The 54,512-nt window shown below is 59.5% G+C and carries 58 protein-coding genes and 5 tRNA genes (2 of these 63 only partly in view); 31 read left to right on the top strand and 32 right to left on the bottom strand.

Annotated features, from left to right (window positions below):
* Positions 1-118: the 5' portion of an aminotransferase class III-fold pyridoxal phosphate-dependent enzyme gene (locus ACK509_RS14155; protein WP_410767175.1), read on the bottom strand. The gene continues 1,235 nt to the left of window position 1, outside the view; only the first 118 of its 1,353 coding nucleotides appear in the window; its start codon is at positions 116-118; the stop codon falls past the left edge of the window.
* A 216-nt stretch (positions 119-334) separates the two neighbouring features.
* Here ACK509_RS14155 and ACK509_RS14150 point away from each other — a divergent pair, with 216 nt between their 5' ends.
* Positions 335-1,552: an AI-2E family transporter gene (locus ACK509_RS14150; RefSeq protein ID WP_410767270.1), complete on the top strand. Its 1,218-nt coding sequence runs from the start codon at positions 335-337 to the stop codon at positions 1,550-1,552.
* Between the two features lie 2 nt (positions 1,553-1,554).
* On the opposite strand, the gene ACK509_RS14145 is transcribed toward ACK509_RS14150, so the two are convergent.
* Entirely contained in the window at positions 1,555-1,842 is a 288-nt protein-coding gene (locus tag ACK509_RS14145; protein ID WP_390221268.1) for a PadR family transcriptional regulator, read from the bottom strand.
* 218 nt (positions 1,843-2,060) lie between these two features.
* Between ACK509_RS14145 and ACK509_RS14140 the strand changes: the two genes are divergently transcribed.
* Positions 2,061-2,339 carry an amphi-Trp domain-containing protein gene (locus ACK509_RS14140; protein ID WP_410767174.1) on the top strand — a complete coding sequence of 93 codons (279 nt, stop codon included), beginning with the start codon at positions 2,061-2,063 and terminating at the stop codon, positions 2,337-2,339.
* A 221-nt stretch (positions 2,340-2,560) separates the two neighbouring features.
* On the opposite strand, the gene ACK509_RS14135 is transcribed toward ACK509_RS14140, so the two are convergent.
* Positions 2,561-2,707 carry a hypothetical protein gene (locus tag ACK509_RS14135; protein WP_410767173.1) on the bottom strand — a complete coding sequence of 49 codons (147 nt, stop codon included), beginning with the start codon at positions 2,705-2,707 and terminating at the stop codon, positions 2,561-2,563.
* A 149-nt stretch (positions 2,708-2,856) separates the two neighbouring features.
* Here ACK509_RS14135 and ACK509_RS14130 point away from each other — a divergent pair, with 149 nt between their 5' ends.
* Positions 2,857-3,567, top strand: a complete 711-nt coding sequence (locus tag ACK509_RS14130) for a hypothetical protein (RefSeq protein ID WP_410767172.1) — start codon at positions 2,857-2,859, stop codon at positions 3,565-3,567.
* A gap of 41 nt (positions 3,568-3,608) precedes the next feature.
* Entirely contained in the window at positions 3,609-3,848 is a 240-nt protein-coding gene (locus ACK509_RS14125; RefSeq protein WP_410767171.1) for a flagella cluster protein, read from the top strand.
* A gap of 27 nt (positions 3,849-3,875) precedes the next feature.
* Here ACK509_RS14125 and ACK509_RS14120 read toward each other — a convergent pair whose 3' ends face one another.
* From ACK509_RS14120 to glyA, 4 genes are all read right to left on the bottom strand, one after another.
* A complete protein-coding gene (locus ACK509_RS14120) occupies positions 3,876-4,385 on the bottom strand; it encodes an NUDIX domain-containing protein (RefSeq protein ID WP_410767170.1) in 510 nt (169 codons plus the stop codon).
* Positions 4,386-5,279, bottom strand: coding sequence for a bifunctional methylenetetrahydrofolate dehydrogenase/methenyltetrahydrofolate cyclohydrolase FolD (gene folD, locus ACK509_RS14115; RefSeq protein WP_410767169.1), 894 nt, complete (start codon positions 5,277-5,279; stop codon positions 4,386-4,388).
* Positions 5,280-5,379: 100 nt separating this feature from the next.
* Positions 5,380-5,625 (bottom strand): hypothetical protein, encoded by a 246-nt coding sequence (locus tag ACK509_RS14110; protein WP_410767168.1) that lies wholly within the window; start codon positions 5,623-5,625, stop codon positions 5,380-5,382.
* Positions 5,626-5,698: 73 nt separating this feature from the next.
* Positions 5,699-6,946, bottom strand: a complete 1,248-nt coding sequence (glyA, locus tag ACK509_RS14105; RefSeq protein WP_410767167.1) for a serine hydroxymethyltransferase — start codon at positions 6,944-6,946, stop codon at positions 5,699-5,701.
* 363 nt (positions 6,947-7,309) lie between these two features.
* Here glyA and tbsP point away from each other — a divergent pair, with 363 nt between their 5' ends.
* Positions 7,310-8,137 carry a transcriptional regulator TbsP gene (gene tbsP, locus ACK509_RS14100; RefSeq protein ID WP_410767166.1) on the top strand — a complete coding sequence of 276 codons (828 nt, stop codon included), beginning with the start codon at positions 7,310-7,312 and terminating at the stop codon, positions 8,135-8,137.
* Positions 8,138-8,182: 45 nt separating this feature from the next.
* Positions 8,183-9,874 carry a YcaO-like family protein gene (locus tag ACK509_RS14095; RefSeq protein WP_410767165.1) on the top strand — a complete coding sequence of 564 codons (1,692 nt, stop codon included), beginning with the start codon at positions 8,183-8,185 and terminating at the stop codon, positions 9,872-9,874.
* 160 nt (positions 9,875-10,034) lie between these two features.
* On the opposite strand, the gene ACK509_RS14090 is transcribed toward ACK509_RS14095, so the two are convergent.
* The 3 genes from ACK509_RS14090 to ACK509_RS14080 all read right to left on the bottom strand — a co-directional run bounded on the left by ACK509_RS14090 (position 10,035) and on the right by ACK509_RS14080 (position 12,609).
* On the bottom strand, positions 10,035-11,174 hold the full coding sequence (locus ACK509_RS14090) for a DUF63 family protein (protein ID WP_410767164.1): 1,140 nt from the start codon (positions 11,172-11,174) through the stop codon (positions 10,035-10,037).
* 87 nt (positions 11,175-11,261) lie between these two features.
* Positions 11,262-11,729: an Lrp/AsnC family transcriptional regulator gene (locus ACK509_RS14085; protein WP_410767163.1), complete on the bottom strand. Its 468-nt coding sequence runs from the start codon at positions 11,727-11,729 to the stop codon at positions 11,262-11,264.
* Positions 11,730-11,805: 76 nt separating this feature from the next.
* A complete protein-coding gene (locus ACK509_RS14080; protein WP_410767162.1) occupies positions 11,806-12,609 on the bottom strand; it encodes an inositol monophosphatase family protein in 804 nt (267 codons plus the stop codon).
* A gap of 105 nt (positions 12,610-12,714) precedes the next feature.
* Here ACK509_RS14080 and ACK509_RS14075 point away from each other — a divergent pair, with 105 nt between their 5' ends.
* Positions 12,715-12,984, top strand: a complete 270-nt coding sequence (locus ACK509_RS14075) for a hypothetical protein (RefSeq protein ID WP_410767161.1) — start codon at positions 12,715-12,717, stop codon at positions 12,982-12,984.
* A 592-nt stretch (positions 12,985-13,576) separates the two neighbouring features.
* On the opposite strand, the gene ACK509_RS14070 is transcribed toward ACK509_RS14075, so the two are convergent.
* The 4 genes from ACK509_RS14070 to ACK509_RS14055 form a co-directional block, all read right to left on the bottom strand.
* The gene (locus tag ACK509_RS14070; protein ID WP_410767160.1) at positions 13,577-13,777 is read right to left on the bottom strand and encodes a hypothetical protein; all 201 of its coding nucleotides are present in this window, start codon (positions 13,775-13,777) and stop codon (positions 13,577-13,579) included.
* Positions 13,778-14,078: 301 nt separating this feature from the next.
* A tRNA-Leu gene (locus ACK509_RS14065) sits at positions 14,079-14,162 on the bottom strand.
* 45 nt (positions 14,163-14,207) lie between these two features.
* Complete coding sequence (locus tag ACK509_RS14060) at positions 14,208-14,870, bottom strand: high-affinity nickel-transporter protein (protein ID WP_410767159.1); 663 nt, start codon at positions 14,868-14,870, stop codon at positions 14,208-14,210.
* Positions 14,871-14,970: 100 nt separating this feature from the next.
* Positions 14,971-15,129, bottom strand: a complete 159-nt coding sequence (locus tag ACK509_RS14055; RefSeq protein ID WP_410767158.1) for a hypothetical protein — start codon at positions 15,127-15,129, stop codon at positions 14,971-14,973.
* Between the two features lie 110 nt (positions 15,130-15,239).
* Here ACK509_RS14055 and ACK509_RS14050 point away from each other — a divergent pair, with 110 nt between their 5' ends.
* A complete protein-coding gene (locus tag ACK509_RS14050; RefSeq protein ID WP_410767157.1) occupies positions 15,240-15,725 on the top strand; it encodes a DUF309 domain-containing protein in 486 nt (161 codons plus the stop codon).
* An 82-nt stretch (positions 15,726-15,807) separates the two neighbouring features.
* Positions 15,808-16,653, top strand: a complete 846-nt coding sequence (locus ACK509_RS14045; RefSeq protein ID WP_410767156.1) for a succinylglutamate desuccinylase/aspartoacylase family protein — start codon at positions 15,808-15,810, stop codon at positions 16,651-16,653.
* Here the strand turns inward: ACK509_RS14045 and ACK509_RS14040 are convergent.
* From ACK509_RS14040 to ACK509_RS14030, 3 genes are all read right to left on the bottom strand, one after another.
* Positions 16,650-17,285 (bottom strand): HAD family hydrolase, encoded by a 636-nt coding sequence (locus ACK509_RS14040; protein ID WP_410767155.1) that lies wholly within the window; start codon positions 17,283-17,285, stop codon positions 16,650-16,652. The genes ACK509_RS14045 and ACK509_RS14040 overlap by 4 nt on opposite strands.
* 48 nt (positions 17,286-17,333) lie before the next feature.
* A complete protein-coding gene (locus ACK509_RS14035; RefSeq protein WP_410767154.1) occupies positions 17,334-17,783 on the bottom strand; it encodes a UPF0179 family protein in 450 nt (149 codons plus the stop codon).
* A gap of 88 nt (positions 17,784-17,871) precedes the next feature.
* Positions 17,872-18,255: a DUF5820 family protein gene (locus tag ACK509_RS14030; RefSeq protein WP_410767153.1), complete on the bottom strand. Its 384-nt coding sequence runs from the start codon at positions 18,253-18,255 to the stop codon at positions 17,872-17,874.
* 493 nt (positions 18,256-18,748) lie between these two features.
* Between ACK509_RS14030 and ACK509_RS14025 the strand changes: the two genes are divergently transcribed.
* From ACK509_RS14025 to ACK509_RS14000, 6 genes are all read left to right on the top strand, one after another.
* Positions 18,749-20,821, top strand: coding sequence for a PrkA family serine protein kinase (locus ACK509_RS14025; RefSeq protein ID WP_410767152.1), 2,073 nt, complete (start codon positions 18,749-18,751; stop codon positions 20,819-20,821).
* Between the two features lies 1 nt (position 20,822).
* Positions 20,823-23,099, top strand: coding sequence for a PrkA family serine protein kinase (locus ACK509_RS14020; protein WP_410767151.1), 2,277 nt, complete (start codon positions 20,823-20,825; stop codon positions 23,097-23,099).
* Positions 23,090-24,409, top strand: coding sequence for a YeaH/YhbH family protein (locus tag ACK509_RS14015; protein WP_410767150.1), 1,320 nt, complete (start codon positions 23,090-23,092; stop codon positions 24,407-24,409). Before ACK509_RS14020 ends, ACK509_RS14015 begins: the two co-directional genes overlap by 10 nt.
* Entirely contained in the window at positions 24,406-26,412 is a 2,007-nt protein-coding gene (locus tag ACK509_RS14010) for a SpoVR family protein (RefSeq protein WP_410767149.1), read from the top strand. Before ACK509_RS14015 ends, ACK509_RS14010 begins: the two co-directional genes overlap by 4 nt.
* A gap of 7 nt (positions 26,413-26,419) precedes the next feature.
* A complete protein-coding gene (locus tag ACK509_RS14005) occupies positions 26,420-26,929 on the top strand; it encodes a hypothetical protein (protein ID WP_410767148.1) in 510 nt (169 codons plus the stop codon).
* 75 nt (positions 26,930-27,004) lie between these two features.
* Positions 27,005-28,474, top strand: a complete 1,470-nt coding sequence (locus tag ACK509_RS14000; protein WP_410767147.1) for a DASH family cryptochrome — start codon at positions 27,005-27,007, stop codon at positions 28,472-28,474.
* Positions 28,475-28,500: 26 nt separating this feature from the next.
* Here the strand turns inward: ACK509_RS14000 and ACK509_RS13995 are convergent, their stop codons facing one another.
* Positions 28,501-28,932: a disulfide bond formation protein B gene (locus tag ACK509_RS13995; RefSeq protein WP_410767146.1), complete on the bottom strand. Its 432-nt coding sequence runs from the start codon at positions 28,930-28,932 to the stop codon at positions 28,501-28,503.
* A 418-nt stretch (positions 28,933-29,350) separates the two neighbouring features.
* Here ACK509_RS13995 and ACK509_RS13990 point away from each other — a divergent pair, with 418 nt between their 5' ends.
* Positions 29,351-29,683 (top strand): hypothetical protein, encoded by a 333-nt coding sequence (locus ACK509_RS13990; protein WP_410767145.1) that lies wholly within the window; start codon positions 29,351-29,353, stop codon positions 29,681-29,683.
* 328 nt (positions 29,684-30,011) lie between these two features.
* Here ACK509_RS13990 and ACK509_RS13985 read toward each other — a convergent pair.
* The 4 genes from ACK509_RS13985 to ACK509_RS13970 all read right to left on the bottom strand — a co-directional run bounded on the left by ACK509_RS13985 (position 30,012) and on the right by ACK509_RS13970 (position 34,237).
* A tRNA-Glu gene (locus ACK509_RS13985) sits at positions 30,012-30,086 on the bottom strand.
* 87 nt (positions 30,087-30,173) lie between these two features.
* Positions 30,174-32,153 (bottom strand): 3-hydroxyacyl-CoA dehydrogenase NAD-binding domain-containing protein, encoded by a 1,980-nt coding sequence (locus ACK509_RS13980; protein ID WP_410767144.1) that lies wholly within the window; start codon positions 32,151-32,153, stop codon positions 30,174-30,176.
* A gap of 81 nt (positions 32,154-32,234) precedes the next feature.
* Positions 32,235-32,816, bottom strand: coding sequence for a DNA-3-methyladenine glycosylase family protein (locus ACK509_RS13975; RefSeq protein ID WP_410767143.1), 582 nt, complete (start codon positions 32,814-32,816; stop codon positions 32,235-32,237).
* Positions 32,817-32,872: 56 nt separating this feature from the next.
* Positions 32,873-34,237, bottom strand: coding sequence for a RimK/LysX family protein (locus tag ACK509_RS13970; protein ID WP_410767142.1), 1,365 nt, complete (start codon positions 34,235-34,237; stop codon positions 32,873-32,875).
* 118 nt (positions 34,238-34,355) lie between these two features.
* On the opposite strand from ACK509_RS13970, the gene ACK509_RS13965 reads away from it, so the two are divergent.
* From ACK509_RS13965 to ACK509_RS13930, 8 genes are all read left to right on the top strand, one after another.
* Positions 34,356-35,381 carry a succinylglutamate desuccinylase/aspartoacylase family protein gene (locus ACK509_RS13965; protein ID WP_410767141.1) on the top strand — a complete coding sequence of 342 codons (1,026 nt, stop codon included), beginning with the start codon at positions 34,356-34,358 and terminating at the stop codon, positions 35,379-35,381.
* A gap of 109 nt (positions 35,382-35,490) precedes the next feature.
* Positions 35,491-35,886, top strand: a complete 396-nt coding sequence (gene sdhC / locus ACK509_RS13960) for a succinate dehydrogenase, cytochrome b556 subunit (protein ID WP_410767140.1) — start codon at positions 35,491-35,493, stop codon at positions 35,884-35,886.
* Complete coding sequence (locus tag ACK509_RS13955; RefSeq protein ID WP_410767139.1) at positions 35,886-36,257, top strand: succinate dehydrogenase hydrophobic membrane anchor subunit; 372 nt, start codon at positions 35,886-35,888, stop codon at positions 36,255-36,257. The genes sdhC and ACK509_RS13955 overlap by 1 nt, the downstream gene beginning before the upstream one ends.
* A complete protein-coding gene (locus ACK509_RS13950; protein ID WP_410767138.1) occupies positions 36,257-37,141 on the top strand; it encodes a succinate dehydrogenase/fumarate reductase iron-sulfur subunit in 885 nt (294 codons plus the stop codon). Before ACK509_RS13955 ends, ACK509_RS13950 begins: the two co-directional genes overlap by 1 nt.
* 32 nt (positions 37,142-37,173) lie before the next feature.
* Positions 37,174-39,021: an FAD-binding protein gene (locus ACK509_RS13945; RefSeq protein WP_410767137.1), complete on the top strand. Its 1,848-nt coding sequence runs from the start codon at positions 37,174-37,176 to the stop codon at positions 39,019-39,021.
* 121 nt (positions 39,022-39,142) lie between these two features.
* Positions 39,143-39,241: transfer RNA gene (locus ACK509_RS13940), tRNA-OTHER, on the top strand.
* A gap of 198 nt (positions 39,242-39,439) precedes the next feature.
* Positions 39,440-39,658 (top strand): TrmB family transcriptional regulator, encoded by a 219-nt coding sequence (locus tag ACK509_RS13935; protein WP_410767136.1) that lies wholly within the window; start codon positions 39,440-39,442, stop codon positions 39,656-39,658.
* 281 nt (positions 39,659-39,939) lie between these two features.
* The gene (locus ACK509_RS13930) at positions 39,940-40,359 is read left to right on the top strand and encodes a hypothetical protein (protein WP_410767135.1); all 420 of its coding nucleotides are present in this window, start codon (positions 39,940-39,942) and stop codon (positions 40,357-40,359) included.
* Positions 40,360-40,590: 231 nt separating this feature from the next.
* Here ACK509_RS13930 and ACK509_RS13925 read toward each other — a convergent pair.
* Positions 40,591-40,664, bottom strand: a tRNA-Thr gene (locus tag ACK509_RS13925).
* A gap of 11 nt (positions 40,665-40,675) precedes the next feature.
* Positions 40,676-41,218 carry a GNAT family N-acetyltransferase gene (locus ACK509_RS13920; RefSeq protein WP_410767134.1) on the bottom strand — a complete coding sequence of 181 codons (543 nt, stop codon included), beginning with the start codon at positions 41,216-41,218 and terminating at the stop codon, positions 40,676-40,678.
* Between the two features lie 325 nt (positions 41,219-41,543).
* Between ACK509_RS13920 and ACK509_RS13915 the strand changes: the two genes are divergently transcribed.
* From ACK509_RS13915 to ACK509_RS13900, 4 genes are read left to right on the top strand one after another with little or no spacing between them, the layout of a single operon-like run.
* Entirely contained in the window at positions 41,544-42,482 is a 939-nt protein-coding gene (locus ACK509_RS13915; RefSeq protein ID WP_410767269.1) for a branched-chain amino acid ABC transporter permease, read from the top strand.
* Positions 42,479-43,852, top strand: a complete 1,374-nt coding sequence (locus ACK509_RS13910; RefSeq protein ID WP_410767133.1) for a branched-chain amino acid ABC transporter permease — start codon at positions 42,479-42,481, stop codon at positions 43,850-43,852. Before ACK509_RS13915 ends, ACK509_RS13910 begins: the two co-directional genes overlap by 4 nt.
* Positions 43,845-44,708, top strand: coding sequence for an ABC transporter ATP-binding protein (locus ACK509_RS13905; protein WP_410767132.1), 864 nt, complete (start codon positions 43,845-43,847; stop codon positions 44,706-44,708). Before ACK509_RS13910 ends, ACK509_RS13905 begins: the two co-directional genes overlap by 8 nt.
* Complete coding sequence (locus tag ACK509_RS13900) at positions 44,705-45,466, top strand: ABC transporter ATP-binding protein (RefSeq protein WP_410767131.1); 762 nt, start codon at positions 44,705-44,707, stop codon at positions 45,464-45,466. The genes ACK509_RS13905 and ACK509_RS13900 overlap by 4 nt, the downstream gene beginning before the upstream one ends.
* A 49-nt stretch (positions 45,467-45,515) precedes the next feature.
* Here ACK509_RS13900 and ACK509_RS13895 read toward each other — a convergent pair whose 3' ends face one another.
* Together ACK509_RS13895 and ACK509_RS13890 are read right to left on the bottom strand one after the other, a co-directional pair.
* Positions 45,516-46,310, bottom strand: a complete 795-nt coding sequence (locus ACK509_RS13895; RefSeq protein ID WP_410767130.1) for a hypothetical protein — start codon at positions 46,308-46,310, stop codon at positions 45,516-45,518.
* A gap of 112 nt (positions 46,311-46,422) precedes the next feature.
* Positions 46,423-47,739 carry an ABC transporter substrate-binding protein gene (locus tag ACK509_RS13890; protein WP_410767129.1) on the bottom strand — a complete coding sequence of 439 codons (1,317 nt, stop codon included), beginning with the start codon at positions 47,737-47,739 and terminating at the stop codon, positions 46,423-46,425.
* A gap of 204 nt (positions 47,740-47,943) precedes the next feature.
* On the opposite strand from ACK509_RS13890, the gene udk reads away from it, so the two are divergent.
* Positions 47,944-48,633, top strand: a complete 690-nt coding sequence (gene udk / locus ACK509_RS13885) for a uridine kinase (protein ID WP_410767128.1) — start codon at positions 47,944-47,946, stop codon at positions 48,631-48,633.
* 9 nt (positions 48,634-48,642) lie between these two features.
* Here udk and ACK509_RS13880 read toward each other — a convergent pair whose 3' ends face one another.
* The 6 genes from ACK509_RS13880 to ACK509_RS13855 form a co-directional block, all read right to left on the bottom strand.
* A complete protein-coding gene (locus ACK509_RS13880) occupies positions 48,643-48,963 on the bottom strand; it encodes a DUF5785 family protein (RefSeq protein WP_410767127.1) in 321 nt (106 codons plus the stop codon).
* A gap of 205 nt (positions 48,964-49,168) precedes the next feature.
* Positions 49,169-49,252, bottom strand: a tRNA-Ser gene (locus tag ACK509_RS13875).
* A gap of 47 nt (positions 49,253-49,299) precedes the next feature.
* On the bottom strand, positions 49,300-50,055 hold the full coding sequence (locus tag ACK509_RS13870) for a DUF2064 domain-containing protein (RefSeq protein WP_410767126.1): 756 nt from the start codon (positions 50,053-50,055) through the stop codon (positions 49,300-49,302).
* Positions 50,056-50,119: 64 nt separating this feature from the next.
* A complete protein-coding gene (locus tag ACK509_RS13865) occupies positions 50,120-50,755 on the bottom strand; it encodes a uracil-DNA glycosylase family protein (protein ID WP_410767125.1) in 636 nt (211 codons plus the stop codon).
* 183 nt (positions 50,756-50,938) lie between these two features.
* Complete coding sequence (locus ACK509_RS13860) at positions 50,939-51,226, bottom strand: hypothetical protein (protein ID WP_410767124.1); 288 nt, start codon at positions 51,224-51,226, stop codon at positions 50,939-50,941.
* Entirely contained in the window at positions 51,219-52,262 is a 1,044-nt protein-coding gene (locus ACK509_RS13855) for an Mrp/NBP35 family ATP-binding protein (protein WP_410767123.1), read from the bottom strand. Before ACK509_RS13855 ends, ACK509_RS13860 begins: the two co-directional genes overlap by 8 nt.
* A gap of 168 nt (positions 52,263-52,430) precedes the next feature.
* Here ACK509_RS13855 and moaA point away from each other — a divergent pair, with 168 nt between their 5' ends.
* Positions 52,431-53,393, top strand: coding sequence for a GTP 3',8-cyclase MoaA (gene moaA, locus ACK509_RS13850; protein ID WP_410767122.1), 963 nt, complete (start codon positions 52,431-52,433; stop codon positions 53,391-53,393).
* Positions 53,394-53,600: 207 nt separating this feature from the next.
* Positions 53,601-54,512: the 5' portion of a sialidase-1 gene (locus tag ACK509_RS13845; protein WP_410767121.1), read on the top strand. The gene runs 714 nt beyond the window's last position; 912 of the gene's 1,626 nt are visible here — the first part of the coding sequence; the start codon lies at positions 53,601-53,603; the stop codon falls past the right edge of the window.

Raw genomic sequence — 54,512 nt, 5'->3', positions numbered from 1 at the left:
AGACGAAGTCGTAGACGTAGGTACTCGGTGCTGCGTGTTCTTTGTGGTAGGAGGCCCACTCTTTGGCACGCGGCCCGGGTAACGTCTCGACACGGGGAACCACCGTCTCTCGGTCCATGCGCCTCGCTACGAACACCCATGTGATAAGATATTCGTTGTCAATGGGGTAGATTCTGCCGTGCCACGGCGCAGTCGGGCGAAAATTTGCGGCCAAAGCGGGCGATTCGGCGTGAATGAATGCGCGTCATACATCTGTTAGGTTCGCGATAGTTTTTTCTCATCTCCCTGTCGCCGTGATAGTATGGCATTCCGCGACATCGACCGGTCTCGTGCGATGTGGTGGGTACTGGCCGCCCTCTTCGCTGGTGCGCTCGTCTACGTCGTCTACTCCTTTATCGGAACGGTCGTGTTCGGGTTGTTCATCTACTACGCGACGCGGCCGATCTACCGCCGCCTCAGGAGACGAATCTCTCCGCCGAGTCTCGCCGCCACGGTTGCATTGTTCGCACTTGCGCTCCCCGCGCTCTCGCTCGTCGTCTACTCTGCGACGATTGCACTGCGAGAAGGAGTGAAGTACGTTGACCAGTATTCGTCTGCTGAGACGCCAATCGACCTCACGGCGTACGGTATCAACTCAGACATTCTCAGTCGTATCGCCAGTCCGCAGGCGCTCTTAGCCTACGACTTCGAGTCGCTTCTGACGCCGAGTACGGTGTCGTCGGTGTTCGACTCGCTCGACGTTGCGACGAGTACGCTCGCCTTCCTCGGCATCGGCGCGGTCCACCTCTTTGTCATGATTGCGATTGCGTTCTACTTGCTCCGCGACGACCACCGTCTTTCGCGGTGGGGTCGCTCGATGTTCGCCGACGACCGCGGCATCTTCGAAGCCTACATGCGTGCGGTCGATACCGACTTCAACCACATCTTCTTCGGCAACATCCTCAACGCGATTCTCACGGGGACGATTGGTGTCATCGCGTTCTCGCTGTTGAACATCATCGCGCCAATGGGTGTTCGAATCCCTGCGCCCGCTCTCATCGGACTGCTCGCGGGCGTTGCGAGCCTCATTCCGGTCGTCGGGATGAAACTCGTCTACATTCCCATCGCGACCTATATGGGCATCCAGACGATGGTGTTCAACCCACCTGCACTCTGGTTCGTCGTCCTCTTTGCGGCTGTCTCGTTCGTCATCGTGGATACGATTCCGGACCTCGTGCTTCGGCCATACGTTTCCGGGCGCGGACTGCACACCGGCGCGGTGATGATTGCGTACACCTTCGGTCCACTCCTTTTCGGATGGTACGGCATCTTCCTCATGCCGATGATACTCGTGTTGGTGGTGAACTTCGCACGACTCGTCCTCCCCGAACTCATCGCCGGAAAGCCGATTCAGCCGTACACTGTCGACCCATCGTATTTCATCGAGAAGACGCCGGAGACAGAACTAGAAGAAGTCACGTCTGAAAACGGGAAAACCGCAGAATCGTCTGACGTACCGCGTCAGAACCGAGACCCTCGTTCGTCGCCCGAGTCGGGCGATGACGACGACTGAGATTACGCTTCGAAGTCTTCTGGGATGTAGTCTGCTTCCCAGTCTTTTCGCGCTTTGATTTCGCGTCGCCCACGTCGAGTCAGGGTATAGTAGTTGGTTCGGCGGTCACGCTGTCCCTTGTCCACGAGGCCCTTCTCGACGAGCGTGTCGAGGTTGGGGTAGAGACGACCGTGGTGAATCTCTTTCTCGTAGTAGGCTTCGAGTTCTTCTTTGATTGCCAGTCCGTGTGGTTCTTCGAGTCCGGCAATAACGTACAGTAGGTCTCGCTGGAATCCTGTCAGGTCGTACATCGGTAAAGTCGAGTCGTATCTTATTGTCTGATTAAAATAAATATGTCGCAATGGATTCGAGAAATCGGGGCAGATGGCGGCAATTACCGGGAAAAATTACTGTTTCCGGTTGTGTAGAACAAGTTACTAATCGGAGGGGCTGACTGTTTCGAGTGCTGGATATGTCCGACGATGGATGACTCCACTGTCTTATGTGCTCTCCCGACGTATGTTCTGGTATGCCTGAAGAAACTGTGTTCAGCACCGAATTGAAGGAAGACCGAAGCGCAGTCGCCGCTTACCTCCGTGATGTCGCCGACAAGTTAGAGACTGGCGAACTGACGCTTCGTGCAGGCACCCAAGAGAGTACGCTATCGGTTCCCGCGCGGGTTACGTTCGAAGTCAAAGTCGAACACGAGACCGACGCGACAGGTGCGATTCAAGAACGGAGCGTCGAGTTCGAACTCGAATGGAAAGAAGGCGACACAGACGGCGCTACCGGTCTGGAAATCGAGTAGCACAGAAAGGAAAGCAGGCCGTGCCGGAAAAACCCGGCACGGCGTGCCGCCCTGAATTGGTCCCCGCTGACGCTTCGGCCCTCCAAAGCGAAGCGTCACATTCCGCTACCGTTCGGTTTCACTTAAACATAACGACGAATGGCAACGATTGACAGTAAGACGAAATTTCTCGCAAGGTAATTATTTCGAGTGAAGAGAGTGAGAATATCCTCGTCGAGCGACTACATATGCTCTTCTTCGAGTACCCATCCGAGTGCCCGTTTGTAATGCGTCAGAAGCTTCCGAACGCCCTCGTGGCGCATGTCTTCGGATTCGAGTTCTTCTTTGAGAAACTCGTACTGCTCGCGGACTTCTGATTCACTTCGCATACCCAAACTCACACACGAAAGTATGTAGTCTTCTGGACTTTTGTTAGCTCGGCAACATTTTTTCTGTCGCTAATTCTCACGGGCGGGATTCACACCTTGTGTGCCCCCAGTGTCGCCGGGCTTTTGCGCCGTGACGGAAAAGAGGAGGTATGGAGATTCGAGGCGAACGGGAGTGCAAATCGTGCGGAAACCAGTGGTCGTACTACGAGACAGGGAGCGTCTCGTGTCCGGCATGTGGAAGCATGCGAAGCGTCGGTATCGGCGAGCGAGCGACGCATACTGCCTCGCAAGCCACCCTCGACCTGGCGCCGCACCAGACGACTGTCGCCAACGAGTCGATTCGTGCCGCGGCACCGGATTTGAAGTCTGACCTGCGGGAGTACGTTCGCTCGCTCGGCTTCATCCACGGTGGCGAACTCCTTCCACTGGACGATACGTCGCTCGTCGCGTACGAACTACTCCACGCAGTCGATGTGTTTGCCCGGTCGAACCGACCGACCGACGACGAAGAGTTCTACGTCCTCTCGCTGATTCGCGGGGCAAAGTCGGGCACCCGACCCGAACCCAAGGACGTTCCGTCCTCGATGGTCGATGCTCGCGGACTCGCGTACGCGCAGGGAGTCGAACGCTACCGCCGAAATCTTTCGACGTGGCTCGACTCGCATCCCGATACTGAAGCACGACACACCGTAGAATCGCTCGCAACCCACGTCAAACGCGCCGAGGCACTCGAAGGCGCACTTCCACTCGAAGAGTCGGAATCACTCGTTGCGGCCGCCAACGGCTTGTACACCTATCTCACCGAAGACGACCTCGACGCGCTCGCCGATGTCCGCGACAGACTCGAACGCCTGAGCTAATCGACCGAACGCTTTTGCTCTCGGCTCTCCCTTCGCCAGCAATGCAAGACACCTTCGACATTCACGAGGTTCGACACCGGGTGAAGATGCTCCGTGATACAGGTGCCACGATGGTCGTCGAAAACCGCGATGGCGTCGCGTGTCCAGCCTGCGGCGACGCATTTAGCGAACTCTTGATTTCGAAAGAAGCGAGCCACAGTTTCGATGTTCCCACCCAAACGAGATTCTGTGTTCACCACGAGACGGAGACTCAGCGCGTCCTGATTGCGACCCACCAGTAGAAAGAAAGAGGAGAAAGACTGGCCCGGTCAGTCCGAACCGAGATGCCGAACTAACTCCCGGTCGAGTGTGTCCTCCGGCAAGGTCTCGAACCATCCGATGTCGGTGATCGCTTCGTCTTCTAAGCCCGGGTCGTCGGTCAGTTCGCCCTCGAAATCGACGCGGTAGATGGCGAATCGGAACTCTCTGGAATCGCCGTTGCAGGTGAACGTCTGGTTCGTCACGCACTGAAGGCTCTCGACCGTTGTCTCCAGTCCTGTCTCTTCGTGCATCTCACGGACCAGTGCGTCCTTCCGACTCTCGCCAGGCTCGACACCACCACCTGGGAGAACCCACTGGCCGTCTTGTCGAACGAGTAACGTCGATTCACCGTCGGTACAGACTCCGGCGACGCCCCACGAGAGGCCACCGTCGATGCGTTCGACGATGGTCTCGAACGAGGATTCTGGGACCGTTCGGCTCGTTTTCCGACGAATTACGTCTTCGTCATCGACGTACCACTCACCGTCGATGTCGAGGTCCGGGTCGGAGTCTGCCATCTAGGGCAGGTCGACGTCGATTCCCTCTTTCTCGGCGGCGGCTTTGACCGTGTTCCAGAGGAGCATCGCACGGGTCATCGGTCCGACGCCGCCGGGAACGGGCGTGATGGCGCTCGCTTTCTCCTTTGCGGAGTCGTACTCCACGTCGCCGACGAGTTTGTAACCCTTCTCGTTGTCCGCATCGACGCGGTTGACGCCGACGTCGATGACGACTGCACCCTCGGAGAGCATGTCGCCCGTGACGAGTTCCGGCACGCCGACGGCGGCGATGACGATATCTGCGTCACGGGTCTTCGTGGCGAGGTCTTTGGTGCGCGAGTGGCAGACCGTGACCGTCGCGTTGCCGCCGACTGCCTTCTGGATGAGGAGGTTTGCCATCGGCTTGCCGACGATGTTGGAGCGACCGACGATGACTACGTCTTTGCCTTCGGTGTCTACGTCGGCGGATTCGAGCAGTTTCTGGACGCCGTGGGGCGTGCAGGGTTTGAAGCGAGCGTCGCCAGCGACGAGGCGGCCGACGTTCTCGGGGTGGAATCCGTCTACGTCCTTTGCGGGGTCGATCTGTTCGAGGACGGCGCGGTCATCGACGTGGTCGGGGACGGGCATCTGGACGAGGATGCCGTGGACGTCATCGTCTTCGTTGAGGTCGTCAACGACAGCGTAGAGTTCGTCTGCGGGTGCGTCAGGGTCGAGTTCGTAGTCGAACGCCTCGATGCCGACTTCCTCGCAGTCGCGCTGCTTCATCGCCACGTAGGTCTCGCTGGCGGGGTCTGTACTCATGAGTACGGTTGCGAGACCGGGTGTGACGCCTTCGGCGGCGAGGGTGTCGATTGCATCCGCGAGGCCGTCGCGAATCTCCTCGGCGACTTCGTTGCCGTCGATGATGGTGGTCATGGTCCAACAGGCGTCGGCAACCCATTTCAAACATTCGAATTCGTGAGTATTCTCCGTTTCAAAACAGAGTAAATATACATGTTTATGACCAAAATGACGGTCAGAATCTTAGCTTCCGCATTCGTGCGTGTTCAACAATCACGTTCGCTTCGCGCAGGTCGAGTTCGTCGGATGTGGTGTCTGATTCCATCGCGTCCTCCGTCGTGTCTGTGTTCGCCACTGTCTCTGTCGTCTCGGCAGTCGTCTCATCGGTCGGTGTACTCGCCCCATCGCCGTCTGCCGAGGTGCATCCAGCGAGTGCGCCCACCGTCACCGAGAGCGTGCCGAGGTACGTGCGTCTGCGCATCGACTCCTCACACTACGTGCGAGACGAACGAAAAAGCAGGTCGCTGGTGCGTTGCTGGTACGTTGCCGGTGCGTTACTCGTACAGCGGGTTCGCGTCGCAGAGTTCCTGTACGCGGTCGGAGACTTCGGCGAGTACGTCCTCGTCGTCGTGGTTGTTGACGACCTTGACGATGAGTTCGCCGACTTCGCGGGTCTCGTCTGCGCCGAAGCCACGCGTCGTGAGCGCGGGGGTGCCAGCGCGGATACCGCTGGGGTTGAACGCCGAGCGCGTCTCGCCCGGAACCGTGTTCGCGTTGAGGACGATGCCCGTCGATTCGAGCGCATCTTCTGCTTCGCCGCCCGTCAGGTCGGGGTGCGAGTCGCGCAGGTCAACGAGGACGAGGTGGGTGTCGGTGCCGCCGGAGACGACGCTGAGGCCGTTCTCTTCGAAGGTGTCGGAGAGTACTTTCGCGTTCTCGACGACCTGTTCGGCGTACTCGGTGAATTCGGGTTGGAGGGCTTCCTTGAAGCCGACTGCCTTGCCAGCGACGTTGTGCATGAGGGGGCCGCCCTGACCGCCGGGGAAGACGGCGCTGTCGATGTCCTTGGCGTACTCCTCGTTGCACATGATGATGCCGCCACGACCGGCACGGATGGTCTTGTGGGTCGAACCGGTCACGAAGTCGGCGATGCCGACCGGCGAGGGGTGGACGCCCGCCGCGACGAGGCCGGTGATGTGGGCGATGTCGGCGAGGTGAAGTGCGCCAACGTCGTCGGCGACGTCCTGAATCGTCTCCCACTCGACGGCGCGTGGGTAGGCGGAGTAACCCGAGACGATGATGTCGGGTTCGAACTCCGCGGCTTTCTCAGCCAACTGGTCGTAGTCGATGTAGCCAGTCTCGGCATCGACCTCGTACTGCTCGACGTCGTAGAGTTTGCCCGTGAAGTTCGCGGGGTGACCGTGGCTCAGGTGACCGCCGTGGGTCAGGTCGAGCGAGAGAATCTTGTCGCCGGGTTCGAGCATGGCGAGGTAGACGCCCATGTTCGCCTGCGTGCCGGAGTGGGGTTGGACGTTGACGTGTTCTGCGCCCCAGAGTTCCGTGGCGCGCTCGATGGCGAGGTTCTCGATTTCGTCGGCGTACTCACAGCCAGCGTAGTAGCGCTTGCCGGGGTACCCTTCGGCGTACTTGTTCGTCAGCGCGCTCCCTTGCGCTTCGAGAACCGCTTCGGAGACGTGGTTCTCGGAGGCAATCATTGCGAGTGTGTCGCGTTGACGCTCGACCTCTGCTTCGAGGGCCGCTGCCGCATCGGGGTCGACGTCGCGGACGTGGCTGTAGTCCATACGTACTATCCATGCGAATTACGGCATAAATGTGTCTTCTTTGGCGACGCCTGCCGCTGTTGTAATACATGAACTTGGATAGTTATGGCTATGCTACATAGACACAAATGCACGAACACGTAAACTCGATTTCATCACTGTGTTCTCACAGTCGTCTCTCGTCGTGATTCCACCCGTTCGGCAGTTCGCCCGCGAACCATCCCGATTGTTCACACTATAGTTTTCGCACGCGATTTTCGAGGTAAAATTTCATACGCAAGTCGCTCAATTCTCGAAAAATTCACTTGTTACAATACCCACTCGTTACCGTTCTGATTGCCGAGTTACGGTAATATTAAATATTTATCTGATGATAATCAAGGTATGGCTATTCGTTCTAATTTGCTCGCAGAGGGCGTAGAAGACATCATTAGGTCAGTTCTGGACTCGACAGACGAAGAGGTACTCGTCACCAATCCGACTGCCGACGTTATCGAAGGACTCGTCGATGTTGCAACTGACTTCGACGGCGACTTGCCAACGATTCGACTCGTCGCAGACGAAGCCGTCTTGAAGGAGGTTATGGACGACTTTATTATCGCGTCCAACGCGGCCGACCTCGTCGCCGAAGGAACCGTCTCGATGCGCACCGCGGGCGAAGAAGTCGAAAATACGCTCTTTGTCACTCCGAACTCCGTCGTCGCGCTCGTCGGCGCAGGCGGCAAAGTCGCTGGTCTCGTCACCGACGACGCAGGATTCGTCGATACAGCGTTCGACGCACACCGCGTGCGGTGGGACGACGCCCCCGAGTTCAAACTCCGTACGCCGCCGCTCTCTCGCGTCCGTGAGACGCTTAGCGAAGACATCGGTGACGACACGCGCGCCGACTTCGACGCCGTTCTCTCGTCGCTCACCTCCGCCCGCGGCAACGGCAACGGCCTCGACGAAGTGACGATTTCGCTCCTCGTCGCCGCCCGCAACGAAGTACTCCTCTACGATATCTCGAAGTGGGGCGAAGACGTCGGCATCGCCAGCAAGGCGACGTTCTCGCGCACGAAGACCAAGCTCGAAGACCTCGGACTCATCGCAACCGAAAAAGTCCCCATCGACGTTGGTCGCCCGCGCCTCCGCCTGAAACTCGGCACCGACCGCCTCGCCGAAGCAGACCGCGACGACCTCGCGGACATCGCAGAAGAACTCCTGAACGGATAAGCGAAGACCCGCCGCTTTTTCTCCCACCCGTCCGTCGAGTGGGGCATGATTATTGGACTCGCCGGAAGCGGTCCTGCCGCCGAGTCGATTCGCGCCGCGTGCGCCGATATCGACGCCGAGGTACAGGAGACCGAACCGGACGATTTCGACGCTGTTGACCTTGGATTCGTCGTCGCACCCGCAGGCAGTGACGCGTTTGCCGTCGCCGACGAATCTGCTGACCGATGGCTCGCAGTCGAAATCGGCGGCATCGGTGGCCACGCTGTCTCTGACCTCGACGCCGCAGTCTCTGTGTTCGACGCCGAGAGCGCACGATACCGTGACCTCCGCGGGCGTGTCGCCTCGACGACCGAATCCGAAGGCAGGCCATCGGGTGACCGTGCGGCAGTTCGGCTCGCCGGAGCAGTGGCCGGTCGGCGTGGGATTGCACTCTTGTCCGGCGCTGACGTCGCTGGGACAGTCGTCGAAGTTCCCGGTGCAGAGCGGTCGGTGTTGCCGCTCCCACTCCCAGAGGCGGGTTCGCGCGACCGGACACTCTCACGTGAGTTCCGGTCGGTCTCGCTCGATGACGCGATTTCACGCGCCGAACTCGCCGTGGATGACCGTGTCGGCGTCGTCATGCAGGTTGGTGAGCGCGAGTCGTTCCCACTTCCGTACTACGTCGCACAGACCGCGGATACGACGGCCTACGCCGACACTCGCGCCGCAGAGTTGGCAGGCGGTGCGGCCGTTGGCTGGGACGAAGCCTACATGAAAGCACTCGGTGAGGCACTCGAACGCTACTCGGCAGGCGTCTATCGAGCCAGCGAGTTCGCGGTTGCACCCGCGTCGAATCGTCCGAAGGCAGTCCCGCCAAGTCGATTCGTCCGCCCGGACTCCTACCGCGCTCCCGACCCACGTGAGTCGATTCAGTGGGTCGAAGGCGAACACCTCGAAACCGGCGAGACGGTGTCACTTCCAGCGGAATTCGTCCACTACCCGCCACCGAACGAGCGCCACAAACCCGCGATTACGACGGGTCTCGGACTCGGGAATTCCGGCGCAGAGGCGATTCTCTCGGGCCTGTACGAGATTGTCGAGCGCGACGCGACGATGCTCGCGTGGTACTCGACGTTCGACCCACTCGGACTCGATGTACAGGACGATACCTTCCAGACGCTCCGTCGGCGCGCTCGGTCTGAGAACTTGAACGTCACGGCGCTGCTCGTCACCCAAGACATCGACGTTCCCGTCGTCGCCGTCGCAGTCCACCGCGACGACGAGTGGCCGAAGTTCGCGATGGGTTCCGGTGCGAATCTCGATACGAACGCCGCCGCTCGGTCGGCACTCTCCGAGGCACTCCAGAACTGGACCGAACTGCGTGGGATGGGTCCCGAACAGTCCGCTCAGCAAGGCGGCGCCATCGGCACCTACGCCGACTTCCCCAAGAGTGCGCAGGAGTTCGTGACGCCCGATGCGACGATTCCTGCGGAGTCGGTCGGACCGGACGTGGACGGTGGGTCAGAAGCGTTGGAGACGGTCGTCGAACGCGTGGCCGATGCTGGCGTAGATGCCTACGCGGCACGCATCACGCCGCGCGACGTGGAGGCGTTAGGATTCGAAGCAGTGCGCGTCTTGGCTCCCGAAGCGCAACCGCTGTTCATGGGCGAGTCATTCTTCAGTGACCGCGCCGAGTCGGTCCCGCGAGAACTCGGCTTCGAGCCACAACTGGACCGCGAGTTCCACCCGTTCCCGTAAGCAGATTATTGATTTTTGAGGAGGCTAACAGCCGACACGCCTGCCCGCTCGGCGGTGTGTCGGACTCCCGCAGTCCGCCGAACGGTGGTTTATTGGAGGATACACCGTTTGGCCGCGGCTTGGGATATGAACCTTCGTCGGCGAAAACGAGACAGGGATTTTAAACGCCGAACGTCGCGCGAAGCATGTCACGTGTGCCGGGGCCGAGACCGACGGCGAGGACGGCGATGAGGAGCAGAATCGCATAGCGCGGACTGTCCTCGAATATCCGGTCGTCGAAGACCCAGACGACGAGTGTTGCGGCGACGAGTTTCACGAGGAGGAACGGCCACGCATCGCCCGTGATAGCGAGGATTCCGGCGGGAAGCGTCGCGGCCGTGAAGTCCACGACGGCTTGGTTCACGGGATGTTTGGCGACGAGGTTCGGCCCGGCACCGAGCGCGGTCATCCAGTCCAAACCGATGACGTTCGCAACGCCGTCCACGGCGTGACCCCAGATGATGACCAGACCGATGAGGCCCGTCCCGAGGTTGACTTCGGGTGCGAAACGTTCGACGAGTACCCACGTAATCGCAGCGGCGACGGTGGCCCCGATGAGGATGACGACGAGAACTTGTGGGTAGAACGTCGCGCCATTGAGTCCAGTCAGGCCAGCGTAGAGGAGATAGACGAGTGAGAGTGCGAGGACGCCGATACCAGCAGCGAACAGCGGTTTCACGTAGTCATCGACGAGTCCGTTGCGCTCTGCGGTGACGCTGGCGACGACGGCGACCAGTGTGATTACGAAGACGGTCACGTAGATGACCGGGCTGATGACGAGCGTGTTCAGCGGGTAGGTGATGAGCGTATCCGCGGCATTGGCTGCGTCGTTCACGTCCTCGATGACGCGAAAGGCGCCGCCGAAGAACATGAACGGAATCAGCGCGTAGAAGAAACGCGACTGATTGCCGATGTCGAGACGGCGTAAGAGGAACACCACGCCGGTGAGGGCGACGATGAGCGTGACCATGTAGCCGACTTCGGAGACGAGCGTGTATCCGGGGTAGGCGACCGGTTCGGCCGCGGCGACACAGGCGGCGGCACTGTCGAGATACTGGGTGACGCCGTTGGGTCGAATCGCACAGACCGCGGAGTTTGCGTCCGCTTCGACTGGTCCCCAGAAGTAGTGCCAGATAAAGCCATCATAGACGACGCGAGGGAAGGCAAGTGAGCCACCGACGAGGGCGACGAGAATGGCGACGACGCTGAGGCCCCACAATCGTTCGGGGCTGACGCCAAGTCGCGCGGCTACCGTTGACATACGCGAAACGCCGACGGCGGGCCTGTTTAGGGTTCCGGTATTTTGCACGCATAGAACACACCAACGAGCGCAGGTGAGTCCGCAGAATCAGTGTTCGTCTGGTTCGTGAACCGGCAACACCGGGTCGTCGTACTCGGTGCCGAGGATGACCATCGTCTGCGAGCGCGAGAAGCCTTCGAGTTCGGCGACGTGGTCGAACATCAGTTCGCGGAGGGCATCGGTGTCTTCAGCGTACACGCGGAGAACGACGTCCCACTCGCCCGTCGTCAGGTGAATCTCTTGGACGCCTTCGATGTCTCGGAGTTGCTGGAGGGCTTCTTTTTCGTGACCCTGTTTGACACGAAAGCCGACGAGTGCAGACGTACCGAGACCGACCGCGCGTGCATCGACGCTCGCGTGGTAGCCTTCGATGACACCGGCGTCTTCCATTCTCCCGACTCGGTCGTGTACCGTCGCACTCGACATGTCGATTCGGCGGGCTATCTCGCTGAAGGGCGTGCGTGCATCCTCCATGAGAATTCGGAGAATGGCCCTGTCTGTCGCGTCAAGGTCCATAGCGATTGTTCTTCAGGCGACGACTTGCACCTTGCGGATGGATGCTGCGTGTGAGTGACGGCGTCGTTGACGCTCGTCAGTCGGTCAAATCCCCGATGTCGCGGGCGGCCGCAAGCACGTGTTCGTGGACGTGTCCGTTCGAGGCGACCATGCCGTCGGCGTCGTGCCGCCACTCGTTCCCGTCGAGGTCGGTGACGGTGCCACCTGCCTGCCGAACGAGGTACGCCCCGGCGACCGAATCCCACGAGTTCGCCTGTTTGTTCGTGATGACGCCGTCCAGTGAGCCATCGGCGAGCAAGGACAGACAGAGTTGCATGCTCCCGTACCGGCGAAGGTCACCGAACCGAGAGACGATTGCTTCGGTGGCGGCGGCGTACTCGTCGCGCTCTTCGAAATTCCACCAAAAGGTCGGCACGACGGTACACAGTTCGGGGTCGGCGCGGTCGCTCACCGAAATTTCGTGGCCGTTTCGATACGCGCCCCGCTCGTCGGCGACGTAGAGGTCGTCGAACGCGGGGAGGGCGTTCGCGGCGGCGACAGGCTCACCATCGACGAGGGCAGCGACTGCGGTGGCCCACATCGGCACGTCGCGGACGAAGTTGTTCGTCCCGTCGATGGGGTCGACAATCCACGACGGACCGGATTCGGGGACGTCCTTGAGTTCGTCGTCTTCCTCGCCCACGATAGGTTCGTCGGGGAACGCAGTGTGAATTCGTTCGACGACGCGACGCTGTGCATCTCGGTCTGCTTGGGTCACTACGTCGGTTTTCCCGTCTTTCGTCTCCACGTCGATGCCGGTTCGGAAGGCTCGATAGGCGACTGCGCCGCCGTCGCGTGCCGCACGCTGGGCCCGGTCCGCGCGGGCGTCGAATTCGTTCATAGCGGTGGTTCCAACGCGAGTGGCCTATATCCATCGCCCATACTCGATGGCTTGAGGGATGGCGATTATCGGGGTTTATGCCGAGCCACAGCAAAGTAACAGTTCATGCCAAACAGTTCCGACATTCCGGATACTTTGTCGGAAACGCTCGTGGCGACGCTCAGTGAAGCGCGCGAAGGGGTCCGCTCGGGTGACGTTGCAACCGCCCGCGAGCAACTCGATATCGCAGCGCAAATCATCCGAAGTCAACTCCCCGAGTCGTCGGTCACTGAGACACTCACGTTTGGATTGACTGCTGTCGAGCGCACCGCCGCTGACGAACCGCTCGTCGCGTCGGAGTACCTTCGGTCGATGATTGAATTACTCGAAGAATAGCGTCCTCGCTCAGAGAGCGAATATCGAAGAAACCAGAAATCGCAATTAGAACCCGGACGGAAGACGTTTTCCACAACCCTCACGGCCTTTTTCGGTTTGCACCGACTTCCCGAACTCCGATTTCTCGTGGTCCGGTACTTGGCCTCCCTGCCACTCGCTTGCAGAGTGGTTAACGGGGTTGTTGCGGTTCCTCTTCGGCACTTTGACCTCGTCTTCCTGTTACGAAAGACTCGGTGTTCGTGTCGACCCCATTCCTCCCCATCTTGCGATGGGTACCATCGTCGACGCCTTTCACGTCGCCCGATTGGATTCGGTTTGGTCATCCGGTACGCCCTTGCGTTTCCGGCAACACTATAGTACGACGCTATACATAATGAACGTTTCTGATGGTTTCTGAGTAGTCAATATTTCCTGATAGTCTCGTTTTCGGATAGTTAGACTGTTGAGATAGAGAAGTACCGAACATCAGAATTTTGACCATTTGTCGGTCGTGAGTGAACCACTCTCGCTCAAAGACGCCCTTCTATCCGGCGATTTTCACCGGAAACGTGGTCTGTTGCTCACGAGTGACACGGAAGTGAAACGGGCGGGGTCAGTGTCGCGGCGGCGGGTGTGCCACGGCTTCGCGGATGGCGAACGCGACGACGCCGAGGACGATTATCGTCGCCACGAAAAACTCGATTGCTGGCAGACTGCCGGTGTTGACCCAGATGAGTATGTCCTCCAACTCCAAGAGGAGAAAGAGGAGCAGGATTATGACCACCCCGCCTCTGCCGATGTGGAAGTTCACCATGCGTGTATATGGGACCGCGACTTACTTTGCTCTCTCGGCGAGTTCGGTGATTGAACTAGTGTTGGGTGCGAGGGGAGAGATTTGAACTACCTGAACACGCTTCCTCACCTCCGGCGAGACTGCCTGTTCCATCGTTCAAACTCCTCCGTGTCGATTTCACTGCTCACTGTCGTTCGCAGCAAAAATGCGAGGGGAGAGATTTGAACCGCGGTCGCTATTGCGACACTCCGTGTCGCACGCTCCCTGATTCAAACCCCTCACAGGCGCACTTGACACTCCTCACGTTGTTCGTCGGTACAAGTGCGAGGGGAGGGATTTGAACCCACGGACCCCTACGGGAGCGGATCTTGAGTCCGCCGCGTTTTCCAGACTTTGCTACCCTCGCGCATCTGAGTGTAGGTTGGGCAGTCTGCTAAAACGTTCCGAAATGTTAGACGACGACGCCGACCTGTTCGACGACGAGCATCCCACCGACGGCGATGCCGACGACACCGGCCACAGCGCGGAGGACGCGCGTTCCACCGACTTCCATCGAGCGGTCCCACAGAAGCGACACCGTCGCCATCGTCGCAATCGTCAGGAGGGCAAATGCGCCGAGGAATGCAATCGCCTGTCCCATCGCAGGAGCTGCCGAGACCATCGCAATCACGAGCGCACCACTGCCTGCGAACCCGTGGAGAACGCCGACAGCGAACGACTCACCGTGAACGTGCGAGTGGTCTGCACCGAGCGAGATGCCGCCAATCGAGAGGTGTCGGTGCCTTCTATTCTCGTGTCCGTGCGCGCGAACCGTCGGGAGGTCGATTCCTGCCGCGCGAAAGAGCATTCGTGCCCCGAGAAGGACGAGAACTGCGCCGACGACGATTTCGAAGAGCTTCGTCACCGACTCGGGGAGTTGGATGCCGAGTGCGACGAACGCCAAACCGATGACAGCAATCGGAATGGAGTGTCCGACGCCCCACGATGCTCCAACGATTCCCGGCCGGTCGCTGTCGCCTTCGACCATCGTTGCAACTGCTGCGAGGTGGTCCGTCTCCAGCGCGTGCCGGACGCCGATGACGCCACCCGCAACCAGTGCGGATGCGAGTGCCATACCTCTGTGACTGGTGAGCGACCCTAAATAGGGCCTGAATCTCGTCGGGTCTGCTCGGCCTTCGGCTTCACTCTCTTGACGACTTCCCACCCAGCGGATGTTACCGACCGGGAGTCGGTCGCTTCGTTTCGAGATACGCGAGCAGACAGTCGTAGTTACAAAACGACCCCATCGAAATTCGCATCCCGCTTTGAAGCTCTTCGATGAACACTGGCTCGGACCTCTCAACCTCGTTGCCGCAGTAGGCACACTCGGTCATACGTAATATTCGGCGACGTGCCAGCATGAACCTCTGGCTTGCGCTGTCAGGTACACTTGGACCACCTTCGGTACCGATGGAATTACTGGCATTGCCGACGCCTGTAATCCATGGACGAACACACCCGCGACCCGAGTGTTGCCCCACCGCTCGGGAACCCGACGGGGTGGAACCAAGACCGACGGATGTGGGAACACGCTACCCTCCGGCGTGCGGTCGAACACGGTATCAGACTGTTCAACTCGAACGACTTCCACGAGAGTCACGACTGTTTCGAGGACGAGTGGTACAACTACGGTGCAGGAACCACAGAGAGCGCCTTTCTCCACGGAATGGTGCAGGTCGCCGCAGGCGCGTACAAGCACTTCGACTTTGAGAACGACGTTGGCATGCGCTCGCTGTTCGAAACAGCCCTCGAATATCTCCGGGGGACGCCCAGCGATTTCTACGGCGTCGATGTCGATGATATCCGCGACACGATGCGTGCCGCCCTCGACGACCCGGCTGCCCTCCACGGGTGGAAAATCAGCCTCGACGGCCAACAAGCGACCGCCTATCCAGCCGATTACGACTACGTCGACCATCTCGACCACTGAGTGCTGATTATGACATTCGGCAGAGAACTTCTCCCTCAGATGAATCTTAACAGCCTTTACCCTCCAGTGCAAGGTCCGGTCAATGCGTATCTACGAACTCGGTGACGGCACGCCCGAAGTGTCAGTTGTCGGGTCTATTCACGGCGACGAACCGTGTGGTGCGCGGGCTATCGAACGGTTCGTTGCGGAAGAACCCGACGTCGAGCGCCCGGTCAAGCTCATCATCGCCAACGAAGAGGCACTCGAAGCAGACGTTCGCTACCTCGACGAAGACCTCAATCGTGCGTTCCCCGGCGACCCTCACGCCGACTCGCACGAACGCCGACTCGCTCACGACCTCGGGCGCGAAGTACGCGAAACGACAGCATTCTCTATCCACTCTACGCAGTCGTTCGCCGAACCGTTCGCCATCGTCGATACGGTCGATGCGATTGCGCGCTCTATCTGCCCGCACTTGCCTGTCGATTTCCTCGTGGAGACGAACAACTTCGCCGAAGGCCGACTCATCGAACACGCTCACACTATCGAAGTCGAAGCTGGATTGCAGAAATCCGACGAGGCCGCGGACAACGCCTACTGGCTGATTCGCGCGTTCCTGACTGCGACGAACGTCCTGCCGGCCCCGACTGTCGCCAGCGACGGCAGCGGTGGCGAAGAACCGATGAGTGCCGACCGACCAAATCTCGGCGTGCAAGAAGACAACTCGCTCGACGTGTTCCGTCTGTTGGAGAAGATTCCCAAACCCGAGGCAGAGGAGTACGAAGTGTTCGCAACGAACTTCCAAGAAGTCAGTGAAGGCGAGAAGTTCGCCCGCGCCGACGACGAGACGTTCGTCGCCGACCAGAGCTTCTACCCCATCTTGCTCTCTGCGTACGGCTACGCCGACATCTTCGGCTACGCTGGCGACAACATCGGACAGATTTCTTAATCGAGCAAGCGACTCACCACGTCCGAGACGGTTGGGTCGGTTGGAACCTCCTCGTCTCGATTTTCTTCTCCGACGTACATCGCGTCCCAGCCAGCGTCCCGAGCGCCGACGATATCCTCGTCGTACGTATCCCCAATGTAGACGTAGGAGTCTGCCGGAAGCGCATCTTCTGCGGCCTCGAAAATCCCCGAGTCAGGTTTCTGTGCCGCGACATCTGGGTCGTTCGAGACGACGAGTGCTTGGGAAAATTGGTCGAGTTCGTGGTGTTCGAGTTTGCGACGCTGGACGTCGAGGACGCCGTTCGTGAGTACTCCTGTCGGATACTGGGTTGCCACGCGTTCGACTGCCGTGGCCGTCGCTTCTGAGACTGTCGTCGCTGCGAGTTCGTGTTTGGTGTACTGCGTTGCGAGCAGTGCTGGGTCCACGCCGAGGTCGAATTTCTCGACGACGGCCTCGAATCCGTCGGCGTAGGGTGTCGTCGAGAGGTCGGCAAACGATGCAAAGAACGTCTCGAGGTAGTGTTCGTAGGCACCCTCGGGAGCAGTTGGGAGCGTACGCTCGAACAGCGCAGAAAATGACTCTCCGTACTGGAGGAGCGTCCCATCGAGGTCGAAAAAGATGGCAGTCGTCATTGGTGAGCAGACACGCGTCCGCGAGAAAAGGGTACCCCCGATGCCGTCCTACTCGTCTGCGGCTTCCAATTCGACGAGCGTCAGCGACCGGTCGAGATAGCAGTGGTCGTGCGGTGGGTCGCCGACGATTTCGCGGATGCGATACTCCTGGTCGAAATCTGCGCCTTCGGGTACGCAGTACTGGTGGCTTGGGCACTCGGTGTGTGGGCAGGGGCCTTGGAGACTGGCCTTGCTCCCCGAAAACGCGCCTTTCGAGGGAACGTTAGCCTGGACCGGCGCGGGTTCGACTTCGACGGCGCGGACGCCTTCATCGTGGACGGCACAGTCGAGCAGTTGGGTGTTCTCACGGACGCCGACGACTCGATACCGAACGCCCTCGGTGAGGTTGAGACACTGTTGGCGATACGGACAGCCTTCACATCCAGAGGACTCCCCGTAGTAGACAAATTCTGTCCCCGGGTCGGTCAGGCGGCCACCAATGAGTGTAACGGAGGTCATACTCGAAGATTTATTTGCAGGTGGGTTAAGACTCCCGCCCAGTCGGGCGATGTCACGGTGAGGGCACAAGCCGCGTTTCGGTGTCTGCTCAGGCGTCGCCGCGGCCGGTCAACTCGTCGAGTTTGTCGAAGTAGTCGGGTCGCGGCACTTGGTACAACTCACGGTAGCCGATTTCCCCGTCGGAAAACCGCTGTGCGAGTTCGGTCGCACCCTCGAGTGCCGCCTCGCGCGAGTCGAACTCCACGACTTCGGCTTCTATCTCGGGCTCGATGTACAGAACTGCGTGCCACGTCGTGGTTCGAATCTGTGACGCGCCGGGGCGCTTGGCCCGCGACCCATTCCAGACGAAAATCGTGGGCATACACTCCGAGGGGAAGTTACTCTCGTTGAACACGTCGGGACGATAGGCGAGAATTCGTCGGCCACCTTCTTCGTCGTTCCACAGCGTCCATCCCGCAGGCAACTCGCTCATACGCCCACTATTCACGCTTCCGGCCTAAGCCTCTCGCTGTGTGTCCGCACGTTAGCCCGAATAACGGTCAGTGAATGCACACTTGATTGCTGGCTGACTGGATTAACGACACCACCAGCGCACTGAATCACCGATTAAAACGACTGACTCCCCGACTATTGGTTGCTATTTGGCATGGTATTTATGTGGGATCGATGAGCTTTGGGTCAGCATATTGACTATACTCGCAGAAAGCGTTATATGTTAACGTCTCTCATTGAGGAACAGTCTCGGTCACCGGACCGAGCGAGCCGTGTCGCACACTGTCATACGTGAACCGCCGATTCTGTCGCCCGTCGTTGTGTTGTCGTGAGCGCGCCACACGGCGACGATTCCGGGCACTCCTATCGGCCGACATGGTCGGAATACGGGTGTTCTGATGTCGTCTGTGGCCTGTGAATGCAGGTCCTTCGCTCCGTCTTCTGACGGATGGTCCAACGAGGCACCACGAAACATGAACGGCGAAATGGAAACACTCGCAGACCTCAGCAAGCACTACCGGGACTCGGTTCCCGCGGACCTCCGTGAAGCGAATAGCTTCGAGTGGTACTTGGAAGAGGTCTACGAAGACCCGAAGATCGCTCGCAACGCCCACCAACGTGTGGCGGACATGTTCGATTTCTACGGCACCCGCTACGACGAAGATGCGGGCGTCGTGGAGTACCTCATGGCGTCAGAAGACCCCCTGCACGACGGGGAGAACGTCTTCTACGGCCGCGAAGTTCACGAGTCGATACACGAGTTCGTCAACAAGGTGAAATCAGGGGCCCGCGGCCTCGGCCCTGAAAAACGCATCAAACTTCTCTTAGGCCCAGTCGGTTCCGGGAAGTCACACTTTGACTGGCTCTCTCGACGCTACTTCGAAGACTTCACCATGCGCGACGAGGGCCGCATGTACACCTTCAGATGGACGAACCTGTGTGACATCATCCGCGACCAAGACCCCGGGGACAACGTGGTCTACTCGCCGATGCACCAAGACCCACTGGTGTTGCTCCCACACGAGCAACGTGATATCGTCATCGAGGGGCTGAACGAAAATCTGCAAGCGCCCTACACCATCAGGAACGACCAGGCACTCGACCCTGCCTCGGAGTTCTACATGGACCGCCTGCTCGCACACTACGACGACGACCTCGAATCGGTCCTCGACAACCACGTCGAGATTATTCGTCTCGTCGCCTCCGAGAACAAGCGCCAGTGTATCGAGACCTTCGAACCGAAGGACAAGAAGAATCAGGACGAAACCGAACTCACTGGCGACGTCAACTACTCGAAACTCGCGGTCTACGGCGAATCAGACCCTCGCGCGTTCGACTACTCGGGCGCGTTCTGTAACGCCAACCGTGGCATCTTCTCCGGCGAGGAACTGCTGAAACTCCAGCGCGAGTTCCTTTATGACTTCCTGCACGCCTCGCAGGAACAGACGATTAAGCCGAAGAACAACCCGCGTATCGACATCGACCAGGTCATCGTGGGCCGGACGAACATGCCCGAGTACCGCGAGAAGAAGGGCGACGAGAAGATGGAGGCGTTCAACGACCGAACCAAGCGTATCGACTTCCCGTACGTCCTCGAATACGAACAGGAAGCCGAAATCTACCGGAAGATGCTCCGGAACGCCGACGTGCCCGATATTCACGTCGAGCCGCACACACTGGAGATGTCCGGCCTCTTCGGCGTCCTCACGCGTATCACCGAACCCGATTCGGACACCATCACGCTCGTCCAGAAGGCGAAAGCCTACAATGGCGAGTTAGACGATGGCGACGACATCGACGTTCGGAAACTCCGCGAAGAAGGCGAGGCGAAAGCCGACATCGCCGAAGGCATGGACGGTGTCTCTGCTCGCTTCATCGGCGACGAAATCGCCGAAGCCATCATGGATTCGACTCACCGCGGCAGAAAGTACCTCTCGCCGCTGTCGTCGTTCACGCACCTCGAAGAGAACCTCGAAAACCACGGGTCGATTCCCGAAGAGAACCTCGGTCGGTACCACCGCTACCTCGAGATGGTCCGCGAAGAGTACAAAGAGCGCGCCATCGAGGACGTTCGCCACGCGCTCGCCTACGACATCGACGAGATTCGCCGACAGGGCGAGAAGTACATGGACCACGTCATGGCCTACATCGACGATGCGACGGTCGAAGACGAACTGACCGGCCGCGACCAAGAACCGGACGAGAAGTTCCTGCGCGCCGTCGAAGAGAAACTCAACATCCCCGAAGACCGCAAAGAAGACTTCCGTCAGGAAGTTTCGAACTGGGTCTCGCGTCGCGCACGCGAGGGAACCTCGTTCGACCCGCAAGACAACGACCGCCTCCGCCGCGCCTTAGAGCGCAAACTCTGGGAAGACAAGAAGCACAACATCAACTTCTCGGCACTCGTGAGTGCCAACGAACTGGACGACGACGAGCGCAGCACGTGGGTTGACGCCCTCGTCGAACAGGGGTACTCACGCGACGGTGCCCGAGAAGTTCTCGAGTTCGCTGGCGCGGAGGTGGCCAAGAGCGAACTGGAAGCCTGATATGCACGACTACATCCACGACGCGGACGAGGTTCTTCGCGGCACCTACGAGGAACCGATGAGCCTCGCTGAATACGTCGAAGCGTCGTTCAACTCTCCCTCGATTGCCTCCCACGCATCGAAGTATCTGCTGGAAGCAATCGAGTCGATGGGAACTCGAACCGTCGTCGAAGAAGGCGAAGAGAAATCGCGCTACCGATTCTTCGACGACCCGTCGAACGACGGTGAACACGCCGTTCTCGGCAACACTGACATCCTCAACGCCTTCGTTGACGACTTGCGAACTATCGCCGCTGACCGCGGTAAAGCCGAGAAGATAATCTGGTTCGACGGTCCCACAGCGACGGGAAAATCCGAACTCAAACGCTGTCTCATCAACGGACTGCGGGAGTACTCGAAAACGGATGCCGGACGCCGGTACACCGTCGAGTGGAACATCGTCAACGCCGAGGACACCCGTGGGTTATCCTACGGCGGCGAAGTCGAGTCCGAACGCGAGGAGGACTGGTACGAAAGCCCCGTTCAGGCCCACCCTCTCTCGGTATTCCCTGCTGACGTGCGAAAGCGCCTGCTCTCGGACCTCAACCGAACTAACGGCGCAGACATCGCCGTCGATGTGGACGAAGAACTCGACCCGTTCTGCCGAGAAGCGTACAACTTCCTCGAAGAGCAGTACCGCAGAAACGGGAAGCAAGACCTGTTTTCGGCAGTGAGCGACACCAAGCACCTTCGGGTGAAAAACTACGTCGTCGACGTCGGTCGCGGGATTGGCGTCCTCCACTCCGAAGACGATGGCTCACCGAAAGAGCGACTCGTCGGGTCGTGGATGCCGAGTATGCTCCGTGAACTGAACTCTCGCGGGCGGAAGAACCCGCAAGCGTTCAGCTACGACGGCGTACTCTCGCAAGGAAACGGACTTCTCACGATTGTCGAAGACGCGACCCAACACGCGGACCTCTTGCAGAAACTCCTCAACGTCCCCGACGAGGGGCACGTCAAACTCGACAAGGGAATCGGGATGGATATCGACACCCAGTTGGTCATCATCTCGAATCCCGACCTCGACGTCGAACTCGACAAGTTCGCCGACAGAAACGGCCGCGACCCGCTGAAAGCCCTGAAGCGACGCCTGAACAAACACGAGTTCCGCTACCTGACGAACCTCTCGCTGGAAGCCGAACTCATCCGGCGCGAGTTGACCAACGAGACGAGCGTCTGGACGGACGACCCAGAAGCCGTGTACGAGCGAGTCGCAGAGGCAATTTCGCTCGATGTCCGCGAAGGGCCAGGGGCGGTTCACCCGCGCGAACTCGCACCCCACACCGTCGAAGCGGCGGCGCTGTACAGCGTCGTCACCCGACTGGATTCCGACGACCTGCCGCGTGACCCAGACTTGGAGTTCTCACTCGTCGAAAAGGCACTCCTGTTCGACCGTGGCTACCTCCAAGTCGGCGACGACCGGCGAGATATCTCGGAGTTCACGTTCAAGGGACAGACCGACGGTACGCACGGTATCCCGGTGACGTTTACCCGCGACGTAATCGCCGACTTGCTCCACGAGCGCCCCGACAGACACCACGCGAGCCTCGACGTCTCCTCGGTCGTCATGCCGACTGACGTACTCGATGCGATGGCCAACGAACTGGCCGACGCACCAGTGTTCTCGCGGGGTGAAGCATCCGAATACGAGAGCCGAATTGCGATGGTCAAATCGTACATCTTCGACCGACAGGAAGCAGACGTACTCGATGCACTGCTCGCCGACAAGGTCGTCCAGCGCGAAACTGTCGCCGAATACGTCGAACACGTCTTCGCGTGGGCATCGGAGGACCAAATCGAGACGGAACACGGTCGTATCGACCCTGACCCGTTGCTGATGAAACTCTTCGAGACCGAACACCTCGGTCGGTTCGACGAAGACGAGTACGACGGCAACGTCCCCTCGGGAGATGTCGTGACCTTCCGCAACGAGAAGGTCATCACCGCGCTCAATCGATACGCGTGGGAGAACCGTGACGAAGGGTTCACTATCTCGAACGTAGACCTGACCGAGATTCCAGTCATCCAGACCGTCTTGGAGACTCACGATTGGGACGACGTGCGACGGTTGTTCGCCGACCTCGACGCTCGTCAGTGGGAAAGCCCGCCGACGAACACCGAGACCGAGCGCGTCAAAGAACGAACCATCGAGGAACTGAAAGCCCGCGGCTACACCGCGGCGTCGGCCGAACTCACCAGTCGCGCCGTCATGAAAGAGGTGAGCCACACGTGGGACTGAGAGAAGACCTCGAACGATTCCGTGAAGTCGGCGAAGAGCGACGCGAAGACCTCAAAGAGTTCATCTCGTACGGTGACCTCGGCGCATCGGGCGCGAAGGACATCAAAATCCCAATCAAGGTCGTTGACCTCCCAGAGTTCCGCTACGACCGCCTCGATATGGGCGGCGTCGGACAGGGACAGGGCGGGACGCCCGACGTGGGCCAACCGATTGGGCAGCCTCAGCCAGCACCCGGTGAGGGCGATGAAGGCGACCCCGGCGAAGAGGGAGCCGAACACGAGTACTACGAGATGGACCCCGAGCAGTTCGCCGAGGCCCTCGACGAAGAACTCGGACTCGACCTCGAACCGAAGGGCAAGGAGGTCATCGAAGAAGTCGAAGGGGACTTCACCGATATCACTCGCGTCGGCCCGCACAGCACGCTCGACTTCGAGCGCCTGTTCAAAGAAGGCCTCAAGCGCAAGTTGGCGATGGACTTCGACGACGACTTCGTCCGCGAGGCGATGAAAGTCGAAGGCACGACGCCCGAACAGGTCTATCACTGGTGCCGCGACCAGAACATCCTCGTCTCGCTCACGTGGATCGACGACGAGTGGACCCGCATCCCTGACGACGAACGGGACAAGTGGGCCTCCTTCGAGGAGATGGAAGAGAAAGTCGAACGGACGACGACGGTCCAGCGGATTCGCCGCGATGGACTCCGAGAGATTCCATTCCGCCGCGAAGACGAGCGCTATCGTCATCCCGAGATTATCGAGAAGAAGCAATCCAACGTCGTCGTGGTCAACATCCGCGACGTGTCGGGGTCGATGCGCGAGACGAAGCGCGAACTCGTCGAACGTACGTTCACCCCGCTCGATTGGTACTTGACTGGAAAATACGACCACGCCGAGTTCGTCTACATCGCCCACGACGCCGAAGCGTGGGAAGTCGAACGCGACGCGTTCTTCGGCATCCGCTCGGGCGGTGGGACGCGTATCTCATCAGCCTACGAATTAGCGAAAGCGATTCTCGAAGAACGATATCCGTGGCGCGACTGGAATCGCTACGTCTTCGCTGCGGGCGATTCAGAAAACTCGTCGAACGACACGAAAGAGCGGGTCATCCCACTTATGTCGGAAATCGACGCGAACCTCCACGCCTACGTGGAGACCCAACCCGGTGGCACCGCCATCAACGCAACACACGCCGAAGAGGTCGAACGAACCCTCGGCGAGGAAGACAACGTCGTCGTCGCGTACGTCTCCAGCCCAGACGACGTTATCGAGGCAATCTACCGCATCCTCAGCACGGAGGCGACCGCAGAATGAGCTTCAGAAGACACCGCAGAGACGCACAAAAAGAGGCCGCACGCCTCGCGGAACCCATCCGAGAAGCGGGCGCACTCGCCACGAAACTCGGCTTGGACCCCTACCCGGTGAACTACTGGGTCGTCAACTACGACGAGATGAACCAACTCATCGCCTACGGGGGCTTCCAGCGCCGCTATCCACACTGGCGATGGGGAATGACCTACGACCGCCAGCGAAAGACCGACCAGTTCGGCATGGGCAAAGCCTTCGAAATCGTCAACAACGACGACCCCTCGAACGCTTTCCTCCAAGAGTCGAACTCGCTGGCCGACCAGAAGGCCGTCATCACTCACGTCGAGGCCCACTCGGACTTCTTCAAGAACAACCAGTGGTTCGGCCTGTTTTCGGACAAAGGCCTGAACGCGGCGGCGATGCTCGAACAACACGCCGAAGCCGTCGAACGCTACATTCAGGATCCCGAAATCAGCCGCGACGACGTGGAGCGATTCATCGACGCCGTCCTCTGTCTCGAAGACAACATCGACCAGCATCGGTCGATTCGAGACGCCGTTGCAGACGACGGTGAGCGTATTCCACGAGACATTCGATCGCAGCTCGATAGCCTCAACATCTCCGACGACGTGCGCCGCGAAGTGTTCGACGAGGAGTGGTTAGACCAAGTCGAAGAAGCAGAGCGAGAAGCCGCGAAACTCACCGAGCCGCGAAAAGACATCCTCGCGTACCTGCGCGAACACGGGATGTACTACGACGAAGAGTCGGAGAAGGCAGTCGAGATGGAACCGTGGCAGAAAGACGTCCTCGACATGCTCCGCGAGGAGTCCTACTACTTCGCGGCCCAGAAGATGACGAAGGTGATGAACGAAGGGTGGGCCGCCTACTGGGAGGCGCTCATGATGGGTGACGAACACTTCGCGGAGACAGACGAGTTCATCACCTACGCCGACCACCAGTCCAAGGTTCTCGGCTCTCCTGGTCTCAACCCCTACAAACTGGGGAAAGAACTGTGGGAGTACATCGAGAACTCGACGAACCGTGCCGAAGTCGCGGACAAACTGCTCCGTATCAAGGGCGTCACGTGGCGGAACTTCAGCGATGCCATCGACTTCGAGGAGGTACAGCAACTCCTCGAGACTGACCCTGCGCTCGACAGCGTGAGTTCCGAGACGCTCGATGACCTCGCCGCGCTCGGGGCAGACGACCCGCGTATCGACCACGAGATGCTGGAGCGCGTACAATCCGGTGACGAGTCGGTCGATATCGACCGCTTCCCGTGGAAGGTACTCACCTACGAGGGGATGGCCGAACGCCACTTCTCACTCGTCAAGCCACAGAATCGCGGCTTTATCCGTCGGATTCGGCGCTCCGAACTCGAACACATCTCTCGGTACATGTTCGATGACAACCTCTACGACAGTGTCGAAGAGGCCCTCGCGGACGTGAACAAAACCGCAGGGTGGGACCGGATGCGCGAGATTCGAGAGAGCCACAACGACGTGACCTTCCTCGATGCGTTTCTCTCCGACGAGTTCGTCCGCGACAATCACTACTTCGCCTACGAGTTCTCTCGGTCGTCTCGGCAGTTCCACGTCTCTTCGACCGAGTACGAAGAAGTGAAAAAGAAACTCCTGTTCCAGTTCACCAACTTCGGAAAACCGACTGTCGTCGTCTACGACGGCAACTTCGACAACCGTGGTGAACTCTTGCTGGGCCACCAGTACAACGGTGTCATCCTCAACATAAAGCAGGCAAAGGGCGTACTCGAACGCCTATACGACCTGTGGGGGCGGCCGGTCAACCTGATGACCATCACCAAGGAGTTCGACGAACACGAGGTCGAAGTCGCCCGTCGTCGCGGGCGCGAACCGACCCCGACAGAACGAGGGATCCGACTCCGATACGACGGTGACGGCCTCAAAGAACACGACCTCGAACCAGAACTCGAAGCCCGCATCGCCGCCAGCGACGTGGACTACGACACCAAGCCCGAGGAGTGGCTCTAGGTGTGCGATGGCGAGTGATGCGACCACGTCGCCGCTCGACGAAGCCGTCATTCACGACGTGCTTAGAAACGACCGGCGGAGGTTGGCACTCGAACGCCTCCGTGACGAGGGACGCTCACAGTCGGTGGGGACGCTCGCAGAACACATCGCCGAGGTCGAATCAGGAGAGTCTCCCCCACCGAAAAACGTCCGCCAGAGCGTCTACATCTCGTTACACCAGACACACCTGCCGAAACTCGACGAACTCCACATCGTCGCCTACGACGCGGTGAAAAAAGAGGTGACGCAGGGGGCGCGAGCGAGCGAACTCGATGCGTACTTCGAAGACCCGCCATCGGTGTCCCTCGTTGCGATGAGTTTCGTCGCCTGTCTCGTTGGACTCGTCCTCGTCCTCGGAAGTTGGATGGACGTGCCCGTCATCACGAGTATCGACCCGCGACTCATCGCCGTTATCGCTCTCATCGTCGCAACGGCAGTCACTGGCGCGGAACTCACAGCGTGGCCGCGTCGTTGGTGACGACTCCTTCTCTCTGGCACGCGACTCAGGTCGCCACGCAACTCAAGTACACCCCATCCTAAGCGCCGCTCGCGCATGTCCCACACAACGGCACTCGTCTGGTTTCGTCGTGACCTGCGAGTCCACGATAACGAAGCACTGGTCGAAGCCTGTGCCGCCGACCACGTGGTCCCTGTCTACTGTTTCGACCCGCGGGAATACGGCCTGCGGCCCTACGGTGGGACCGACAGTTTCGACTTTACAAAGACTGGTCCGCACCGTCTTCGTTTTCGTCTCGAATCGGTTGCAGACCTCCGCGACGCGCTTCGAGAACATGGAAGCGACCTCCTCGTCCGGGTTGGAACCTCCGAGGCAGTCATTCCAGAACTCGCCGCGACCGTCGATGCCGACTTCGTGACGATGCACACGTGGCCAACTCCCGAGGAGTCCCAGTCTGAGTCTGCGGTCTGCGATGCGCTCACTACCGAGGGAATCGACGCTCGGCGCTACTGGGGCCATACACTCACGCACATCGACGACCTGCCGATGGACTACACGGAGCTGCCAGACACGTACACGACGTTCCGCAAGGCCGTCGAGAAGGACGCGTCGATGCGCGAACCGTTCGGCGTACCGGCAATTCCCGAATTGCCTGCCGACGTGCCCGGTTTGGGTGAAATTCCAACCGTGTCCGACCTCGATTCCTCGCTCGATAGCTCAGCTATCGAACCGCCCGTTGACAAAGCCGTCCTCTCGTTCGATGGTGGTGAATTCGCCGCACTCGACCGAGTTGCGTCCTACATCTGGGAGGGTGACCACCTCCGCGAGTACAAAGAGACACGGAACGGGATGCTCGGCCCCGATTACTCCTCGAAGTTCTCGCCGTGGCTCAACGAAGGATGCCTTTCGCCTCGTTACGTGCAATCCGAAGTCGAACGCTACGAGGACGAACGGGTGACGAACGATTCGACCTACTGGCTGACGTTCGAACTTCGCTGGCGTGACTTCTTCCAGTTCCAGTTCGCCAAACACGGTGCGAGATTCTTCCACCGAGGCGGCATCCGAAACCGAACTGACATCGACTGGCGTGCAGACGACGTGCAATTCGAACGGTGGGCCGCCGGAAGAACAGGAATCCCGTTCGTCGATGCGAACATGCGTGAGTTGAACGAGACGGGCTACATGTCGAATCGTGGGCGACAGAATGCAGCGTCCTTTCTCGCCAACAACCTCCGTCTCGATTGGCGACGGGGCGCGGCCTACTTCGAGACACAGTTGGTCGATTACGACCCCGCAGTGAATTACGGCAACTGGGCCTACATCGCCGGTGTCGGCAACGACTCGCGGGACCGATACTTCAACATCAACAAGCAAGCGAGTCGGTACGACAGCGATGCTACGTACATCACCCACTGGTTACCAGAACTCGATGGACTTCCGTCGGAGTACGCCCGCGCGCCGTGGAAGATGACGCCCGAGGAACAAGCCGAATATGGCGTCCAGTTGGGCATGGACTATCCGGAGCCGATGATTAATCTCGAAGCGTCGTACGAAACACTGCGATAAGCTCCGTTCTGGAGCAGAAAGGGTGTTTAGACGCCCCACGCGTCGTTTCCGTCGCCACCGAGGAACACGACACCTGCGAGCAGGAGCGTGATGAGGGTGAACGCGATGAGCGAGAGACGTGGGATGGTGAGCAGACCGCCGAGCATCTCGTACTGAATGCTAGTACACGGCCCGCCGACTGTACAGGTTGCGCCGGGGGCGATCTGCAAGTAGGTGTGATAGCCCGCGAGTGCAACCCCACCGAGCGAGAGCGGCAAGACCGTCTTCCACACTGCACCGCGGTCTTCGACAGCCGCGACGCCCAAGACGACGATGAGAGGATACATCAGAATTCGCTGGTACCAACAGAGGTCACACGGCGTGAGCCCGAGTCCGAGACTGAAATACAGGCTTCCGGAGGTTGCTGCGAGTGCGACGAGTGTCGCGGCACCGAGCAGTACTCGCGTCGTATCTGTCATCGACTCCCCCGGAGTGGGTGGGTCGGTTCTGCGGCGGCGCTCGTTACAGTCTCGTCGGCGAATGTGCTGACGAGTGTCCCTCGATTGTGCGGCATTCCAGCGTGCACGGTAGACAGAGACGCCACTGCCGACAAAATAAATCCAGCGACCACTCAGCAGACGTTTACGTTGGAAACGTAGCGCCGTACTGCCGGGGGACGACCGACAGCCGACGCCATCGTGCCTACTCGGGCACAGAACGACCATACACCGAACCGGTGCGTATGAACGGGTGGAGGCAGGTGTAATGAACGTTGTGCCGGTCCGACCCAAAGAACCCTAAAACGATGTTATTTAGCTCAAATTGCCATTTTCATACACTGTTTGCCCAATCGATTTATAGTGTTTCCTGTTGTTTGTTTGACCCGAGCTATCATACATGCCATCATTCAAATCATTCACCAAACATAGCGAACTCCTGAACGAGGTATTCGAGGCCCTCAGCCACGAATATCGGCGACGAATCCTCTTTCGATTAGTCGAAGAAGACGCCGAGTTGGCAGGAACGTTTCTCTCACCGCCGACGCTTGGTAAACAGACAGAGCCCGATATTCTCAGCCTCAAATTGCATCACGTTCACCTTCCGAAACTCGACAGCGCCGAGTTCATCGACTGGGACCGAGAAGACGGGTCGGTCAGTCGCGGTGAGCGGTTCGAGGCAGTCGTACCGCTACTCGAGATGCTTGCCGAACACGAGGAAGTTCGGAGGTGAGTTTCGGCAGTTGGGAGAGTGGTTTTACGAGAGTATTTCGTCGGGATTTGAACCTCGGTCGCTCAGTAACTCACGGCTCTGCCGGTCGTCTTTTTGCGACGCTGTGTGTCGCACTCGCTCTCTAGTTCTCATATACACCCACAACAGTCGGTTTGACGCGATGAAACGCGTCGCTTGAGATGTTGTATCTGAGAGAAATGCTCGGTAGGGGATTCCAACTCCACTCGCAAATCAGAGATTTGCTCCCTAGTTCGAACCCCTTGCTCGCATTCACCCTCACCAGACCGAGAGACACGGAGGTCTCTCGGAGGTTTGTGTTCGGGAAAAGTGCTCGGTAGGGGATTCGAACCCCTGTCCTCGGCTCGAAAGGCCAAGATGATTGGCCGGACTACACCAACCGAGCCAACTGCATTCAGGAGTGACCGCCGGATTTAATTAAACGTTGCGTTCCGTCCTGGCTTCGAGTGAGAGACCCACCCACGGATGGCGATTACTCGCCTTTGAAGTCGGGGTCTCGGTCGCTCGTGAACGCGGCGATTCCTTCCATCAGGTCGGACGTGGTGAAGACGAGGCCGAACGCCTGTGCTTCGACTTCGAGACCGGCGTCGGTGTCGTCCCAGCCACTCTGCATGGCACGCTTGGTGTAGCGCTGGGCAATCGGCGGCCCCTGTGCGAACTTTTTGGCGTACTCGAAGGCTTGGTCCATGAAGTCCTCGTTCTCGAAGACTTCGTTGACGAAGCCGAAGTCGGCCATCGCCTCGACATCGTAGCGCTCGGCAGTGAAGATAATCTCTTTCGCGCGGCCCATGCCGACGATTCGCTGGAGGCGGACGGAGCCACCCCACCCGGGGATGAGACCCAGTTTGTGTTCTGGTTGGCCGAACTCCGAGCGCTCCGAGGCGACTCGAAGGTCGGCACACATCGTGAGTTCCATCCCGCCACCGAGGCAGAAGCCGTCGATAGCGGCGACCACAGGCATGTCGACTTCTTCGAGTTTTCCGAACGTATGCTGGCCTTTTCGCGAAAGTTCGGTACCCGTAACCGCGTCGGGGCCGCTCGCAGCGACGCTCGTCACGTCTGCACCGGCGGAGAATGCCTTGTCACCAGCGCCGGTGAGGAGGATTGCTCGGACCTCGTCGTCCTCGGCGAGGATGTCGAGTAGCTCATTGAGTTCCTCTATCAGGTCCGTGCTGATGGTGTTGAGACGGTGCGGGCGGTTGAGCGTGATGTGGCCGACGCCTTCGCGAACTTCGACGAGCAGGTTGTCGAACTCGTAGTCGCCACCGTCGTCGCTGTCGTCGTCGCCGTAGAAACCAGCACCATCGTCGGCGCGCTCGCGGAGGTAGTCCACGGCGTCGTAGCGCGCGGCCTCGGTCTCCTCGTGGAGGTTGTCGAGCGTCTCGACGAGCGTTTCGAGACCCGTTTCGTCGGACATCTTCGCAGGGCCGTCGGGGAAACCAGCGCCGAGCATGACTGCACGGTCGATTGCCTTCGGACCGGCGACTTCGTTGCCGATGAGACCGGCGACTTCGTTCGCCATGACGGCGAGGAGGCGGTTCTTGACAGACTCGCTTCCTTCGCCGTGTGGGATTTCTGCGCCTTCGCCAGATTCGTAGTCGTAGAAGCCTTGGCCGGTCTTCTTACCGAGGGTGCCTTCTTCGACCTTCTCGGAGAGGAGCGGGCACGGTTCGTAGGCGTCACCGAGTACTTCGTGCATGTATCCGAGGACGTGATAGCCGACGTCGATGCCGACCTGGTCGGCGAGTTCGAACGACCCCATCGGGAGGCCCATGTCGTACTTCGTCGTGGAATCGACTTCGGCGACGGTCGCGTCACCGGATTCGACAATCCACGCGGCCTCGTTCATGAGCGGGACGAGGATACGGTTCACGATGAATCCGGGACTGTCCTTGTGGACGCGAACGGGCGTCTTGCCCATCGCTTCTGCGAGGTCTTCGATAACGTCGAGCGTCTCGTCGTCGGTGTGTGCGCCCGAGATTACTTCGACCAGTGCCATGCGCACTGGTGGGTTGAAAAAGTGCATCCCGCAGAATCGCTCGGGTCGCTCGGTGACTTCCGAGAGTTCGGTAATCGAGAGACTGGAGGTGTTCGTTGCGAAAATCGTGTGGTCGGGGGCGTTCGCTTCGAGTTCCGTGTACACCTCCTTCTTGATGGACATCTTCTCGGGGACGGCCTCGATGACCACGTCGGCGTCCTCGACTGCCTCACCGAGGTCGACGACGGGCGTCACGCGGTCGAACGCGGCATCAGCCTCGTCTTGGGAGAGTTGGTCTTTCTCGGCGAGTTTGTTCAGCGACCACTCGATTTGCTCGTAGCCCTTCTGGACGAATTCATCTTTGATGTCTCGGAGGACGACGGAGTACCCAGCGAGGGCGGCCACTTCCGCGATGCCGTGGCCCATATTGCCCGCGCCAAGAACCGTGATGGTGTTGATATCGTCTACCTTCATGGACGAACGTTACAGTGTGCATTGGTTTCAACGTTTCCCCTGAGTGAAATGTAAACTCCGGCCTAGTTTAGATCCGAGAATTCAGTCGATGGCACGCCACAGATAGATACTGGCGTAGCTTCGATGTGGTTGCCATCGTTCGGCCCGGTCGCGCAACTCGCCGCGGGTCTGCGAATCGGCTTCGAGTTCGAACACTTTCTCCATGCCGCGTCGAATGCCGAGGTCCTCGACAGGAAAGACATCCTCACGCGCGAGGACGAAGATAAGGAACATCTTGGCCGTCCAGACGCCGACGCCGCGAATCTCGGTCAGCGAGTCGATGACTTCGTCGTCGGACATCACCCGAAAGTCGTCCGCTGAGAGGCCGTTTTGGAACGCTTCGGCGACGTTGCGGACGTACTCTGTCTTCTGTTTCGAGAGTCCGCAGTCGCGGAGTACGTCGGTGTCCGCGGCGAGAATCCCTTCGGGTGTGACGGTCACCGCGTCGAACATCCGGTCACGAATCGTCGCGGCTGCCGACGTAGAGAGTTGCTGGTTGACGATAGAGACGACGAGTCGCTCGAACGGCTCTGACGAGGCTTCGAGTTCGACGGGACCGTGGCTTTCGACGACTCGACCGAGATGCGGGTCTGTTTTGAGTGTATGATAAGCGTCCTCGCTCATTGGGCACTCTTGTATCCCCCGCGAGAAAAACACCGGCGTCGAAGCCGGATGTAAACTTATTCGAGCAGTTCTTCTTCTTCGTCGTCTTCGTCGCTGCGGCGGTCAGCATCGACGCGGCGACGAACGTCCACGCGGTAGTGCTGGAGGATGTCGCGCCCGAGGAGGAGCGGGTAGTCCATGTGCGAGCGGTCTTCGACACTCGCGGTGACAGTGTGTTGGGTGCCGCCGATACCAATCACGAGGTCGACGACCGGACGGGCTTTGCCGCGCTTGAGACTGCCGGATTTCACGCGCGTCATACTCTTGATTGGGCCAGCGCCGATTTCCGCGGCGAGGCTGGTGTCGATACTCGTTCGGGTTGCGCCCGTGTCGGACTTTGCGAGCGTCTGCTGAGACCCGCTGGTGCCGTTGACGACGACCTCTTCGATGTAGCCGATGAGCGGCGATTCGCCGTCGCGGATGGGCGATTCGGCCGGGAGGCACGATGGCGTCGAGTCGTCGAGGGTAGCCGCGAGTTCTTCGACACGCGCCTGGTCGACTTCGCCACCGGCGCTCTCGATAGCGAGCTTGGCGATGTACGGCGCTGGGCTCTTGCCCGTCGCCTGGTAGAGGCCTTTGAACCCGGCGGTCGGGTTGGCTTCGAGGACGAACCAGCCATCGTCGCCTTCGACGAGGTCCACACCGACGTAGTCGAGTTCCATCACGTCAGCCGTGTAGAGTGCAGTTTCGCGGGCTTCCTCGGGGAGTTCGTCGGTCGCGTTGAGTACCTCACCGCCGAGTGCGACGTTCGTTCGCCAGTCGCCCTCAGGTGCGTAGCGGTACATCGCGCCGATGATTTCGCCGCCGACGATGTAGACGCGCAGGTCGCGGTGTTTCTCGTTGTCGCGGTCGATGAGTTTCTGCAAGAACGCCTGTCGGTTCCCGACTTTCGGGTTGACGGGTTCGGTGAGGTCGACTTTCCACGTGCCGCCGCCGTGTGTACCGATAGCGGACTTGTAGACACCGACGTCGCCGAACTGGTCACGGCCCTGATTCAGGCGGTCGTTCGACAACGCGAGCAGCGCGTCGGGTGTTTTGATGTTCCAGTTGGCCAGCGTCGCCGCAGTGGCGAACTTGTGGACCGCAGTGAGTACTGCACCCGGTTCGTTGAGCATCGGTCGGATTCGGTTGAACGTCGTCGCGAGACCGAGCAGCTCAGCCGGTTCTTCGGTGTTCGAAAGTAAGAGTCGATTCGCAATGATGTCCACTTCAGGTTCGACTGTCACCTCGCCGTTTTTGATATTCACCGCCGTGTTCTCCTGTCGAAGCCACACCGGTTCGTGGCCAAGGTCTTCGACGGCATTGAGAATGGCTTTCGTCTCCTTGCTGTTGTGCAGCGAAAGTACCCCGACGCGTACTGCGTCGCCATTATTGGTGGACATACTAGGTGATATCTGTCCGGTTTCAAAGGCGTGACGGTCACGCGCCGCCATGTTGGGGGTTCTCGGTGTCCGGCGATTTCCTGCCACAGTTTATAACGCTCGCCTCCTATCGTGTGGCATGGCCGACAACGAGGCCTTCACCTACAATGGGGGCAGGGTCGAGCCGGGCGAGGTCCAAGATATCCGTTACGGTATCTCCGAGACGTATCTCGGCGACCCGGTCCGCATCCCCGTTACCATCATCAACGGCGAACGAGGGGGGCCAACGGTATTTCTGTCTGCGGCGGCGCACGGGGACGAACTGAACGGCATCGAAGTCGTCCGCGAGGTCGCCTACGAGTGGGACCTCTCGGACCTCGCCGGAACGCTGGTCTGTATGCCAGTGCTGAACGTCCCGGCGTTTCTCGCCCAGCAGCGGTATCTTCCAATCTACGACCGCGACCTGAACCGGTCGTTCCCAGGGTCGGAAACCTCTACGGGAGCAAAGCGGATGGCACACCGCATATACCAGAATTTCATCGCCCCGTGCGACCTCGGCATCGACTTCCACACCTCGACGCGCGGGCGAACCAACATGCTCCACGTTCGGGCGGACATGACCGACCCCGCAGTGGCACGTCTCGCGAACGCGTTCGGGTCGCACGTCATCATCGACAGTTCCGGGTCTGACGGCATGCTTCGAACCGAGACGTCGGCGCGGGGCACTCCCGCTATCACCGTCGAGATGGGTGAGGCACACCGATTCCAGCGTGAACTCATCGACGAGGCCCTCGCGGGTGTCGAGAGCGTCTTCGCCGAGTACGGACTCCGCGAGACCTCTACTGTGAACTGGCCGGGCTGGCGGACGATTATCTCGGACGAAAACGAGAAGACGTGGCTCCGCGCAGACGCCGGTGGTATCGTCGATATGCACCACGACCGTGGCGCGCTCGTCCACGAGGGCGACCGAATCTGCACCATCACGAACCCGTTCAAAGACGACAACGTGAACGTCGAAGCGCCCTTCACCGGCCTGCTCGTCGGTGTACTGGAGAACCCGGTCGTCTATCCGGGCAACCCGCTGTGCCACCTCGTCGAACTGAAGGATAACGTGCGGCGCGTCGTGGAGCGAGAGCAGTCACCGAGTAGTGAAACGCCCATCTAAGCCAGACTTGGCGCTGAAGAACACTCTCTGTGCGGCGATTTTTGCGGACTGTGACGCTGGGGCATACACGTAAATACTATAGCATCCCGGTCCTGACCTGCACAGGAGTATGAGTCAGTCTTACAATCGGGGGCTCATCGAAGACTTCGGCCGGTGGCGGGAGTTTTCGGCTGGCATGTGGGCCTGGATATTCCACAAGTTCACCGGCTGGGTGCTTGTGGGCTACCTTTTCACCCATATTGCTGTGTTATCGACGGCCCTCTCGGGCGCGGCGCCGTACACGAACACGATTCAGGCGCTGGAGAGCCTGCTCATCGTTCGAATTCTCGAAGTCGGACTGCTCGCTGTGGCGGTATTCCACATCCTCAACGGACTGCGACTCCTGTTCGTTGACCTCGGCGTCGGCCTGGAAGCACAGGACAAGAGCTTCTACGCGTCGCTGATTCTCACGGGTGTCATCGTCATCGCAAGCGTTCCGACCTTCCTGTCGGGGGTGAGCCTCTAATGGCAGAACGATACACGTCCTTCAAGCCGGGCGGACGTCGGTGGCTGTGGCAGCGCCTCACCGCCGCGTTCCTCGTCGTCGTGTTGGCGTTCCACTTCTTCCTGCTCCACTTCGTCAACCATGCCGACGAAGTGACCTTCGCCCTCTCGCAGGCGCGAATGGAGCAGTTGACGTACTTCTCGCTGATGATTCTGTTCCTCATCACCGCGACGTTCCACGGCGTCAACGGCGTCTACAACGCGCTCGTCAATCAGGGCCTCTCGGGTACCCGCAAGCGCGCTGTGCAGGCCATCCTCGGCTTCGCCAGCGTCGTCCTCATCGTGCAGGGCGTCCGCACGGCACTCGCATGGGCTGGAGGTGTTCCGATCTAATGAGTACGCAAGTTCCGAAGCAAGTCGAAGAAGAAGAGTCGTCCGCTGAAGTCGTCCCCGCGGGACAACAGAAGCGCGATGCGAAAAAGCGCGAACGCGCCGCTCGCATTCAAGAAGAGCGCGAAGCGGAAGCCGAAGCGAAAGCACGCTCGAAAGATGATACGTATCATCTCAAAGTCTTCCGCTACGACCCCGAAGTCGAGGGGAAACAGGAACCCCGCTTCGACGAGTTCTACGTTCCTTACAAACAGGGAATGACGGTCCTCGACGCCCTCATGTGGGCGCGAGACCACTACGACTCGTCGCTGACGTTCCGCCACTCGTGCCGACAGGCAATCTGTGGCTCCGACGCACTGTTCGTCAACGGTTCGCAGCGACTCGGCTGCAAGACGCAGTTGTCGGACCTCTCGGAGCCTGTTCGCGTCGAACCGCTCCCGCACGCCGAGGTCGTCAAAGACCTCGTCGTCGACATGGAGCACTTCTACGACCAGATGGAAGCGGTCGAACCGTTCTTCCAGACGAACTCGCTTCCGGATGGCGAACTCGAAGAACAGAAACAGTCGCGCGAGAACCGCGAGAAAGTCAAGATGTCCACGCGCTGTATCTGGTGTAGCGCGTGTATGTCCTCGTGTAACATCGCTGCTGGCGACAACGAGTACCTCGGTCCCGCCGCCATCAACAAGGCCTACCGCTTTGCGATGGACGAGCGCGAGGGCGAGGACATGAAGCAGCGCCGTCTCGAAATCCTCGAACAGGAACACGGTGTCTGGCGTTGTCAGACCCAGTTCTCCTGTACTGAGGTTTGTCCGAAGGACATCCCGCTCACCGAGCACATTCAGGAGATCAAGCGCGAAGCGATCAAGAACAACCTGAAGTTCTGGTAAGCGACGACAGAATACACAATTACAATTCAATCATGTACACACACGATGTAATCGTCGTCGGCGCGGGTGGCGCGGGCCTCCGCGCGGCGATTGCGGCACACGAGGAGGGAGCCGACGTGGCTATCGTGTCCAAACTGCATCCGGTCCGAAGTCACACCGGTGCGGCAGAAGGTGGCATCAACGCCGCCCTCCGCGAGGCTGACTCGTGGGAAGACCACGCCTACGACACGATGAAAGGGTCCGACTACCTCGGCGACGCGCCAGCAGTCGAAACCCTCTGTAAGGACAGTCCGAAAGAGACCATTCAGCTCGAACACTGGGGCATGGCGTTCTCGCGCGAAGAGGATGGCCGTGTCAGTCAGCGCCCATTCGGTGGCCTCTCGTTCCCGCGTACGACCTACGCAGGCGCAGAGACCGGTCACCAGTTGCTCCACACGATGTACGAGCAACTCGTCAAGCGCGGAATCAAAGTCTACGACGAGTGGCACGTGACCAACCTCGTCGTCTCTGACGAAGAACGACCTGAGGACCGTAGCTGTCACGGCATCGTCGCCTACGACGTGCAGTCCGGCAAAATCGAAGGCTTCCAGGCCCGAAACGGTGTCATTCTCGCAACCGGTGGTCTCGGTCAGGTCTACGACCACACGACTAACGCAGTCGCAAACACCGGCGACGGTGTGGCGATGGCCTACCGTGCTGGCGCACCCATCGAGGACATGGAGTTCATCCAGTTCCACCCGACGACACTTCCGTCCACGGGTGTCCTCATCTCTGAGGGTGTTCGCGGTGAGGGTGGCATCCTCTACAACAAGGAGGGTGAACGCTTCATGTTCGAGTACGGCTACGCGAACAACGACGGCGAACTCGCCTCGCGCGACGTCGTCTCGCGTGCCGAGCAGACCGAGGTCAATTCGGGCCGCGGTATCGAAGACGAGTACGTCCACCTCGACATGCGCCACCTCGGCGAAGAGCGCATTCTGGACCGCCTCGAAAACATCATCCACCTGTCTGAGGACTTCGAGGGTGTCAACCCACTCGAAGCACCGATGCCGGTCAAACCCGGCCAACACTACGCCATGGGTGGCGTCGAGACCGACGAACACGGTGAGACGTGCATCTCCGACCTCTATGCTGTCGGTGAGTGTGCCTGTGCCTCCGTCCACGGTGGCAACCGCCTCGGTGGTAACGCACTCCCCGAACTCATCGTCTTCGGTCGCCGCGCTGGCGAACACGCCGCAGGCAAGGACCTCGGCGAGCCGAAAATTACGACCGGCAAGGTCGGCGACTACGAACCCGCCGACGTCGAGACGCCGGTCGAACTCGGCGAAGCAAGCATCGGCGAAGATGTCGTCGCGGACGGCGGGGCTGCGACCGACTCCGGTGCAACCACGACGAGCGACGAAGCGATGCAACGCGGCGTCGAAGCAGAGCGTGAGATGGTCGAGTCGCTACTCGAAAAGGACGAGGGCGTCCAGCACGCCGAAGTCCGCGAACGCGTCCAGAAGTCGATGACGCGCAACGTGAACGTGTTCCGCGAAGAGAGTCGCCTCAAGCAGGCACTCCGCGACATCCACGAGGCCCGTGTTCTCTACCAAGACGTCTACGTGGGCGACAAGTCCCGGACGTTCAACACGGACCTGCTTCAGACACTGGAGACGCGCAACATCCTCGACCTCGCCGAAGCCATCACTGTGGGCGCACTCGCCCGCAACGAGTTCCGTGGCGCACACTGGCGAAAGAACTACCAGGAACGCCGCGACGAAGAGTGGCTCAAGCACACGATGCTCTCGTGGAACGACGGCACGCCAGAACTCTGGTACAAGCCAGTCATCCTCGAAGGCGAGAACAAGACGTACGAACCGAAGATTCGCAGCTACTAAGCTCGAAATCTCCTTTCTTTTGGCTCACCAGCGAGGGACTGCACTCGATTTTCGAGAGACTGGACCACGAAAGCCTGAGGTTACCAACGGCTATTTGTCGAATCACTCCCTACTCCTGTCCGGAAGGGTGGCTCAGTGGTAGAGCACACCGGCAGTGGCCTTTCGAGGCCGATCCGGTGGTTTTCAATGGCTTCGCGTGGTTCGACTCCCGCCCCTTCCATCTCGTTTTTCTACTGGCTTCGTCTTTCGTCGAAAGTTCCTCCCGATAGACCCCGTATATTGTCGCATGTACGTTCGTGATGAATTGAATGATTTGCTCGAATTCGAGTAATTCAGAGGCTCTCTCCCGTCACAGAATATTCGACAATTGTTGAAAGTGGGTTTTATTATCGTCGAACCTAAGAACTGAACAACAACCATGCAACAGACAGTGCAGAAAACATCGCTCCCAACGGAGCTCAATTCGCCGGCAGCAAAGCTCGTCTATCTGTATCTCACGACCCACAACGGTGCGTCTCTCTCCGAACTCGAATCGGGCCTCTCGATGAAGAAAATTTCTCTGTACAGCATCCTCAAGACGCTCTCGAAGCGCGGCTTAGTCCACCAACAAGCAGAGCAGTATCAGGCCGCTCAGTGACCTCACACGAGCGCCAATAACAGGCCAAGGACGATGGCTACGAAGATGAGCATCGATGCCGCGAGCATGAACTGGTCGGATTTACTCATACACTATCGTCGCTGCGAGTGAAAATAAACTTCAGTCTCGCTGAAAGCTTTCAGTATCGCCCCCGAGAACTGGATTTCTCTCTAGACGCCGCTGCTCACCCCTTTCCTTCGTAGTCTGGTCTAATTTTCTTCTTCGATAACGACGGGGGTAATACTAAATTCAAGAACCTCCTGTACTCAGTAGCGAATCTAATGGAGTACGTGTACGCGGTTTCCGTCTTGATTGCGGGACTCCTCCTCGGGGCCGTCGCAGTCGTGACTGCGCTCACGTACACACCGTACGGTGCCTCGCTGTTCGATACCGCAATCACTGCGGTGACGGGTATCACGCTCCAACTCGGGAACTTGCTCTCTATTTCGGCGCTCTGTGCCTTCCTCTTCGAAGGACTCGCAGCAACGGGGGTTCACTACCCGATTATCGTCCCTGCGACCTTCGCGTACGTTCTCACACACATCACCGTCTACTACTCGTGTCTCCGGATTACTGACTTGCAGTCAGAACCACTCGACCCTGACATCATCATCAAGCACAATCCGTTTCGTGCGCTCGTCCTCGGCGTTCCGGGGTCGCTCTTGTTGATTCGGGTGCGGCCACCGGGCGGACGACGGTAACTGTTCTTGCGAATCGTTAGAGTGGAGTTTGAACGCCGCAGGAAAACTAACGCACACGCTCTGGTCCGTTTTCTGCCCGAATCACCGATGCAATGGACAAACCGTCTGTAATTGAAACTCTGTCGAGAAGGGTCGGAGTGTGATTTGAACCACGGTCGCAACTCTCCGAGTTGCTCCCTGCTTCAAATCCCACGTGTCGCTTTCTCTGCGTCACGTTGTTCCGCAGAAGAAAGCTAGGAGTGGGATTTGAACCCACGAAGTCTCGATTACAAGTCGAGTGCATGAACCGCCCATGCTCCCCTAGCGCATCTTGCGATTATCGGTCCTCCTTTGAGTGTGTATCGTTTCGCGTCGATTTTTCGAGTTCGATTCGATGGGCGTCGTAGCCGTGGCGTCGGTAGAATCGGTGGGCATCTTCGTTCGCCGCGAGAACATCTAAGGAGATACTCTCGACGCCGTTCGCCCACAGTTGTTTCTCTGCGGCCGACAGTAATTCACTCCCGATACCGCTTCCACGACGCTCTGGGAGGACGAACAGGTTGTGAACCCGTCCGCAGCGTACGTCTTGCTCGTACTGGCCGGATTCGACACCGAACATGACGAACCCGAGGATGTCGGACGGACCATCGTCGGACCGAACGTCCGACGAGGCTTGCGAACTGTCGGTTCGCTCACCACCGTCCGCGACGGCGACGAACACGCCACCGGCGGTAATGTACTGTGCCATCGACTCGCGAATCGGCGTGCGATTTGCTTCTGCTTCTAAATGCGAGTCGTAAGCCTTCTGCCCTGCGGCGAGGTCCACCCAGTAATCGACGAGCGTATCGAGGTCGGACAGTACAGCGGGGCGAACCTGCATGCGAACCAATCTGACGCGTGTTGGCTTTTATGTGGCGGCAATGAGCGTTTGTAGCCAAATAGGTCGTTGTCTGTCGGTTGTTCTGATTTCACCAGTAGCGAATTAAGAAAGGTTTAAGACTGTTTATCGTCCGCACTTATCATGAGGATAGTTATCAATGGGTATTGCCGAAACTTACTCCCGGGGTAGGCAGTTCGCTGTCGAGCGCCCGTTCGCGCTCGTCCTCGGTGTCGTCGCAGTATACCTGCTCGGCGACCTTCTTCTCGGGGTAGCAACTGGCCAAACGCAGTTTGCCGACATTGGCACGCTCGTTTGGGATGGTCTGATGCGTGGGCTCGTGATTGGCCTCGCGGGCATCGGCCTATCAATGACGTACAGTATTCTGAACTTCGCTAACTTCTCGCACGGTGACTACATCACGGCGGGGGCGTTCTCCGGTTGGGCAACGACGTACCTCATCGCCGGGTTGAGCCGTGCAGATATCGGCGCGCTGCTGTTAGTCGGGGCGGGTGGCTCCGTCTACGGTGGGACGCTCGGTATCGGGATGCTCTCGACGCCGCTGGCCGTCGTCGCAGGCATCGTCATCGCAGGTGGATTCACCATCCTCCTGTCGCTCGGTGTCGACCGGTTCATCTTCCGACCGATTCGTGACGAAGGTGGCATCACGCTCCTTATCACCAGTATCGGTGTCGCGTTCGCACTCCGTTACCTGATGCAGTTCGTCTTCGGGTCGGACGTTCGCGGAACGACCGCCCAACCACCGTCGATTGGGCTGTACTTTATCGACGGGACGATTTTCATCGACGCCCACGACATCACCCTGCTCGTCGTCGCAGGCGGTCTGATGCTCGGCGTTCACCTGCTCTTGCAGCGGACGAAGCTCGGCAAGGCGATGCGCGCCATGGCCGACAACGAAGACCTCGCACGCATTACGGGGATTCCGACCGAGCAGGTCGTCCGCGCAACGTGGATTATCGGTGGCGGTCTCACCGGTATCGCGGGCTACATGTTCGTTCTCTGGAAGGGGACGCTCGGATTCAACGACGGATGGCTCTTGCTGCTGCTCATCTTCGCAGCGGTCATCCTCGGCGGGATTGGCTCGATTTACGGTGCCATCACCGGCGGAATCATCATCGGCATGACGGCGTCGATGTCCGTGCTGTGGATTCCTTCGGCCTTCGCACGCGCCGCCGCATTCGTCGTGATGATCGTCATCCTGCTCGTGAAACCGTCTGGTCTCTTTAGTGGGAGGGCGACCGCATGAGCGTCCGAGAAGATCTCGCCGACCGGATGCCTGGCGGCGACGCAGGACTCATCGTTGCGACGCTCCTGGGTGTCTACCTGCTGTACATCTTGGCAGGTATCGGCCTTGGATACACGCTTCGCGGACAACTCAACTCGCTCGCCACGCTGACGTTCTACATCGGCATCTTCGCCATGCTATCGTTAGCTCTCAACCTCCACTGGGGGTACACTGGGCTGTTCAACATCGGTATCGTCGGCTTCATGTCCGTCGGTGTCTACGTGATGGCCATCGTCTCGAAACCGACCTTCGTCGCTGGCGGGGCCGCACAAGTCGGTGGTCTCGGCCTCCCACTGTGGGTCGGCATCCTCGCGGGGATGACCGCAGCGGCGATTCTCGGCTTTATCGCCGCACTTCCCGCCTTACGGTTGCGGGCCGACTACCTCGCAATCGTGACGATTGCGCTCTCAGAGATTATGCGCTTTAGCTTCCTCTCTGGTGAGTTGCAGTCGTTCAACCTCTTCGGCAACAGGGTTGGATTCGGTGGCGGGTCCGGACTCATTCTGGACTTCGTCCCACCGCTGGAAGCACTCTTCCGTAGCATCGGGCTGTGGGGTGCCTACCTCGGACTGGTCGACGCGGTTCAGGTTTTCGTCCCGCGGAATCCCAAGCCGGTCGTCGATGGCCTCGTCTACGGGGCATTACTGTTGGCCTTCGTCGCGTTGTTCTACTGGTTGCTCAAGCGGACTGGCGAATCGCCGTTCGGTCGCGTGCTGAAGGCGATTCGTGAAGACGAAGACGTCGCCAACGCACTCGGCAAGAACACGGACAACTTCAAAATCAAGTCCTTCATGCTCGGGTGTGCGCTGATGGGTCTCGCTGGTATTCTGTGGCTTATGCCGCAGGGTGCGGTGACGCCGAACTTCTTCCGCCCGCGCGTGACGTTCTTCGTCTGGATTGCGCTCATCATCGGCGGTGCTGGTTCGAACACCGGGAGCGTTCTCGGTGGCGCAATCTTCGCTGCTGTCCTGTACCAAGGCCCGCGTTACTTCCAGAACCTCGTCCAAGCGGTACTTCCGAACTTCGACGCACCGAACGGATTCGGTCCGGCGATCTCGCCGCTCATCTCGTCGTTCGACCCCGTACCGTTCGTCCTCTACACGGTCGACAGTATCCGCCAACTGCAACTCGTCTTGATGGGTCTCGTACTCATCTGGCTGATGCACAACCGTCCGGAAGGGCTGCTCGGACACCGCAAAGAGACGGCTTCGGTGATTCCGCTGGACCGTCCGAAGTCGATGAAGGCAACTGCCACCGACGGTGGCTCGGAGGACTCCGTCCGGACCGATGGTGGCGTCGCCGAAGCCGAAGGAGGTGTTGACGATGAGTGACGCATCGAACCCATCTGTGGACGACGTTGCGAACAAAGTCGATGAAGGCGCACTCGGTGCCTTCGCCGGTGGCGTCGATACGACAGAACAGTTCCCATTGAAAGTCGACGGGCTCAAAAAATCGTTCGGCGGTATCACCGCCGTCGATGGCGCGTCGTTCGAAGTCGAAGCCGGAAGCTTGACTGGTCTCATCGGCCCGAACGGGGCCGGTAAATCGACCACGTTCAATCTCATTACGGGCATGCTGAAGCCCGACACTGGCACAGTGACGTTCAACGGCGAGGACGTGACGGGTCTCGAACCACACCAAATCGCAAACCGTGGTATGGTCCGGACGTTCCAAATCGCCCGCGAACTCAGCGAAATGACCGTCCTCGAGAACATGATGCTCGCGCCCAAGTTCCAGCAGGGTGAAGAACTCTGGCGGTCTGTGATGCCCGGCGTGCGAAACGATGTCCGCGAACAGGAAGAAGAACTCCTCGAACGCGTCTGGGAAGTCCTCGACTTCTTCGACATCGACCACATCGCTCACGAGTACGCAGGCAACCTCTCTGGCGGCCAGCGCAAACTGCTCGAGATGGCTCGGGCACTCCTGACCGACCCCGACATGCTCCTCTTGGACGAACCGTTCGCCGGGGTCAACCCGACGCTCGAAAAGAAACTGCTCAAACACGTCCACGAACTCCGCGAGCAGGGCTACACGTTCCTGCTCGTCGAACACGATATGGACCTCATCATGAACAACTGTGAACACGTCATCGTACTCCACCAGGGCAAGGTCCTGACCGAAGGGACGCCCGACGACATCCGGAGCAACGAGGACGTTATCGAAGCCTACCTCGGAGGTAACGTATGAGCATCGACGCCAACACCAGCGCCACCAGTGGCGCGGGTGTCGAAGACCGCGACGACGTGTTGCTTCGCGTCCGCGACCTCGACGCAGGCTACGGCGACTTGCAAATCCTGACCGACGTGGACATGGACGTATTCGACGGCGAGTACGTCACCATCGTCGGCCCGAACGGGGCAGGCAAGTCCACGACCATGAAGTCCGTCTTCGGACTGACTGCCCTCATGGGCGGCAGCGTCGAGTTCGACGAGGAAGACATCACCGGACGACGCCCAGAAGACATCATCCACGTCGGCATCGGCTACGTCCCCCAGAACGACAACGTCTTCCCGACACTCTCGGTCCAAGAGAACCTCGAAATGGGCGCGTACATCCTCGACGAAGTTCCCCAGGACGCACTTCGTGCGGTGTACGACCGCTTCCCCATCCTCGAAGAACGCAAAGACCAGAAGGCGGGCACCATGTCCGGCGGGCAACAGCAGATGCTCGCGATGGGTCGCGCACTCATGCTCGACCCCGACCTCCTGCTCTTGGACGAACCCTCGGCAGGACTCGCACCCGACCTCGTCGAAGAGATGTTCGACAAAATCGACGAAATCAACGAGGCCGGAACGGCCATCCTGATGGTCGAACAGAACGCGAAAGAAGCACTGCGACGCTGTGACCGCGGCTACGTCCTTGCGAACGGTGAGAACCGCTACATGGACACCGGCACGGCACTCCTCGAAGACGAACAGGTCCGCCAAGACTTCCTCGGCGGATAATCTTCGGCAATCCCTTTTTGCGATGCCTGTGTGTCGAGACCCGTCTCTCTTACTCGCAGGCGTAGGCGGTGTACCAGATGGTGGGTTCACCGTCTTTCAGTTGGACTTCGGCGTCCGTACTCCAACAGTCGCACGCGACGTACTCGGCAGTGTGAGAACCCGCCGTTGTTTCGACGGTCAACTCGTATGTGTCCCCAATTGGAAGGTCTATCGTGAGTTGGTTTGTCCCCGGAAAGATGGTTTGTCTCGTCTCAGTGATGGCCTTCTCACCGTTACTGACTGCGACTCTCAGCACGTGTTCCGTCTGGTCCTCGTTCTCGACAGGAATCCTAATTGTCTGTGGCCACGCACAACCGATTCGAACGAGTCCGTCGTCATCGACGAGTACGGCCAACATCGGATGATTCCACTCTCCATCGACGCTCCACTCGGAAGTCGCTTGCCGCCCATCTGCGGTCTCGACGAATACGTCGTACGTAGCGTGCGAGTTTACGACTGGGGTGGTCGAAAGCTCACCATTTGCCGCCGTATCGAACGTCTGTTCGAAAAATCGGTCACCGTCGTGTTCGAGCGCGACAGTGAGAGTGACACCTTCGTCACTCTCGTTGCGAATATCGATGCCCGGTGGTGCGAAGATATCGTTCGCAGACCCAGTATCGTACGGAAGTGGGTCACCGAGAGGGACCGTTGTCGACTCGGTAGCTCGACTGTCAGTTGTCGATTCGGTGGCCCGACTGTCAGTCGATGAATTACTGGCGAACAGTTCTGAGCCAGTTCTCAGACAGCCCGCAATACTGGTGAGAAATGAACCCGAACACGTCGTGAGGAGGGCACGGCGCTTCATTGTCCAACCGTCTCAACAGTCGATTAAGTGTCTTCTGTCAATCACGCTCGAAACCGAGCGACGGCGCTACCGCTCAGGAATTGGCGTCGAAAGAAAAATCGGAGTTAGTTGCTTAGTTCTCTGGGCCGGAGAGTGCCGTCTCGATGACAGAGGAGTACGACGACTCACCGATGTTGAACGCAACCTGGTTGTAGACTTCGCCGTCGAACGCGTCGGCGAAGACGTTCGAGAAGCGTTCAGAGAGCTGCTGACCGTAGTCGTTGTTGACGTAGAGCGTCGAAACCGAGGAGGCTTCGAGGCGTTCGGCCATGACCTGCGCCATGACGCGGCCCTGCAGGAAGTCCGAAGGTGCCGTCCGGAAGATGAAGTCGTTGTCGTCGAGGTCCGAGACGGACAGTGCCGTCGAGGATGGCGAGCAACCGACGACCTCGTTCGGGATGAACGCCTGCTGCGAGACAGGGACGTTCACACCGGAGGAAGCCGACCCACACACTGCGGGCACACCCGCGGAGACGAGTGACTGTGCAGCAGAGACACCAGCGTCCGGAGACGTCTGGGTGTCTTCAATCTGCGCGTTCACGGTGATGCCTGCCGGGTTGGCGTCGTTGACTTGCTGGACCGGAATCTGTGCTGCCTGAATCATCGGCTGACCGACTGCGGCGAGGTCACCCGTCTCGGGCAGGAGAATTCCGACCGAGATTTCGCGGTCGCCGCCACCCGCTCCGCTGTCTGCGGATGGGCCGGAACCGTCAGGGTTGTCACCCTCGAAACTCTGGACTTCCACGTCCGTCGTGGAGTTGTTCTCGGCGTCGAACTCCCAGACTGCGTAGGCTGCCTCTGCCGGGTCACCCTTCTCGTTGAAGTTGACCGACGAGGATGCGCCGACGTAGTTGATGTCTTCGCCGTTTGCGGCCGCCTCGACACCCTCAACGAGGTTGTCTGGCGTGACCTCCATGCCACCGGGGTTGGCGACACGGCGCATCTGGTCGCGGATTGCCGCACCGGTGTTCTCACCGGCCGCCGCGTTGGCGAGAATCAGCGTTGCAACCGAGTCGTAACACTGCGAGTTGAACACACCGGGTGCTGCACCGTACTCGTCTTGGAAGAGTTGGTTGAACGTCTCCTGTGCCGGACCGCCTGCTGCGGGTGCGGTACCAGTGACGTTCGCCATGTCGTTACCGACCTGACCCGGCATCGAACCGGAGCGCAGACCGTCGGGAACGAGAATGGACTCGCTTCCGTCGGAGGCCGCGTAGTAGTCACGGAACAGTTGAATACCACTTTCTGGGTAGCCGATGACGACAAGGCCTTCTGGACCATTGCCACCACCGCCACCGCCACCGATACAGCCTGATAAACCAGTTAAGCCTGCCGCCCCTGCGGCGCCCACTCCCTTTAGGTAGTCTCGTCGTGCGATATCACGTACCATATGAAAGTCAATAGCAAGTCCGGGTTATAAATTTAACTCCCTGAGTTTCGAAAAAGACGAATTTGCGATATGCCGCGCCGTGAACACATATTGGTTGAGATTGTCAATCATAGACCTTTATATTTGATACCATTCACGCCTCGTTGACACGACAGACGATGCGAATCGCTGCGTTCAAACCGCTTGCACAGCGTTTTTCGAGAGATGACCATCCCGTCGTTCGTCATCGGCATCGCCGGGGGCAGTGGTGCCGGAAAGACGACTGTGGCCCGACTCATCACGGAGAACGTCGGTGAGTCTGTTACACGAATTCCGATTGATAACTACTACAAAGACCAGAGTCACCTCGAAATGGGCGCGCGCGAGAAGGTCAACTACGACCACCCCTCTGCGTTCGAGTGGGACCTTCTCAGAGAACAACTCTCGGACCTGCTGGAAGGCCGCGCTGTCGAGATGCCGCAGTACGATTTCGAAGTTCACAACCGAAAACCCGAGCGCGTCACCGTCGCACCGACCGACGTCATCATCCTCGAAGGGATTCTCGCACTCTACGACGAACAGGTCAACGAGATGCTCGACTTGCGCCTCTACGTCGAAACCGACGCCGACGTGCGCATCCTCCGGCGCATCCAACGCGACGCCATCGACCGTGGTCGCGACTTACAGGGCGTCATGGACCAGTATCTCTCGACGGTCAAACCCATGCACGAGCAGTTCATCGAGCCGACGAAGAAACACGCCGACCTCATCATCCCCGAAGGAGCCAACAGCGTCGCTGTCACCCTCCTCGAAGAGAAAGTTCAGGCGGAAGTCGAAGGTGACGAGACGCGCACGTGGGAGCGCGACGAAATCGAGAAAGAAGTACAGCAGCGTACGTCGTTCGAAGACGACTGAAGAGAACGCTTACGCGCCTTTTCCTTTGACGAACTGCTCTGCGCCTTCGTAGAACCAGTAGCCTGCTTCGCGCATGCCCTTGCCGACGGCCTTGTGGAATTCGACGAAGTCGTCGTACTCCTCGCCTTCGACGTTCTCGAAGACTTCACCGAGCGAAACGACGCGCTCGTAGTCGATTCGAATCGGGTCGTCACCGAATTCCTCGACGAACTCCGCTTTGTTTAGCGGGAAGTCCTCGTCTTCGTCGATTTTCTTGGCGATGATGGCCTGACCGTATTTGCGCCGTCCTTCGCTTCCCTCTTCTCCGTCTGGGTCGTGTGGCCAATCCATACCCGACTGTTAGGGGGCCAATTCAAAGCCGTTACGCATCGGTGGTGTGTGGCATGGGGGGGTTGACGAGAATGCGGTGGGACTGGGATTGTGAACCACGGTCGCTCACTGCGTTCGCTCCCTGATTCAAATCCCAGGCATGACCACAGCACACGTTCACCGGAGACGCGTAGCTAAACCTACGCGTCTCGGTTCTCTGAGAATGCGGTGGGACTGGGATTTGAACCCAGGATTCCGTGAGGAAACCTGCTTTCAAGGCAGGCGCGTTAGGCCGCTCCGCCATCCCACCCTCGTCCCCATGTTTTCGGTGGGGTACCTAAGAGTTGTCGCTCTCGGTCAGTCTCGAACGAGTTCCAACACGCCGTCCACTTCTTCGACCGAAAGCCCCCACTCGAAGACGAGCGTCGTCGTGTGCTTGGGAACGAGGCGCTCGGCCTCCACGCGCGAGCGAAGAATCGGAACGAGTGTGGAGAGGTCGGCACCCGTCTCCACGACGGGGAGCATCTGGAGGTATTCGAACGAGAGACTCGCGTCGTCGGCGCACTCGGCCAGCGTCTGAATCTCCGGCGTCTCGTAGGCGTCGGTGAAGTCGATTGGCTCGGTGAATCCGGCGTAGAAGACCCGACCTTCGGTCGAGGGGCCGACGACGACCTGCGAACTTCGGAGTTTCATCGCCGCGGTGTCGATGTGCTGACGGCCGAGTTGCGGGACCGTTGGCGTGACGACGGCGACCGATTGGATGTCCTCGTCGCGGAGGAGGTGCGTCACCGTGTTTCCGGCGCGGGCAGAGAACGACGAACCGACCTGCGGTTCGAAGCGAACGTCGTCGAGGTCGCCGACGGCGTCCGCAACGATGTCGCGGAGTTCGTCTTCGGCGGAGACGTCGGCGACGTACTCTTCTGGCAGGTCGTCGTCAGCGCGGTAGTTGACGAGCAACTCGCCGCCCGAGCGCGAGACGGCGAGGACGGCGTCTTTCAGCATCGCTTCGTACAACTCGGCGGCTTCAGCTTCGGAGAGAGGACTCGTTTCTGCGAGCGACGAGAGAACCAATCCCGGTCGTGGTGGCTCGGCGAGAATAGCGACGGTGGTCATAGCGTCACGTCAGTCCGGGGAACCCTTCAAGTCGCCGCTTGCGACTCGGCGACTTCGGCGGCCCTCAGCGACTCTGGCGACCCTTGGTCTGGCGGTAGTCGCGGTCGAAGACGTTCTCGATGACGTGTTCGACGAACGCTTCGGTGTCGTCGTCGGTCTGCTCGGCTGGGTCTTTCATCGGCACGAGTTCGAACCCACGACCGCGGATGGTCGTCGCGTGTTCGGCGTCGATGTCGAAGCTATCGGCTGCGCGCGTGGTGTAATCGAAGGCGAGGGCTTCCAGTGCGGCCTGCCCGATTGGAACGATGATGTGCGGGTTAATCATCCGAATTTCGGCGTTCAAGAACGGTTCACAGGTCGAAATCTCGTTCTCGGTCGGTCCGCGTTTGGGGTGACGACACCGGGTCAGATAGGTCACGAAGGCGTTCTGGATGTCCGGTTCGTCAGCGTCCGGTTCCGACCGGACGAAACCGAGTTCACCGAGGATGGACTGCACTCGCTCGCCTGCCTCGTCGCCGGTAAAGGGCACACCAGTTTGTTCGGCGGTGGCACTCGGAGATTCGCCGACAAACAGGAATTCCGCGCCCACGTCGCCGTAGCCGTGGACGACCTGCTCTCGGGTCTCGCACAACGCCGAACAGTTGGTACAGTCGGCGTCCATCGAGAAGGGGTTCTTGAACTGACGTTGATTCGCGTCCACACAGAGTGTTCGACTCCGAAACTAAAACCAACCCGGTCCCAACGACGAGGGGTGCAGAGTGAAAGTGAAATAATGTGAATTATGCGCGCTGAGTCTCGAAATTCACGATTTCGGCCGAGAGCCGTGCTAGCAAGCAGTGAAAGTGAACGCTGGAATCGGGAGGATGCGGTGGGAACAGCCCGTTCAGCGGTCGAGTCCGCCTTTCGCCTTGATGTCCATGACGTGTCGGACGTTGAGGTAAATCTCCTCGGGTGAGGTATCCCCGTCGGGGTCGTAGAGATCGCTCACGCGGTAGAGAATCGCCGATATCTGCCGGCTCTCGGAGGAGTCGCCGTAGATTTCGTCGGCGATTTCGCGGAGTGACTCCCGCTTTTTCTCGCTGTTTTCGAAGTCAGCGTCGGAGTCTGGGGCCATCTCCCAATCCACGTCGTCGGCGTCCTGTTCCGGGTCGGGTCGGTCGTCGTCACTCATCGTTGGCAATCTTCCGTCGCTGGACGACGCCGGTCATGTTGGCGACGTTCTCGGTCATTACGCGGAACGCGTCGGCCGTGCCACTGTCGTCGTCGAGGACGATTGGGCGACCACCGTCGCCACCTTCGCGGACGGCGGGGTCGAGCGGAAGCGCACCGAGGAATGGCAGGTCGTTCGACGCGGCGAAGTCGCGACCGCCACCTGCACCAAAGATATCGTGACTGTTGCCGCAGTCGGGACAGCGGAACGTACTCATGTTCTCGACGATTCCGAGAACGGTGGTATCGTGCTTGCCGAACATCCGGAGTCCTTTGTTGGCGTCGTCGAGCGCGACGCTCTGCGGCGTCGTGACGATGACCGCACCCGTGAGTGGGAGCGTCTGAAGGATGGTCAACTGTGTGTCTCCGGTCCCCGGTGGCAGGTCGAGAACGAGGTAATCGAGTTTGCCCCACTCCACGTCTTCGACCAGTTGCGTCAGGAGTTGGTGAACCATCGGCCCACGCCAGATGACGGGGTCGTCTTCGCCGACGAGAAATGCCATCGACATGAGCTTCATCCCGTACTTTTCGGGCGGGACGATGGTTTGCGATTGGGTCGCCTGCGGTGCGTCTTCGGCGGCGACCATCCGAGGGACGTTCGGCCCGTAGATGTCGGCGTCGAAGAGACCGACTCGCGCACCGAGTTTCGAGAGTCCGGCGGCGAGGTTGACGGCGACGGTCGATTTGCCGACACCGCCCTTTCCGGAGGCGACGGCGATGATGTTCGTTACGCCCGGAAGAACCTCTTCGTCGGGGGCGCGGTCAGAGGGAATTTTTGCACTGAGGTCTGCTTCCAATCCCATCTCTGCGAGTGCCTCGCGAACTCGACGCCCGATAGTGGTTTCCGAGGGTGAGTACGGTGCCCCGAGTGCGAGCGACACGCGGGCGGTGTCACCATCGACTTCGATGGCGTTCACCAATCCGAGAGAAACGATGTCGTCGCCGAGTTCGGGGTCCTCGACCGCTCGCAGGCGGTCTCGTACGTCGGCTTCGTCCATGCCCGTGTCTCCGGTAGTGTAGCCGATAAGGGTTTTGTAAGCCCGTGCATCGGATGTGAGAAATGCGGCCACATTCACCGACATCTCTGAATGAACGTAACCCAATTCAGTTACTTCTGGGTGCGTTGACACCTCGAATTTATCACCGCTCCCACGTACACTCCTGACATGGTGTTGGCGGATGACTTTGGCAGAGAAGTAACCGGTGTTCGTATCTCTCTTACCGACCGGTGCAACTTCGACTGCATCTATTGTCACAACGAAGGGCTGGGCGACACACGAGGGCCGATGGACGCGTCGGACAACGAGATGAGCGCCGACGACGTGGTGCGATTTTTGGAAGTCGTCGAGGAGTACGGGGTCAAGAAAGTGAAGTTCACCGGCGGCGAGCCGATGCTCCGAGCCGACCTCGAAGAGATTATCGAGCGCACGCCGGACTCGATGGAAACCTCGTTGACGACGAACGGGACGTTCCTCCCGGAGCGTGCCGAAGACCTCGTCGAAGCGGGCCTCGATAGAGTCAACGTCTCGCAGGACGCGCTCGACCCGAAAGCGTTCGCGGAAATCACGAAATCTGGTGCCTACGACAAGGTGATGGAAGGCGTGAAGACGGCCGTCGAAGCGGGCCTGACGCCGGTCAAACTCAACATGGTCGTGTTTACCCACACAGCGGGCTACGTCGAGGAGATGGTGGACTACGTCGCCGAGAACGAGGGGCTCCAACTACAGCTCATCCAGTACATGCCCGAACTCACGGGGCGACCGGACTGGAACATCGACATCGACCGCGTTCACCGCTGGTTGAACGATATCGCCGACGAGACGGAAGTCCGCGACATGCACCACCGCCGCCGCTACCACATCGGCAAGGGCATGGTCGAAATCGTGGACCCAGTGGAGAACGCCGAGTTCTGCGCGAACTGCCACCGCGTGCGCGTGACACACCAAGGCCACCTCAAAGGCTGTCTCAACCGCAACGACGACTTACGCCCGATGGGCGAGATGACGCGCGACGAGATTCGAGACGCGTTCGAAGAAGTCGTCGCCAGCCGTGTACCCTACTACGGCGAGTATCTCGTCCGCGACGGCGAAGGCGACTGGACGATCAACGAAGAGTACATCGGCGCATAAAGCGCACTCCCGCGATTCCTTCTCGTTCAGCACTCACGCTCCGATGAATCTGGTTTCTGTTTTTTGAAGTTTCGTTCAATTTATACCTACAGCCTTCAACGCTCAGGTGTTGATTGTACGTTCAGTCAGTCGGCATGGTCCGACGTCTGCTTTGTACACTCGTGCTGCTGTCACCACACGCACACACCACCACACACTGTATCTCCTATGAAACTCTCACGCGCACTCGCGGTCATATTGGTCGTGTTGGTTGCTCTTCCGAGTCCAGCCATGGCCGGTATCGTCGGCGAACCGAATCTCCAAGCGTACGCACCGAGCAACAAACTCGCTCCCGGGCAAGAAACGTCGGTCAACGTCGTCATCACCAACTACGGCGGCGACACCGAGTACCGAAAGTTCTCCTCGTCGGAGAGTTCCGCGTCGCTGGATGACCAACAACGGAGCAAACTCGAAGCACAAGTTCGCTCCGCACGCAACGTTCGCCTGACGCTCGAATCCGGTGAGGCACCGATTGAAGTGAACACGGCGACGCTCCCCGTCGGCGACATCCCGCACGGAAGCCAAAAGGAAGCGGCGTTCTCCATCTCGGTCAAAGAGGACGTTGCACCGGGCACCTACGACATGACGCTCGTCGCGGAGTACGAATACGACGAATCCGTTCGTGACAACGGCGACGTCCAGAACGAAGAAGAGACGACCACCGAGATTCCCGTGACCGTCGTCGTCGAGGAGGCACCGAGCTTCGAAATCGTCTCTACCGAGACGACTGCCCAAGTCGGCGGCAGCGGAACTGTCACGTTGACCATGCGGAACACCGGTTCGCAACCTGCGTACGACTCGTCTGTGACGCTCACCTCGCAGAACCCCAGTGTCACCTTCGGCCAGGCGAACACGGCAAGCCGCTACGCCGGTGAGTGGGGCGTCAACGAGACGCGCGAACTCGAATACAAGGCGACAATTGCACCAAACGCCGGTGTCCAGCAGTACACCCTTTCAGCCGTCGTCAACTACGAAGATGACGACGGCGTCCCGAAGCAGTCGAAGAACCTCGCGACGGGCCTGACGCCGCTCGCCGAGCAGTCGTTCTCGCTCGATGCGACGGACTCGACGCTCCAGGTC

It is taken from the genome of Haloferax sp. DFSO60, assembly GCF_046557615.1.
In the GTDB taxonomy this organism is placed as follows: domain Archaea; phylum Halobacteriota; class Halobacteria; order Halobacteriales; family Haloferacaceae; genus Haloferax.
Note: the sequence above shows the minus strand (reverse complement) of the source record. Positions and strands in the feature narration are given on the sequence as shown.

What these genes read in the sequence shown, in the direction of transcription:
- ACK509_RS13995 (WP_410767146.1), bottom strand. Translation starts at nt 28,932, where the DNA reads ATGACAGATACGACGCGAGTACTGCTCGGTGCCGCGACACTCGTCGCA.
- ACK509_RS13935 (WP_410767136.1), top strand. Translation starts at nt 39,440, where the DNA reads ATGCAACAGACAGTGCAGAAAACATCGCTCCCAACGGAGCTCAATTCG.
- ACK509_RS14145 (WP_390221268.1), bottom strand. Translation starts at nt 1,842, where the DNA reads ATGTACGACCTGACAGGATTCCAGCGAGACCTACTGTACGTTATTGCC.
- ACK509_RS13950 (WP_410767138.1), top strand. Translation starts at nt 36,257, where the DNA reads ATGAGTACGCAAGTTCCGAAGCAAGTCGAAGAAGAAGAGTCGTCCGCT.
- tbsP (WP_410767166.1), top strand. Translation starts at nt 7,310, where the DNA reads ATGGCTATTCGTTCTAATTTGCTCGCAGAGGGCGTAGAAGACATCATT.
- ACK509_RS13910 (WP_410767133.1), top strand. Translation starts at nt 42,479, where the DNA reads ATGAGCGTCCGAGAAGATCTCGCCGACCGGATGCCTGGCGGCGACGCA.
- ACK509_RS14045 (WP_410767156.1), top strand. Translation starts at nt 15,808, where the DNA reads ATGCGTATCTACGAACTCGGTGACGGCACGCCCGAAGTGTCAGTTGTC.
- ACK509_RS13890 (WP_410767129.1), bottom strand. Translation starts at nt 47,739, where the DNA reads ATGGTACGTGATATCGCACGACGAGACTACCTAAAGGGAGTGGGCGCC.
- ACK509_RS14025 (WP_410767152.1), top strand. Translation starts at nt 18,749, where the DNA reads ATGAACGGCGAAATGGAAACACTCGCAGACCTCAGCAAGCACTACCGG.
- ACK509_RS14140 (WP_410767174.1), top strand. Translation starts at nt 2,061, where the DNA reads ATGCCTGAAGAAACTGTGTTCAGCACCGAATTGAAGGAAGACCGAAGC.
- ACK509_RS14020 (WP_410767151.1), top strand. Translation starts at nt 20,823, where the DNA reads ATGCACGACTACATCCACGACGCGGACGAGGTTCTTCGCGGCACCTAC.
- ACK509_RS14080 (WP_410767162.1), bottom strand. Translation starts at nt 12,609, where the DNA reads ATGAACGAATTCGACGCCCGCGCGGACCGGGCCCAGCGTGCGGCACGC.
- ACK509_RS14095 (WP_410767165.1), top strand. Translation starts at nt 8,183, where the DNA reads ATGATTATTGGACTCGCCGGAAGCGGTCCTGCCGCCGAGTCGATTCGC.
- ACK509_RS14075 (WP_410767161.1), top strand. Translation starts at nt 12,715, where the DNA reads ATGCCAAACAGTTCCGACATTCCGGATACTTTGTCGGAAACGCTCGTG.
- ACK509_RS14110 (WP_410767168.1), bottom strand. Translation starts at nt 5,625, where the DNA reads ATGCGCAGACGCACGTACCTCGGCACGCTCTCGGTGACGGTGGGCGCA.
- ACK509_RS14120 (WP_410767170.1), bottom strand. Translation starts at nt 4,385, where the DNA reads ATGGCAGACTCCGACCCGGACCTCGACATCGACGGTGAGTGGTACGTC.
- ACK509_RS14130 (WP_410767172.1), top strand. Translation starts at nt 2,857, where the DNA reads ATGGAGATTCGAGGCGAACGGGAGTGCAAATCGTGCGGAAACCAGTGG.
- sdhC (WP_410767140.1), top strand. Translation starts at nt 35,491, where the DNA reads ATGAGTCAGTCTTACAATCGGGGGCTCATCGAAGACTTCGGCCGGTGG.
- ACK509_RS14135 (WP_410767173.1), bottom strand. Translation starts at nt 2,707, where the DNA reads ATGCGAAGTGAATCAGAAGTCCGCGAGCAGTACGAGTTTCTCAAAGAA.
- ACK509_RS14150 (WP_410767270.1), top strand. Translation starts at nt 335, where the DNA reads ATGTGGTGGGTACTGGCCGCCCTCTTCGCTGGTGCGCTCGTCTACGTC.
- folD (WP_410767169.1), bottom strand. Translation starts at nt 5,279, where the DNA reads ATGACCACCATCATCGACGGCAACGAAGTCGCCGAGGAGATTCGCGAC.
- ACK509_RS14010 (WP_410767149.1), top strand. Translation starts at nt 24,406, where the DNA reads ATGAGCTTCAGAAGACACCGCAGAGACGCACAAAAAGAGGCCGCACGC.
- ACK509_RS13990 (WP_410767145.1), top strand. Translation starts at nt 29,351, where the DNA reads ATGCCATCATTCAAATCATTCACCAAACATAGCGAACTCCTGAACGAG.
- ACK509_RS13870 (WP_410767126.1), bottom strand. Translation starts at nt 50,055, where the DNA reads ATGACCACCGTCGCTATTCTCGCCGAGCCACCACGACCGGGATTGGTT.
- ACK509_RS13860 (WP_410767124.1), bottom strand. Translation starts at nt 51,226, where the DNA reads ATGAGTGACGACGACCGACCCGACCCGGAACAGGACGCCGACGACGTG.
- ACK509_RS14085 (WP_410767163.1), bottom strand. Translation starts at nt 11,729, where the DNA reads ATGGACCTTGACGCGACAGACAGGGCCATTCTCCGAATTCTCATGGAG.
- ACK509_RS13975 (WP_410767143.1), bottom strand. Translation starts at nt 32,816, where the DNA reads ATGAGCGAGGACGCTTATCATACACTCAAAACAGACCCGCATCTCGGT.
- ACK509_RS14125 (WP_410767171.1), top strand. Translation starts at nt 3,609, where the DNA reads ATGCAAGACACCTTCGACATTCACGAGGTTCGACACCGGGTGAAGATG.
- ACK509_RS13965 (WP_410767141.1), top strand. Translation starts at nt 34,356, where the DNA reads ATGGCCGACAACGAGGCCTTCACCTACAATGGGGGCAGGGTCGAGCCG.
- ACK509_RS13895 (WP_410767130.1), bottom strand. Translation starts at nt 46,310, where the DNA reads ATGAAGCGCCGTGCCCTCCTCACGACGTGTTCGGGTTCATTTCTCACC.
- ACK509_RS13915 (WP_410767269.1), top strand. Translation starts at nt 41,544, where the DNA reads ATGCGTGGGCTCGTGATTGGCCTCGCGGGCATCGGCCTATCAATGACG.
- ACK509_RS13900 (WP_410767131.1), top strand. Translation starts at nt 44,705, where the DNA reads ATGAGCATCGACGCCAACACCAGCGCCACCAGTGGCGCGGGTGTCGAA.
- ACK509_RS13945 (WP_410767137.1), top strand. Translation starts at nt 37,174, where the DNA reads ATGTACACACACGATGTAATCGTCGTCGGCGCGGGTGGCGCGGGCCTC.
- ACK509_RS14005 (WP_410767148.1), top strand. Translation starts at nt 26,420, where the DNA reads ATGGCGAGTGATGCGACCACGTCGCCGCTCGACGAAGCCGTCATTCAC.
- ACK509_RS13855 (WP_410767123.1), bottom strand. Translation starts at nt 52,262, where the DNA reads ATGGACGAAGCCGACGTACGAGACCGCCTGCGAGCGGTCGAGGACCCC.
- ACK509_RS14055 (WP_410767158.1), bottom strand. Translation starts at nt 15,129, where the DNA reads ATGACCGAGTGTGCCTACTGCGGCAACGAGGTTGAGAGGTCCGAGCCA.
- ACK509_RS14090 (WP_410767164.1), bottom strand. Translation starts at nt 11,174, where the DNA reads ATGTCAACGGTAGCCGCGCGACTTGGCGTCAGCCCCGAACGATTGTGG.
- ACK509_RS14050 (WP_410767157.1), top strand. Translation starts at nt 15,240, where the DNA reads ATGGACGAACACACCCGCGACCCGAGTGTTGCCCCACCGCTCGGGAAC.
- glyA (WP_410767167.1), bottom strand. Translation starts at nt 6,946, where the DNA reads ATGGACTACAGCCACGTCCGCGACGTCGACCCCGATGCGGCAGCGGCC.
- ACK509_RS13980 (WP_410767144.1), bottom strand. Translation starts at nt 32,153, where the DNA reads ATGAAGGTAGACGATATCAACACCATCACGGTTCTTGGCGCGGGCAAT.
- udk (WP_410767128.1), top strand. Translation starts at nt 47,944, where the DNA reads ATGACCATCCCGTCGTTCGTCATCGGCATCGCCGGGGGCAGTGGTGCC.
- ACK509_RS13955 (WP_410767139.1), top strand. Translation starts at nt 35,886, where the DNA reads ATGGCAGAACGATACACGTCCTTCAAGCCGGGCGGACGTCGGTGGCTG.
- ACK509_RS13920 (WP_410767134.1), bottom strand. Translation starts at nt 41,218, where the DNA reads ATGCAGGTTCGCCCCGCTGTACTGTCCGACCTCGATACGCTCGTCGAT.
- ACK509_RS13970 (WP_410767142.1), bottom strand. Translation starts at nt 34,237, where the DNA reads ATGTCCACCAATAATGGCGACGCAGTACGCGTCGGGGTACTTTCGCTG.
- ACK509_RS14060 (WP_410767159.1), bottom strand. Translation starts at nt 14,870, where the DNA reads ATGGCACTCGCATCCGCACTGGTTGCGGGTGGCGTCATCGGCGTCCGG.
- ACK509_RS13880 (WP_410767127.1), bottom strand. Translation starts at nt 48,963, where the DNA reads ATGGATTGGCCACACGACCCAGACGGAGAAGAGGGAAGCGAAGGACGG.
- ACK509_RS13930 (WP_410767135.1), top strand. Translation starts at nt 39,940, where the DNA reads ATGGAGTACGTGTACGCGGTTTCCGTCTTGATTGCGGGACTCCTCCTC.
- ACK509_RS14070 (WP_410767160.1), bottom strand. Translation starts at nt 13,777, where the DNA reads ATGGTGAACTTCCACATCGGCAGAGGCGGGGTGGTCATAATCCTGCTC.
- moaA (WP_410767122.1), top strand. Translation starts at nt 52,431, where the DNA reads ATGGTGTTGGCGGATGACTTTGGCAGAGAAGTAACCGGTGTTCGTATC.
- ACK509_RS13905 (WP_410767132.1), top strand. Translation starts at nt 43,845, where the DNA reads ATGAGTGACGCATCGAACCCATCTGTGGACGACGTTGCGAACAAAGTC.
- ACK509_RS14035 (WP_410767154.1), bottom strand. Translation starts at nt 17,783, where the DNA reads ATGACCTCCGTTACACTCATTGGTGGCCGCCTGACCGACCCGGGGACA.
- ACK509_RS14040 (WP_410767155.1), bottom strand. Translation starts at nt 17,285, where the DNA reads ATGACGACTGCCATCTTTTTCGACCTCGATGGGACGCTCCTCCAGTAC.
- ACK509_RS14030 (WP_410767153.1), bottom strand. Translation starts at nt 18,255, where the DNA reads ATGAGCGAGTTGCCTGCGGGATGGACGCTGTGGAACGACGAAGAAGGT.
- ACK509_RS14000 (WP_410767147.1), top strand. Translation starts at nt 27,005, where the DNA reads ATGTCCCACACAACGGCACTCGTCTGGTTTCGTCGTGACCTGCGAGTC.